The sequence below is a fragment of the Arenibacter nanhaiticus genome (genome assembly GCF_900141935.1).
GTDB lineage: Bacteria > Bacteroidota > Bacteroidia > Flavobacteriales > Flavobacteriaceae > Arenibacter > Arenibacter nanhaiticus.
Genome location: NZ_FQYX01000010.1, coordinates 1 through 57,671, shown reverse-complemented (window position 1 = coordinate 57,671; position 57,671 = coordinate 1). Strand labels below are relative to the sequence as shown.

General features: G+C 38.6%; 54 protein-coding genes and 1 other RNA gene (1 of these 55 running past the window's edge). 23 read left to right on the top strand and 32 right to left on the bottom strand.

What is annotated here, in order from left to right; genetic code table 11:
• On the bottom strand, positions 1–117 hold the 5' end (the start) of the coding sequence (locus tag BUA16_RS08145; RefSeq protein ID WP_072764260.1) for a hypothetical protein. The gene continues 228 nt to the left of window position 1, outside the view; 117 of the gene's 345 nt are visible here — the first part of the coding sequence; its start codon is at positions 115–117; its stop codon lies off the left edge, out of view.
• 248 nt (positions 118–365) lie between these two features.
• Between BUA16_RS08145 and BUA16_RS08140 the strand changes: the two genes are divergently transcribed.
• Complete coding sequence (locus BUA16_RS08140) at positions 366–1,310, top strand: TerC family protein (RefSeq protein ID WP_072764259.1); 945 nt, start codon at positions 366–368, stop codon at positions 1,308–1,310.
• Positions 1,311–1,318: 8 nt separating this feature from the next.
• On the opposite strand, the gene BUA16_RS08135 is transcribed toward BUA16_RS08140, so the two are convergent.
• From BUA16_RS08135 to BUA16_RS08070, 14 genes are all read right to left on the bottom strand, one after another.
• A complete protein-coding gene (locus tag BUA16_RS08135) occupies positions 1,319–1,576 on the bottom strand; it encodes an acyl carrier protein (RefSeq protein WP_072764258.1) in 258 nt (85 codons plus the stop codon).
• Between the two features lie 7 nt (positions 1,577–1,583).
• The gene (locus BUA16_RS08130) at positions 1,584–2,858 is read right to left on the bottom strand and encodes a beta-ketoacyl-[acyl-carrier-protein] synthase family protein (protein ID WP_072764257.1); all 1,275 of its coding nucleotides are present in this window, start codon (positions 2,856–2,858) and stop codon (positions 1,584–1,586) included.
• Positions 2,859–2,928: 70 nt separating this feature from the next.
• Positions 2,929–3,369 (bottom strand): 3-hydroxyacyl-ACP dehydratase FabZ family protein, encoded by a 441-nt coding sequence (locus BUA16_RS08125; RefSeq protein ID WP_072764256.1) that lies wholly within the window; start codon positions 3,367–3,369, stop codon positions 2,929–2,931.
• A 67-nt stretch (positions 3,370–3,436) separates the two neighbouring features.
• Positions 3,437–4,492 (bottom strand): type III polyketide synthase, encoded by a 1,056-nt coding sequence (locus BUA16_RS08120; RefSeq protein ID WP_072764255.1) that lies wholly within the window; start codon positions 4,490–4,492, stop codon positions 3,437–3,439.
• Complete coding sequence (locus tag BUA16_RS08115; protein ID WP_072764254.1) at positions 4,489–5,208, bottom strand: methyltransferase domain-containing protein; 720 nt, start codon at positions 5,206–5,208, stop codon at positions 4,489–4,491. The genes BUA16_RS08120 and BUA16_RS08115 overlap by 4 nt, the downstream gene beginning before the upstream one ends.
• A complete protein-coding gene (locus tag BUA16_RS08110) occupies positions 5,208–6,344 on the bottom strand; it encodes an NAD(P)/FAD-dependent oxidoreductase (protein ID WP_072764253.1) in 1,137 nt (378 codons plus the stop codon). Before BUA16_RS08110 ends, BUA16_RS08115 begins: the two co-directional genes overlap by 1 nt.
• Positions 6,345–6,402: 58 nt before the next feature.
• Positions 6,403–7,098 (bottom strand): YiaD family glycine zipper/OmpA-like lipoprotein, encoded by a 696-nt coding sequence (locus tag BUA16_RS08105; protein WP_072764252.1) that lies wholly within the window; start codon positions 7,096–7,098, stop codon positions 6,403–6,405.
• Positions 7,099–7,108: 10 nt separating this feature from the next.
• Positions 7,109–7,594: a lipocalin-like domain-containing protein gene (locus BUA16_RS08100; protein WP_072764251.1), complete on the bottom strand. Its 486-nt coding sequence runs from the start codon at positions 7,592–7,594 to the stop codon at positions 7,109–7,111.
• A gap of 308 nt (positions 7,595–7,902) precedes the next feature.
• Entirely contained in the window at positions 7,903–8,280 is a 378-nt protein-coding gene (locus BUA16_RS08095; protein WP_072764250.1) for a hypothetical protein, read from the bottom strand.
• Between the two features lie 4 nt (positions 8,281–8,284).
• Positions 8,285–8,704, bottom strand: coding sequence for a GreA/GreB family elongation factor (locus BUA16_RS08090; RefSeq protein ID WP_072764249.1), 420 nt, complete (start codon positions 8,702–8,704; stop codon positions 8,285–8,287).
• A 23-nt stretch (positions 8,705–8,727) separates the two neighbouring features.
• On the bottom strand, positions 8,728–10,011 hold the full coding sequence (locus BUA16_RS08085; RefSeq protein ID WP_072764248.1) for a Glu/Leu/Phe/Val family dehydrogenase: 1,284 nt from the start codon (positions 10,009–10,011) through the stop codon (positions 8,728–8,730).
• A gap of 362 nt (positions 10,012–10,373) precedes the next feature.
• Positions 10,374–11,708 (bottom strand): sigma-54-dependent transcriptional regulator, encoded by a 1,335-nt coding sequence (locus BUA16_RS08080; RefSeq protein WP_072764247.1) that lies wholly within the window; start codon positions 11,706–11,708, stop codon positions 10,374–10,376.
• Between the two features lie 4 nt (positions 11,709–11,712).
• Positions 11,713–12,804 carry a sensor histidine kinase gene (locus tag BUA16_RS08075; protein WP_072764246.1) on the bottom strand — a complete coding sequence of 364 codons (1,092 nt, stop codon included), beginning with the start codon at positions 12,802–12,804 and terminating at the stop codon, positions 11,713–11,715.
• Between the two features lie 35 nt (positions 12,805–12,839).
• On the bottom strand, positions 12,840–14,816 hold the full coding sequence (locus BUA16_RS08070) for an alpha-ketoacid dehydrogenase subunit alpha/beta (protein WP_072764245.1): 1,977 nt from the start codon (positions 14,814–14,816) through the stop codon (positions 12,840–12,842).
• 123 nt (positions 14,817–14,939) lie between these two features.
• On the opposite strand from BUA16_RS08070, the gene BUA16_RS08065 reads away from it, so the two are divergent.
• From BUA16_RS08065 to BUA16_RS08040, 6 genes are all read left to right on the top strand, one after another.
• Entirely contained in the window at positions 14,940–15,890 is a 951-nt protein-coding gene (locus BUA16_RS08065; RefSeq protein WP_072764244.1) for an isopenicillin N synthase family dioxygenase, read from the top strand.
• Positions 15,891–15,963: 73 nt separating this feature from the next.
• On the top strand, positions 15,964–16,569 hold the full coding sequence (locus BUA16_RS08060; protein ID WP_072764243.1) for a DinB family protein: 606 nt from the start codon (positions 15,964–15,966) through the stop codon (positions 16,567–16,569).
• Positions 16,570–16,610: 41 nt separating this feature from the next.
• Entirely contained in the window at positions 16,611–16,952 is a 342-nt protein-coding gene (locus tag BUA16_RS08055) for a translation initiation factor (RefSeq protein WP_072764242.1), read from the top strand.
• A 73-nt stretch (positions 16,953–17,025) separates the two neighbouring features.
• The gene (locus BUA16_RS08050) at positions 17,026–17,958 is read left to right on the top strand and encodes a DUF1835 domain-containing protein (protein WP_072764241.1); all 933 of its coding nucleotides are present in this window, start codon (positions 17,026–17,028) and stop codon (positions 17,956–17,958) included.
• Between the two features lies 1 nt (position 17,959).
• Positions 17,960–18,835: a nucleoside phosphorylase gene (locus BUA16_RS08045; protein ID WP_072764240.1), complete on the top strand. Its 876-nt coding sequence runs from the start codon at positions 17,960–17,962 to the stop codon at positions 18,833–18,835.
• Between the two features lie 104 nt (positions 18,836–18,939).
• Positions 18,940–19,794 carry a substrate-binding domain-containing protein gene (locus BUA16_RS08040; RefSeq protein WP_072764239.1) on the top strand — a complete coding sequence of 285 codons (855 nt, stop codon included), beginning with the start codon at positions 18,940–18,942 and terminating at the stop codon, positions 19,792–19,794.
• On the opposite strand, the gene BUA16_RS08035 is transcribed toward BUA16_RS08040, so the two are convergent.
• The 9 genes from BUA16_RS08035 to BUA16_RS07995 all read right to left on the bottom strand — a co-directional run bounded on the left by BUA16_RS08035 (position 19,781) and on the right by BUA16_RS07995 (position 27,807).
• On the bottom strand, positions 19,781–20,446 hold the full coding sequence (locus BUA16_RS08035) for a uracil-DNA glycosylase (protein WP_072764238.1): 666 nt from the start codon (positions 20,444–20,446) through the stop codon (positions 19,781–19,783). The two genes, BUA16_RS08040 and BUA16_RS08035, sit on opposite strands and share 14 nt — an antisense overlap.
• A 285-nt stretch (positions 20,447–20,731) precedes the next feature.
• Positions 20,732–21,481, bottom strand: a complete 750-nt coding sequence (locus BUA16_RS08030) for a LytR/AlgR family response regulator transcription factor (protein WP_072764237.1) — start codon at positions 21,479–21,481, stop codon at positions 20,732–20,734.
• 31 nt (positions 21,482–21,512) lie between these two features.
• Positions 21,513–22,421: a 1,4-dihydroxy-2-naphthoate octaprenyltransferase gene (gene menA, locus BUA16_RS08025; protein ID WP_072764236.1), complete on the bottom strand. Its 909-nt coding sequence runs from the start codon at positions 22,419–22,421 to the stop codon at positions 21,513–21,515.
• 1 nt (position 22,422) lies between these two features.
• Positions 22,423–23,028: a sporulation protein gene (locus tag BUA16_RS08020; RefSeq protein WP_072764235.1), complete on the bottom strand. Its 606-nt coding sequence runs from the start codon at positions 23,026–23,028 to the stop codon at positions 22,423–22,425.
• Between the two features lie 131 nt (positions 23,029–23,159).
• Positions 23,160–23,993, bottom strand: coding sequence for a CvfB family protein (locus BUA16_RS08015; protein ID WP_072764234.1), 834 nt, complete (start codon positions 23,991–23,993; stop codon positions 23,160–23,162).
• A gap of 86 nt (positions 23,994–24,079) precedes the next feature.
• A complete protein-coding gene (locus BUA16_RS08010) occupies positions 24,080–24,424 on the bottom strand; it encodes a DUF2853 family protein (protein ID WP_072764233.1) in 345 nt (114 codons plus the stop codon).
• 39 nt (positions 24,425–24,463) lie between these two features.
• Positions 24,464–26,218 (bottom strand): 2-succinyl-5-enolpyruvyl-6-hydroxy-3-cyclohexene-1-carboxylate synthase, encoded by a 1,755-nt coding sequence (gene menD / locus BUA16_RS08005; RefSeq protein WP_072764232.1) that lies wholly within the window; start codon positions 26,216–26,218, stop codon positions 24,464–24,466.
• Positions 26,219–26,264: 46 nt separating this feature from the next.
• Positions 26,265–27,383 carry a chorismate-binding protein gene (locus tag BUA16_RS08000; RefSeq protein WP_072764231.1) on the bottom strand — a complete coding sequence of 373 codons (1,119 nt, stop codon included), beginning with the start codon at positions 27,381–27,383 and terminating at the stop codon, positions 26,265–26,267.
• A 1-nt stretch (position 27,384) separates the two neighbouring features.
• Positions 27,385–27,807 carry a PaaI family thioesterase gene (locus tag BUA16_RS07995; RefSeq protein WP_072764230.1) on the bottom strand — a complete coding sequence of 141 codons (423 nt, stop codon included), beginning with the start codon at positions 27,805–27,807 and terminating at the stop codon, positions 27,385–27,387.
• A gap of 73 nt (positions 27,808–27,880) precedes the next feature.
• Here BUA16_RS07995 and BUA16_RS07990 point away from each other — a divergent pair, with 73 nt between their 5' ends.
• The 3 genes from BUA16_RS07990 (at position 27,881) to BUA16_RS07980 (ending at position 30,312) form a co-directional block, all read left to right on the top strand.
• Positions 27,881–28,528, top strand: a complete 648-nt coding sequence (locus BUA16_RS07990; RefSeq protein ID WP_072764229.1) for an alpha/beta hydrolase — start codon at positions 27,881–27,883, stop codon at positions 28,526–28,528.
• Between the two features lie 421 nt (positions 28,529–28,949).
• A complete protein-coding gene (locus tag BUA16_RS07985; RefSeq protein ID WP_072764228.1) occupies positions 28,950–29,678 on the top strand; it encodes a Crp/Fnr family transcriptional regulator in 729 nt (242 codons plus the stop codon).
• A gap of 106 nt (positions 29,679–29,784) precedes the next feature.
• Positions 29,785–30,312, top strand: a complete 528-nt coding sequence (locus BUA16_RS07980) for a hypothetical protein (RefSeq protein WP_143150475.1) — start codon at positions 29,785–29,787, stop codon at positions 30,310–30,312.
• Positions 30,313–30,470: 158 nt separating this feature from the next.
• On the opposite strand, the gene BUA16_RS07975 is transcribed toward BUA16_RS07980, so the two are convergent.
• Both BUA16_RS07975 and dnaK read right to left on the bottom strand, forming a co-directional pair.
• Complete coding sequence (locus BUA16_RS07975) at positions 30,471–31,415, bottom strand: hypothetical protein (protein ID WP_072764226.1); 945 nt, start codon at positions 31,413–31,415, stop codon at positions 30,471–30,473.
• A 550-nt stretch (positions 31,416–31,965) separates the two neighbouring features.
• Positions 31,966–33,870 carry a molecular chaperone DnaK gene (dnaK, locus tag BUA16_RS07965; RefSeq protein ID WP_072764224.1) on the bottom strand — a complete coding sequence of 635 codons (1,905 nt, stop codon included), beginning with the start codon at positions 33,868–33,870 and terminating at the stop codon, positions 31,966–31,968.
• 580 nt (positions 33,871–34,450) lie between these two features.
• Here dnaK and BUA16_RS07955 point away from each other — a divergent pair.
• The 5 genes from BUA16_RS07955 (at position 34,451) to BUA16_RS07935 (ending at position 39,933) form a co-directional block, all read left to right on the top strand.
• Positions 34,451–35,875, top strand: a complete 1,425-nt coding sequence (locus BUA16_RS07955; RefSeq protein ID WP_072764222.1) for an L-serine ammonia-lyase — start codon at positions 34,451–34,453, stop codon at positions 35,873–35,875.
• Between the two features lie 123 nt (positions 35,876–35,998).
• The gene (locus tag BUA16_RS07950; protein WP_084668457.1) at positions 35,999–36,550 is read left to right on the top strand and encodes a DUF1572 family protein; all 552 of its coding nucleotides are present in this window, start codon (positions 35,999–36,001) and stop codon (positions 36,548–36,550) included.
• A gap of 290 nt (positions 36,551–36,840) precedes the next feature.
• Positions 36,841–38,172, top strand: coding sequence for a DUF3748 domain-containing protein (locus BUA16_RS07945; protein WP_072764312.1), 1,332 nt, complete (start codon positions 36,841–36,843; stop codon positions 38,170–38,172).
• 153 nt (positions 38,173–38,325) lie between these two features.
• Positions 38,326–39,144, top strand: a complete 819-nt coding sequence (panB, locus tag BUA16_RS07940) for a 3-methyl-2-oxobutanoate hydroxymethyltransferase (protein WP_072764220.1) — start codon at positions 38,326–38,328, stop codon at positions 39,142–39,144.
• Between the two features lie 87 nt (positions 39,145–39,231).
• Positions 39,232–39,933 (top strand): RluA family pseudouridine synthase, encoded by a 702-nt coding sequence (locus BUA16_RS07935; protein ID WP_072764219.1) that lies wholly within the window; start codon positions 39,232–39,234, stop codon positions 39,931–39,933.
• A gap of 225 nt (positions 39,934–40,158) precedes the next feature.
• Here the strand turns inward: BUA16_RS07935 and BUA16_RS07930 are convergent, their stop codons facing one another.
• Positions 40,159–41,703 (bottom strand): hypothetical protein, encoded by a 1,545-nt coding sequence (locus BUA16_RS07930; RefSeq protein ID WP_072764218.1) that lies wholly within the window; start codon positions 41,701–41,703, stop codon positions 40,159–40,161.
• Positions 41,704–41,850: 147 nt separating this feature from the next.
• Here BUA16_RS07930 and BUA16_RS07925 point away from each other — a divergent pair, with 147 nt between their 5' ends.
• Together BUA16_RS07925 and leuB are read left to right on the top strand one after the other, a co-directional pair.
• Positions 41,851–43,023 carry a 2-isopropylmalate synthase gene (locus tag BUA16_RS07925; RefSeq protein WP_072764217.1) on the top strand — a complete coding sequence of 391 codons (1,173 nt, stop codon included), beginning with the start codon at positions 41,851–41,853 and terminating at the stop codon, positions 43,021–43,023.
• The gene (gene leuB, locus BUA16_RS07920) at positions 43,024–44,142 is read left to right on the top strand and encodes a 3-isopropylmalate dehydrogenase (protein ID WP_072764216.1); all 1,119 of its coding nucleotides are present in this window, start codon (positions 43,024–43,026) and stop codon (positions 44,140–44,142) included.
• A gap of 493 nt (positions 44,143–44,635) precedes the next feature.
• Here the strand turns inward: leuB and BUA16_RS07915 are convergent, their stop codons facing one another.
• Positions 44,636–45,871, bottom strand: a complete 1,236-nt coding sequence (locus BUA16_RS07915; RefSeq protein WP_072764215.1) for a peroxiredoxin family protein — start codon at positions 45,869–45,871, stop codon at positions 44,636–44,638.
• Positions 45,872–46,007: 136 nt separating this feature from the next.
• On the opposite strand from BUA16_RS07915, the gene pheT reads away from it, so the two are divergent.
• A complete protein-coding gene (gene pheT, locus BUA16_RS07910) occupies positions 46,008–48,434 on the top strand; it encodes a phenylalanine--tRNA ligase subunit beta (RefSeq protein WP_072764214.1) in 2,427 nt (808 codons plus the stop codon).
• A 538-nt stretch (positions 48,435–48,972) separates the two neighbouring features.
• On the top strand, positions 48,973–49,692 hold the full coding sequence (locus BUA16_RS07905; RefSeq protein ID WP_072764311.1) for a hypothetical protein: 720 nt from the start codon (positions 48,973–48,975) through the stop codon (positions 49,690–49,692).
• Between the two features lie 468 nt (positions 49,693–50,160).
• Here the strand turns inward: BUA16_RS07905 and BUA16_RS07895 are convergent, their stop codons facing one another.
• Positions 50,161–51,789, bottom strand: a complete 1,629-nt coding sequence (locus tag BUA16_RS07895; protein WP_072764212.1) for an ABC-F family ATP-binding cassette domain-containing protein — start codon at positions 51,787–51,789, stop codon at positions 50,161–50,163.
• A gap of 193 nt (positions 51,790–51,982) precedes the next feature.
• Between BUA16_RS07895 and BUA16_RS07890 the strand changes: the two genes are divergently transcribed.
• Positions 51,983–53,371 (top strand): transaldolase, encoded by a 1,389-nt coding sequence (locus BUA16_RS07890; protein ID WP_072764211.1) that lies wholly within the window; start codon positions 51,983–51,985, stop codon positions 53,369–53,371.
• A gap of 297 nt (positions 53,372–53,668) precedes the next feature.
• Here BUA16_RS07890 and fsa read toward each other — a convergent pair whose 3' ends face one another.
• From fsa to ffs, 3 genes are all read right to left on the bottom strand, one after another.
• Positions 53,669–54,322, bottom strand: coding sequence for a fructose-6-phosphate aldolase (fsa, locus tag BUA16_RS07885; RefSeq protein WP_072764210.1), 654 nt, complete (start codon positions 54,320–54,322; stop codon positions 53,669–53,671).
• A 73-nt stretch (positions 54,323–54,395) separates the two neighbouring features.
• A complete protein-coding gene (locus BUA16_RS07880) occupies positions 54,396–55,205 on the bottom strand; it encodes an SDR family oxidoreductase (protein WP_072764310.1) in 810 nt (269 codons plus the stop codon).
• A 122-nt stretch (positions 55,206–55,327) separates the two neighbouring features.
• Positions 55,328–55,426, bottom strand: an RNA gene (gene ffs, locus BUA16_RS07875) — signal recognition particle sRNA small type.
• 231 nt (positions 55,427–55,657) lie between these two features.
• Here ffs and BUA16_RS07870 point away from each other — a divergent pair.
• The 3 genes from BUA16_RS07870 (at position 55,658) to BUA16_RS18960 (ending at position 57,520) form a co-directional block, all read left to right on the top strand.
• The gene (locus BUA16_RS07870; RefSeq protein ID WP_072764209.1) at positions 55,658–56,698 is read left to right on the top strand and encodes a glutaminyl-peptide cyclotransferase; all 1,041 of its coding nucleotides are present in this window, start codon (positions 55,658–55,660) and stop codon (positions 56,696–56,698) included.
• Positions 56,698–57,096, top strand: a complete 399-nt coding sequence (locus BUA16_RS07865; RefSeq protein ID WP_072764208.1) for an acyl-CoA thioesterase — start codon at positions 56,698–56,700, stop codon at positions 57,094–57,096. Before BUA16_RS07870 ends, BUA16_RS07865 begins: the two co-directional genes overlap by 1 nt.
• Before the next feature lie 166 nt (positions 57,097–57,262).
• On the top strand, positions 57,263–57,520 hold the full coding sequence (locus tag BUA16_RS18960; RefSeq protein ID WP_072764207.1) for a hypothetical protein: 258 nt from the start codon (positions 57,263–57,265) through the stop codon (positions 57,518–57,520).
• Positions 57,521–57,671 lie beyond the last annotated feature (151 nt).

The following is a 57,671-nucleotide window of genomic DNA, read 5'->3' as shown; positions in this document are numbered from 1 at the left end:
CCTATTGACAATTTCGTGTTTAGCAACTACCACTGTATCATTATTTGTTTGAGCAGTTGTTTTTAAGGAAACTGCCAAGCAAAAAAGAACACAAGGAAGAAAAATATAACGGCACATAAATCGCACTTTAAAAAGGGTCTTCTTTAATTTACGAAAATTAAAGGATGTTTAAGCTCATAACAAAAAAGCATTTTATGGCCTTTAACGATTTATTGAACCTTAAGTCGATGATGTACAATAATCACTCAACTAACCTCCTAAAAATGAGTTTAAAAACCGACAATAATTATTTCAAATATTTCATATTTCACCCTCTATTCTTATAAAAAGGATGCTTACATTTGTGCCTTTAATAGGATGTATTTATGTTAATTTGGGGTGCTTTTATAGGTCTAATTATAGTATTTCTTGCCTTAGATTTGGGCGTTTTCCACAAAAACGACCATGTCATAAAAACCAAGGAAGCGGGCATATGGACTGCTATTTGGGTAACGGTAGCTTTAAGTTTTAGCGGCGTTATATATTGGTTATTTTCTTCTGGTTTAATAGACAACCCTACAGGGCTGACACCAAACAATGCGGTATTAAAATATATTACCGGTTACCTTATAGAATTATCGCTAAGTATTGACAATGTATTTGTTATTGCGGTAATATTTTCTTCTTTTAAAATCCCACCCTTATACCAACATAGGGTCCTTTTTTGGGGTATTTTAGGAGCCATCTTTTTTAGGGCCTTGATGATTGTTTTTGGAGTCGCCTTAATCACCAAATTCGACTGGGCTATTTATGTTTTTGGGGTTTTCTTGTTATTCACAGCCTTTAAAATGCTAAAATCTGACGATAAAGGTTTTGACCCAAAAACATCCTTTATTTTTAAACAACTAAAAAAGGTATACCCTATAACATCGGTCATAAAAGGACATGATTTCTTTATAAAACGAATGGGGGTCAATGCTGCCACGCCGCTTTTTGTAGCATTGGTTATTATTGAACTAACCGATATATTATTTGCCTTAGACAGCATTCCGGCTATCCTGGCCATTACAGCCGATCCGTTTATTGTATTTAGCTCTAATATTTTAGCTATATTGGGTTTGCGTTCTATGTATTTTTTAATCTCCCGTATGCTAGAGAAATTCAGATATATCAACTATAGCTTAGTCGTAATATTAGCCTTTGTAGGTTTAAAAATGCTATTTACCCACCATATCGAAATTGCAGAATGGGTATCTTTGACAGTGATCTCAGTTGCCTTGGCGGGCGGGGTATTAGCTTCCTTGCTTATCCCCGAAAAGGAAGCTGCTTAAAAGGTGCTTTATGCTTTGTTTAAAAGTTTTTGATCGATGATATAAAGAGCATCCCGGACCGTTTTCATTTGGTCCATATCGTCATTTTCAATTTTTATATGAAAGGCATCCTCGACATCGAGGACGATATCGACCAAGTTAGCCGAATTGATATTTAACTCCGAGGTGAAATTACTTTCCGCTTCAATAGCTTCTTCGGAAACATCTTCCGGGAGATAAACCTTCACTATATTCTTTAAGGTTCTAAAGCGTTCTTCTTTTCTCATACGATGGTCATTTAGGATATTCTTTAAAGATAACACATGCGTTTACATCTCCAAAGCCAAAACTTGCTTTTGCTGCTATTTTAGGCTGATATTGAATGGTTTGTTGGGGAATTTTGCTAGCATCCACATAGGCTAAAATTTCGGGGTGAATGTCCGGGCAATTCTGGTTTCCAAAAACCAATCCTTCTTTAAGCTGTAATACTGTGGCTACCGATTCTATACTGCCCGATGCTGCCAAGCAATGCCCCACTATTCCTTTGGTCGAATTGATATAGGGAAAATCAATTCCTCTCCTTTGCAAAGCTTCACTCCAGTTCCGAATTTCATCGACATCCTTTTTGGTTGCTGTCAAATGCCCGTTGATAACATCTATGTCTCTCCCTTGCACCTCAGCATCTTTTATAGCTGCTTTTATACACCGTTGTACGGCCGTACTGTTGGGTGCTGTCATACTACCGTTCCCGCGCTGTCCTCCGCTATTTACGGCCCCACCCAAGACCTCGGCGTATATGGTGGCCCCACGCTTCAAGGCCGAGTCCAGCGATTCTAGTACCAATGCCCCCGCTCCGCTCCCGGGAACGAAACCTGCAGCACTGTCGCTCATAGGCCTACTTGCAAGAATAGGATTATCATTATATTTACTGGGTAAAATTCTCATAGCATCAAATCCACCCCATACATAGGGACCGCTATCACTGGTACTCCCTACCAACATACGACTGGCCATTCCCGACCTGATTCTTTCATAGCCCATTATAAGGCCCTCCGTGCCCGTACCACAAGCAGAAGAATTGGTCGTTACTTGATTGCCACAACCTAAAATTCCGCCCAAATATGCACTAATACCACTCGCCATGGTCTGTATCACCGTAGTACTTCCCAGTCTTCTTGTTTTATTGGCATCAATGAGGTGTATCGCTTCCCTAAACGTATCGACCCCTAAGGTTCCGGCTCCAAACACAATACCACTGTCCCAATCGGGTTCTTCCTTGGCCGCCTTCTCCAATCCCGCATCCGCCCAGGCATCCATACCCGCAATAACCCCATAAACGATACCACTAGCTCTTAAGCCTTTTCTTTGCAAAGGCGAAAAAAAAGCTTCTAAAATAGAGGGTGTAACTTCTGGTTTTCCCGCAATTTGGCAAGAAAACCCTAAAGCCGCCAATTCTTGGTGAAATGCTATTCCGCTCTCGCCCTTTTTTAGGGTGTTAAGGAAGTCGGAGACCCCTACCCCCTTTGGAGCACAGACGCCAAGCCCTGTAATTACGACACGCTTTTTCATAGGTGTTTTTTGTATTGTTTTTTAACGTTCATATGTACGACCGGTTTTTGCTCATTCTTATTCCATGCTTTTATATTTTTAACATCCCTTCTAAAACTCCTTGGCATACCAATTGACCTTTGCCATTGTGCATTTTAACCAGGCATTTTAATTTATGAAATCTAAAATACACAAGACTTGAGCTTACGGTAACTGTTTCCTCCGGAAACACCGGTAACGAAAAATCCATTTGTGAACGGCTTAAAGCAATTTGGGGATTATTAAATTCGGCCTGTTCTTGCTTTAGGAGGTAAATGCCCAAACAGACCAATCCAATCTGCGCACAGCACTCGGTTAAAATAACGCCAGGAGTTACCGGATATTCTTTAAAATGTCCTCTGTAAAAACCTTCCTCCGCCTTAAAGGTATAGGAACCTGTTGCTCCATCATCATTAACCGTTGCCAAGTCATTTACAAACAAGAAAGGCTCCTTGTATGGTAGTAGGTCTAAAATTTCTTTATATGTATTCATGCATCATACTAATTATTCCTTTAAAGCGTGCTTTCCTAATGGTGGAAATTATCTTCCTATGACATTCCTACCACTCCAACAACACCCGCTGTGCCGAAAACCCCGGTCCAAAACTCAACACCAGCCCTTGCTCGCCCACCGAAATATCCTTTTCCAAATAACGCTCCAAAACATAAAGAACGGTTGCGCTGCTCATATTTCCAAAGAGACGAAGGGTTTCTCTGGTCTCATCAATATTTTTACCTAGTTTCCCAAATAATTCTTCTACGGTTTGTACAATTTTTTTTCCTCCTGGGTGAAAAATCAAATGATTGACCTTGTCAATTTCACTGCCATATTTTTTTAAAAAAGGATGTATAATTGCTGGAAAATGTTCGGATATGGTTTCGGGTACCGCCGGATCCAAGATCATTTTCAACCCTGTATTAGCCAGATCAAAACCCATTAATTGCGTCGTATTCTCGAAGTGATACATTTCGCCCCCAACTATTCTAGGGCCACTAGCCTCTACCTCAGAGGATAATAAAACACAGGCCGCCCCATCGCCAAATATAGCAGCACTGACCATATTTGCCATGGAATAATCATTTAACTGAAAGGTAGCGGTTGGACTTTCGACTGCCACAATAGCGGCTCTTTTACCCGGGTTGGATTTTAGAAAATTATAGGCATAGATAAGCCCCGAAACACCTGCTGCACACCCCATTTCAGTAACAGGCAAACGAACCACTTCCTGGCGCATCCCTAAATCATCAATTAGATAAGCATCAAGAGATGGGATCATTATCCCCGTACAACTGACCGTAATAATAAAATCTAAACTTTTTGCCGACCAATCGCTTTTATAAAGTGCTTTTTCTAAGACTTTTTTCCCTAGTTTACGGACTTCACGACTATAAATATCATTTTTCTCTTGAAAAGATGTCGCCTTAAATACCTCTTCCGGCGCCATTATACTATAGCGTTTGTCTACCGCAGCACCTTCAAATATTTTTAGAACCTTCCGTTGAAATCGTCCGTCCTGATCCCTTAGCCACCATTTTACCAGCGGTAGAATATCTTTAGTATCCTTACTATAGGTGGGCAATTCCTTTGTTACCGTGACAATTTTTACCTTATTCATACATTTTTAGCTGTTTTTGTCCGTAAGACCCATAGATAACGAAACGCCCACTTCCACTTTATGGTATGCTGGACATCTGGAATATTTTGCGAAAAAGCCACTAAATCCTTTAACACAAAGCCTCTTTTTATGGAAACCAAACCATCGGACTTTCCAACCTTGGTTTTAACAAACATCACACTAAAGCCCCAAAATAACCCATAGGCCAACCTACTTCTTTGCAGATCATTGATAATCACTCCTAAACGGGCTATTTTAACGAATTGATCTAGAAACAAGGGTATTTCTTGGGAACTAAAATGATGCATGGTAAGGGTCGAGAGTATAATATCACAATCAATTTCATGAGCCTCCAAACTTAAGATATCCCTATTTTGATAGCTAATATTAGAAAAACTTGTCGACATAGCTTTGGCTATTTCAATACCTTTTTCACTAAGATCGATCCCTATTAAATTTAATTTAAAAGGCTCATTTTTAAAATACCGGACCACTTTCCTTAACATAGTACCATCTCCACACCCCATATCTATAATGGTATAACTGTTTTTCGGATTTTCCTGGATGATTTTTTTTATCGCTTTAAGAGTGATCGAATATCCGTTAAGAAGGGAATTAACCCGATTTATATCGAACAATATTTCTTGCAATGAGACAAGATCTACCGATAGATTGTCCATCCTTTCTATTTCCGAGCTTCGGGTATTAAAATTCATCAAAATCGAATTGTTTTACCATGGGTATTACTAATAAGTGATTTTATCAAAGAAGGCGATTTCGATGCTAACTGAACAACGACCTCTAAGGATTTTTCATGTAGTAATAAAGATTGTAAATTCCTTCCCAACCATAATCTTCTGCCAAAGGTTTTTCTCCATTGTTTCGTATAGTCCTTTTCCATCTGATTTCGGCTATAGGCCATTTCCCTAAAAAAACAATCTATTGTTTCTGCAGCGATTTTAGCGCTATGAATCGCCATAGCCATGCCATTTCCACAAAGTGGGTGTATTAAGCCAGCCGTATCTCCGCACATAATTATATGATTCTCTACGGCACTTTTCTTTTCAAAGCCCACTTGCCCAATAGTTTCCGGGGCTGGAAATAACTGTTGAGCCTCTTCTAAAAACTGCCCTAAAAAAGGGTTCTTAGAAACCACATTCTTATTAAAATGAGCTATACTTTTCACTTCTTTAAAACTTTCATAAGAAACCAAATAACAAAAATTAACCGCGCCAGACTCTGTTTTTGACAATCCGCCATACCCTCCCCTAAAATTGTGCAGGGCCACTGTATCATCTGGAAAACCATCTAATTTATAATGAGCCTTCACCGCAAGCCAAGGCGATTTCTCCCCTTTAAAACCACGTTGCAACTGCTTGTCCAGAGCACTTCTTTTTCCATAAGCTCCAATGGCTACTTTAGCATGATAGACTGTTCCTTTTTCGGTCTTTATTATAAAAGTCTCCCTTTGAAAAATTACGGAAACAACACTTTCGAAAACAAACATCACTCCAACTTCCCTAGCTTTAAGATATAATCTGTTATCTAGGGTGTAGCGACTTATCCCCACACCCCCCATAGCAAGGTCTGCCTGTAATGTCCGTCCTTTTAAAGTGCTTAACACCATTTTGTTTATTGAAACGGCATCAAGCAGGGAAATCCCTAAATAGTCTAGGTAAGGAACAGCTTCCATAGACACGTACTCGCCACATACCTTATGATGTGGATAGGCTAGTTTCTCAAACACCAAAACACTATATCCCTTTTTTTGTAAATCAAGGGCCGAGGTCAATCCAGCCAATCCACCTCCCACAACGAGTACGTCAAATAAGATCACATAAGAAAGGTACATATTTTAAAACAAAAAACCCGACGAAATTCGTCGGGTTTTTCTATAAAAAAATAAATTTCTATTGTTTTGCCTTGCCTAAAGCTTCTTGTTTTAATTTTTCATTGGCCACGATTACCAATTCTACCCTTCTATTCTTAGCCTTCCCTGCTGCCGTACCATTATCTGCCTTTGGCTGAGTTTCTCCATACCAGTTTGTGGTAAGTCTACCACTCGAAATTCCCTTAGAAACCAAATAATTAGTGACGGATTGGGCGCGTTGTCTAGACAAGTTGTAGTTATACTCCTCGGCTCCTGCACTATCGGTATGTCCTTCTACCAAAATATTGGTATCTGGGTATTCTTTTAAGATACCTATCAATCTGTCCAAAGTGGTCGCTGAAGTGCCTTTTACGGTCGCTTTATTGGTATCGAAATACACTCCGGCATCTTCATTAAAGGTTACATTTATCCCTTCTCCAACACGGGTTACCTCTGCTCCTGGAATTTCCTCCTCGATACGCTCGGCCTGACGATCCATTCTATCTCCGATATAACCACCGGCAACACCCCCTACAACGGCACCGATAATGGCACCAAGGGCTGTATTTTTTTTATTGCCTACATTATTGCCAATCACCCCTCCAATGACGGCACCACCAGCGGCACCGACGGCAGCACCTCTTTGCTTTTTGTTGGTGTTTTTTACAGCAGTACAACTACTGAAAGAAGCCAAAATAATAATGGCCGACAAACTACATACTATTAATTTTTTCATGCTATTGATGTTATTCTTTTGAAAATTTATATACAATGGTTATAGGTTCTCCGTCTACAGATACTTTTGACTTTAAGGTCATTTGTTCTTCCGTTAAGGAAGCGATATCTAACCGATACCCTACCCCTCCAGAAATATCTTTATACTTCTCATCTATAAACTTAAATTGCAACTGATTGGCAAGACCTCCCCGATCTACTACCGACCAACGAATGAAGCGATCACCACCGGTACAATCCGACCCATCCATCAACCAATAACTCCCTGTACTGTTATTGTTTCTAAAAAACCAATGACTCCCAATAAAACAATTGGCATTAGCATCGTTAAAAAGTACAGATTTAAAATTTCCGCTCTTTCCTTCATAAGAAACATTGTTCAGAGTCCAGTTCCCCTCTATAACTTTTCTGTCCATCCGGGCTACTTTGGAAACCGAACAAGACACTAATAAGGAACCCATTACTAAAAGCGCAAAAAAGGGCTTTTTTACATTCATAATTTTTGTATTAATAATTGCTACTTGTTATACGTTGTAAGACTAGCAAAAGTATCCAACCACTTGTTAATATTGCGTTAATTTTCAACAACAAACAAGCTATACCCCTTAGCCTCCTTAAAGAAATGGAAGTTATTAAAAATAAGGACATTAGATTGTAAAAACATCCCAAAAAGTGAAGGAAAGGAGATTTTAGACAGAAACCATCTGAAAAATTTCAAGGGAAAGCAACGCTTTCCCTTGAATTATTAACAGCCATAAAACTCTAATATTAAAACCAACAAACTGGCTGCTAAAATAATTTTTACTTATATGTTTTTTAATATAAGGTTATACACTTCTTCTTTTAGTGGTCTTAGGGACTCGTAAAAGGTCTCATATATATTTCGATATTCCTCGTGCTTGTTCAAATAATAAATATCACATTCCATATCTTCACATTCGTGCACGTTGATTAGCGAGTTTTTATATCTAAAAAAAACACCGAGACGTAATTTATTTTCCAGGGCAATATCTTGCAGCCTTTCTTTTAAATCATTCTGGTCTTTAAATTTAGATACAATGTCTTTTAAAATCAAAACCTCCTCCCCGGTATGGACCAAATGATTAATCCAGTTATTTAATTCCAGGGCATCTTTTTTTGCTATTAGTCTATCATCGGAATCATGTTCATAAAATACATTCATAGTTTTACATTAAGATATCAGAATTAATAGAACTTGGCTGTTGCACAACTTCCGTCACCTTGAGAGTCTGTTCTCCATTTCTAAATTCCCAAATGATATCATCGCCTTTAGCATAGCCAATAACTGCAGCACCCATAGGAGTGAGTATAGAAATTTTATTGTTTTTAAAATCTCCTTCTGAAGGAATCACCAACTGAAATTGTTTAGACCAACCGTTGGCAGCTTCAATAGTTACTGCCGAATTAAATCTAATTACATCTTCGGGCATTTCTTCCTCACTGTACACGATTGCCGACTTTAATTCATCAGTTAATTTCTGAATAGAATTTTTATATGTGTTGTCTGTATAAAACCCTGAAACGTTTACTAAACGTTTTAAAAGAACAAATTCTTTCTTTTCCAATACCAAATGTCCGTACTTCATAATACACTATTGTTTAAAATTATTTATGGAAATATCCCTCTTTGCACATAGGCCTTTTCAATTCTTTCGATAGCAATAACATAGGCCGAGGTTCTCATATCTCCATTTCTTTCTTCTGCCTTTACATAAACCCTATCGAAAATTTCTTTCATTTTCTTGTCCAGTTTGGCCAAAACTTCATCCAATTGCCAAAGTTCCCCGTTACGGTTTTGAAGCCATTCAAAATAACTTCCGATCACCCCTCCAGAATTACACAAGATATCCGGAATTATTCCAACTCCATTATTGAGTAATATTTCCTCAGCTTCCACATCTGTTGGGCCATTGGCTCCTTCCGCTATTAAAAACGCCTTTATTTTATCGGCATTTTCAGCGGTGATCTGGTTTCCTAATGCGGCAGGAATACAGATATCGCAATCCAATCCAAAAAAGTCTTCCGTTGGTAAAGCAACCGAATTAGGAAAATCTACGATACTTCCTTTATTCCCTTGCATATAATCGTTTAACTGAGCGACTGCTATTCCTTCCTGATTGGCAATTGTCCCAAAGGCATCCTGTACGCCTACTAATTTTGCCCCCTCGAGCTCTAAAAAATAAGAAGTCCAAAAACCTACATTCCCAAATCCCTGAACGATGAATCGTTTGTTTTTTAAATCTATTTTTTTCTTTTCTGCCCAGAACTTTATATTCAAGAACACCCCGTACCCTGTAGCGCGGTCTCTTCCTTCAGAACCTCCGGACCCCAATGGTTTTCCCGTGACCACGTGCTGGTTCTTAGAACGCTCAGCAGGCGATTTAGTAGACATATAGGTATCTACGATCCATGCCATGGTTTGTGAGTTCGTATTTACATCCGGTGCCGGAATATCGTGTTCAGGACCAATATTATCTCCTAGCGCATAGGTAAATCTTCTTGTAATCCTTTCTAATTCCGTAGTAGAATATTTACTCGGATCTAATTGAATTCCTCCTTTGGCCCCACCGTATGGCAAACCGGCCAACGACGTTTTCCAAGTCATCCACATAGCAAGTGCCTTGGCCGCATCAATGTCTACCGTAGGGTGATACCGCAAGCCTCCCTTATATGGACCTAATGCGTTGTTGTGTTGTACACGGTAGCCCGTGAACACTTCTACATCGCCATTATCCATTTTTACAGGAAAATGAATGATCAGTTCATTATTGGTTATACTTAATATTTTTCTAATATTAGGATTAAGATCTACTATGTCTGCAGCATGATTAAATTGACTCATCACGTTTTCCAACATGCCCTGCTTCAATTCTTTTTTTGATTTTGTTATCATATTCTTGCTTTTAATAAACTCTGAGATTTGTTTTCATTTTAAAAGGATGGCTAGTAGGCAAAACCTTTGAGTCTCCTGGTTCAAATTCGTTACAGGACCAAATATTATTTTTGTTCGTGGTTAGAACGCAATTCGCGAAATGCTCACAACTGATACATAAACTAGTACTATTCCTCATAATAGTTTTTTTTAGTACAAACATAAAGGCAACTACAGTGCCAATTAGGTTTTACCAATTCTACTAAAACCATAATATGTTTACTATCAGATAGTTATAAGGAAAGAAGACGCTTTCAAGCCACCACTTATATGGGGAGTATTTCCCCATATGAGGGATAATTCCCCATAATGAACAATGAGAGCTACTGTATTTTTTGTCGAAGTGTTTTGCGGTCTATTTGCAGAATTTCCGCCGCTTGGGATTTATTGTTATTGGTAGCTTCGAGCACTTTAAGAATATATTTTTTTTCGATCTCTCTTAATGGAAGTAGCCTTTCTTCAGGAAATTCTATCTTAAACTTAAGGTTGTCGGGCAAATCGGCTACCCCAATTTGCTTGTCGCACATAATAACGGCTCTTTGGATAACATTTTCGAGTTCCCTTATATTTCCAGGCCAATGGTGTCTTTTTAATAGCTCCATGGCCTCGGGAGTAATCCCTAACATTCGGTCTTTATATTCTACCCCGTATTTGAGCAAGAATTTATCGACCAACAAAGGTATGTCGGATTTTCTATCCCTAAGAGGCGGAACATCAATTTCCACTACTGTCAACCTATAAAAAAGATCTTCTCTAAAAAGCTCCTTTTTAACTTGGGCACTTAAGTCGCTATTCGTAGCTGCAATAACCCTTACCTCTATTTTCTCGGCTTTTTGGGAGCCCACCTTAGTCACTTCTTTTTCTTGCAGCACCCGTAAAAGTTTAGATTGTACCGATAGTGAGGCGTTGCCTATTTCATCTAAAAAAAGAGTTCCCTTATTAGCGGCTTGAAAAAATCCGTTCCTATCTTCATTCGCCCCGGTAAAAGCACCTTTGGCGTACCCAAATAGTTCGGCCTCTAATAGGTTTTCGGGAATAGCTCCGCAGTTGACCGCGATAAAAGGCGCTCTGGAGTATTTCCCCATATAATGTACGGAACGTGCAACTAGCTCCTTCCCTGTACCACTTTCACCCATTATAAGTACCGTGGCTTTGTTGTCCTTGACTCGATCAATGATATCGGTAACCCTTTTTATTGCCGAAGATTGTCCGATGAGTTCTCCGTAAGCGAGCTTCTTTTCTTTTGGAGAATTTGAGGGGATCTTGACATTTTCTTTCGCCTTGGTAGCCCCTGCAAAGGAATTTAGTACAGCATTCTTCAGTTCGTCCTTTGTAAAAGGTTTCACCAAATAATCCAACACTCCGGCCTTAATCACATGAAGCGCATCATTTATTGATGGATAACCAGTAACCACAAGTTTTGGCAATAACGGATAATGCTCGGATACATATTTTACCAACTGAAAGCCATCTACCTCTGGCATTTTTAGATCGGTTATCAATAAATCTATACGGGTGTCCTTTAAAATAACTAAGGCTTCTTTCACCGATACGGCCTTATAAGCATGATAATTAAGGGATTGTAGATGCCTGTGAATTAATTCTAAAATATTCACATCATCGTCTACAATTAAGATATTCTCTTTATTAAAACCCATGCACCTATTGTTTGGGGAAATTAAGGGCAAATATAGTGCCTTTAGGCTTGTTAGCAGTATACTTTATGGTGCCTTTATGACTTTTCACTATTCCATGAACCACGCTTAAACCTAATCCCGAGCCCTCTCCAACAGGTTTTGTGCTATAAAAGGGTTCAAAAATCTTATCCTTGGTTTTTGGATTTATCCCAGGCCCCTGATCTTTGATGTATATAACAACACTATCCTCTTTATCTGTTACCTGTATTTCAATTTTACTTCTTACAGGAGAAAAGTAAATCGCATTGAGAACAAGATTAAAAATCACTTGGGTCAACTGTATGGAGTCTGCTCGTAAATAAATATCATCGGCATTAAACCGCAACTCTGGAACCACCTTGTTTTTCTTAAAAATGGGATCCATTAAGTTAATAGCATGACTAATAATGGGATTGATATTTACCAAGCTCATTTGCTGCGGCATTTCACAGGCAAAAAACATTAACTTTTTAACCACTTCCCGCGAGAATATGGTACTGTTTATAATTTTATCGAGATCTTTACTGGCTTGTGAATCGTCTTCCAACTTGCTTTTTAATAGCTCGGAAAAACCTAGGATATTAGCTAACGGCGTATTTAATTCATGGGCGATCCCTGCGGTAATTTCACCGAGAATCCCAAGCCTGTCGGCTCTTTCCATTTTTTTTCTTATAATATCCTCATTGTCTTTAATCTGTTTTCTTTCTAACAGGTTTCCCACTTCCATGCACACATTCTTGAGAAGCTTGCTTTCTTCCTCCAAAAATGCCGAGGCCTGGTATTTGCGAGCGGGATAGGAAACTTTTATTCGCCCTATTTTCTTATTAAAAACACGAATGCTCGATTTCAGAGAAATAACCTCCTCTGTAATTGGGGCGGTAGACAGGTTGTATTGATCTGTCACCATAATCACTTGGGCGTCATTGGTAAAACGCCAAGCCTTTTTAAGGCATTGCAATATTCCTTTCAGAGCATCTTCAATTTGATTGTAATCACAATTGACGATAATAGAGGTTACCTCGTACAAACAAGTAAGCTCTTTAATTCTTTCATTCAGTTTTTCCTCTGCCGTAATCATATTCTTCAATTAAACGTTAAAAATATTGAATTGCCTTAATAGGCCAATAATTTTAAAAGCTCTTTTATAAAGCGTTCTTTGGGTAAATAATTTTCCTCCAACGATTTTGCAAAAGGAATAGGCGTTTGTAAACTTGCTACCCTTTTTACAGGGGCATCCAAATACTCAAAACAATTCTCCATGACCAAGGCAGAAATATCGCTGGCCATACCCCCAAAAATGCTGTCTTCTTGCAAGATAATAAGTTTCCCTGTCTTTTTCACCGAAGAATAAATGGCTTTAGTATCTAATGGCTGTAAGCTTCTCAGATCCAACACATCGGCACTGATCCCAGGATTCTGCTCCAAGGCTTCCAAAACCCAATGTACCCCAAGACCATAGGAAACTATGGTGATAGCCTCTCCTTCTTTTAACAAAGCTGCTTTTCCAAAAGGAAGGGAATAATAATCTACAGGAACTTCTTGATAACTACTGCGGTACAAGCCTTTGTGTTCAAAGAACAATACTGGATTAGGATCGTTAATAGCGGAGATCAACATACCTTTAGCGTCAAACGGAAAGGCAGGATAGACCACTTTTAGGCCCGGAGTTTTGGTAAACCACGCCTCATTGGTCTGGGAATGGAACGGTCCGGCCCCCATCCCTCCTCCACAAGGCATGCGGATAACCACATCGGCATTCTCTCCCCAGCGATAGTGTACTTTGGCCAAGTAATTAACAATAGGGTTAAATCCGGTACTTACAAAGTCGGCAAATTGCATTTCTACCACGGCCTTCATTCCATTTATAGAAAGCCCCATCGCCAAAGAAACTACGGCCGACTCACAAATGGGGGTGTTGCGTACCCGATCTTTTCCAAAAGCATCAACAAATCCCTCTGTAATTTTAAACACTCCTCCGTAATCTGCAATGTCTTGCCCCATGATGACGAGCTGCCGGTGTTTTTCCATGGATTGCCGTAACCCTTGGGATATTGCATCGACAAACCTAATTTTATTTCTTACCCCAGTAGGCTTGTACTCTTGGTAATCGCATTCCTTAAAAACATCCTTTAGCTCGGTATCCTCATTAAAAACAACATCATCTTCGGCCAAGGCCTCTTTAAGATTTTCCTCTATTTCGTCGGTGACTTGAGTTCTGAAGGTCTCCTTTAAATGGGGCGTTAAGATTTTTTCTCCTATTAAATATTGTTCATAATTCAGCAGTGGATCTTTCTTTCCCCATTTCTCCAAAAGCTGCTGTGGTACATATTTGGTACCACTTGCCTCCTCATGCCCCCGCATCCTAAAAGTTTTAAATTCTATAAGGACAGGACGGGGAGTTTTCCGCATTTCCCGACAAATTTGCGTCACCTTATCAAACACCTCTATAATATTATTACCATCAACTATATGCGATTCTATCCCGTAACCAACACCCTTATCGGCCAAGTTTTCACATCTGTACTGCTCATGGGCTGGGGTAGAAAGGCCATACCTATTGTTTTCGATACAGAATAGCACTGGCAGATCCCAAACGGCGGCCAAATTAAGTGCTTCGTGAAAATCGCCTTCACTGGTACCACCTTCTCCGGTAAAAACCGCGGTCACAGATTGCTTTTTTTGTAGCAAATTTGCCAAGGCTATTCCGTCGGCTACCCCTAATTGGGGGCCCAAATGAGATATCATCCCTACAATCTTGTGTTCCTTGGCGCCAAAATGAAAACTGCGATCCCTGCCCTTGGTATAGCCACTTTTTTTGCCCTGCCATTGTGCAAAGAGTCGCCTTAAAGGCATGTTCCTTGAGGTAAAAACTCCCAAGTTACGATGCATGGGCAAGATATAATCGTCATCGGACAAAGCAGCTGTAACACCAACAGAAATAGCCTCTTGGCCAATACCACTGAACCATTTGGATATTTTCCCCTGACGCAGCAGAATTAACATTTTTTCCTCTATTAGGCGTGGCTTTAATAACTGCTGATACAGTTTCAACTGCGTCGCCTTATCTAAAATATGTCCCTTGTAGTGCATGTTATGGTAATTGGTTAAGGAAGTATAAATGTAACGAAAAGACAAAAACAATGTCTAGCAGAATTTAATAAGAAGGTTGCTTTAATATTTCTTAACTTTGATATATCCTAAAAAACAGCAATAATGAGTGCTATACCAAGTGTAAATCTAGCAGATTTTATATCAGGAGATGAATCTAGAAAACAAAAATTCATCAAAGAAATAGGAAATGCATTTGAAAACATAGGCTTTGTTGCCTTAAGCGGCCATTTTTTATCCGAAAAACTAATCGAAGACCTATATCGAGAAATCAAGGATTTTTTCAATCTCCCCCAAGAGGTAAAGGACCAGTACGAAATTGAAGGTCTTGGCGGTCAAAGAGGATATACTTCCTTTGGAAAGGAACATGCCAAAGGCAAAAAAGAAGGCGATTTAAAAGAGTTTTGGCATTTCGGTCAATACGTAACGGACAATCCTAAATTGGAAGCCGAATACCCCAAAAACCTACACGTCAAAGAGCTCAAGAATTTTGACCAAGTTGGCAAGGAAACTTATAAGATGTTAGAAAAGACCGCACAATATGTACTGAGAGCCTTGGCAATCCATTTAAATTTGGAAGAATCTTATTTCGATGAGTTTATAAAAAACGGAAATTCTATATTGAGACCCATTCACTATCCGCCCATTACTCAAGAGCCTAAAAATGCTGTGAGAGCAGCAGCTCATGGCGATATTAATTTAATCACCCTATTGATGGGAGCACACGGAAAAGGTCTACAGGTAAAAAACCACAAAGGCGATTGGGTAGATGCTATTGCACGTCCCGACGAATTAATGATCAATGTAGGGGACATGCTCTCACGATTGACCAACAACAAACTAAAATCTACTATTCACCAAGTGGTCAATCCCCCTCGCGAACTATGGGGTACTTCGAGGTACTCTGTTCCATTTTTTATGCATCCTATCAGTGAGATGCCTTTAAATTGTCTGGAAAATTGTATCGATCAAAACAATCCCAAACAATATGAAGATATTACTGCCGGGGAGTTTTTACATGAAAGATTAATAGAATTAGGACTTATTAAGGCATAAAACGCACTTTTTGGCTGCATACATTAATGGCGTTAAGGAATTACAACAAATTAACCCTTTAAAACTACGAATTATGAAGACTTTAGCAGTTATAGTATTAGCCATGGCGTCCTTATGTTTTACCAATATTACAAACCCCCTTACCGATGCCGAAAGAGAAGCCGCCATTAAAGAAATGACTTCGACAAGGGATCATTTATTAAACACCTTGGCGTATTTAAGCGAAGAACAGCTCACTTATAAAGCATCGAAAGATTCGTGGTCTATTGCCGATTGTACCGAACATATTATTGTTTCGGAAAATATAATATTCGATATGCTATTGGCAACCTTGGAAATACAGCCCGATGCTGCAAAAAGATCTGAAGTGAACCATTCCGACGAACAGATTCTTGTGATGATCGCGGACCGATCGAACAAGGTAAAAACTAGCAAGGCATTTGAACCTACAGGAAAATATGGCTCTCACGAGGCCGCATTGGAAAATTTCAAAACCAAGCGTGGCGAACATATAGAATTCATTAAAAACACACAAGACGATTTAAGGAACCGCTATCAGCAGGTGCCATTTGGCACCCTAGATGCTTATCAGATCCTGTTGTTTATCGCCGCACACACAGAACGGCACGTACAACAAATTGAAGAAATCATTGCCGATCCGGGATTTCCGACAGAATAATTTTATCTAATTAATTAAAATCAAATTATATTACTTTTTACATGGACCTACAAGATCAATTAAAAAATCTATTTCCAGACCACGAAGTTTCTACCAATTCAACCGAAGGCCAAAAAAACGCCAAGGATGATACGGATATTTGGATGCAGGAAGATCCCATTATTTGCAAATACGAAAAGAGAAAAGGAAAGCCTATCACTATTTTGGAAGGGTATACCGGGGCAGAAGAAGACTTTAAAAAACTGGCCAAAGAATTAAAGACAAAACTCAGCGTTGGAGGAAGCTTTAAAGATGACAGTATTATAATCCAAGGTGATTACCGCGATAAAATAATGACCATATTAAAAGCTAAAGGCTTTAAGGTAAAGCGTGTAGGAGGTTAGAGTTTTGTTAATTATTTTTAGTCCATAAAATAATTAACTACTTTTAATAGTCACAACCTAAACTACCAAGACAATGAATTCCCAGTTACACATCACAAATGGTGACCTGTTCACCAAAAAACTTAAGGGCCTAAAATTGCCAGGGGAAATTATTACTTGGCGAGAAATGTTGTGCGAAGGAAAGACAGAGACCAATGTCGGTAGTGAATCCTTTTGGAAAACAAGATTTGATTTCCTGAATAAGACCTACAAGGTCTCCAAGTCTTGGTTTATTGATAAAACTTTAAAGGAGTACCGTATGCTTTGTAGCCACAAAAAGGAAGACCATATTGTTTTGTGGTTTGATTACGATCTTTTCTGCCAAATTAACATGCTTGCTGTTATCAGTTGGTTAAAGATGCATAGGCCCTATGCAGAAATATCTATGGTTTGTCATGGGGATGATGAAAACTCTAGCCCTTTATTGAACCTAACCGACTTAAACAAGGAAGAGTTACGGAATTTATACGAAAACCGTACGTTTTTAACTCAAGATGATGTTGAATATGCCGATTACGTATGGCAGCTTTATTGTAGTGACAATCCTATCCGACTAGAAAATTTAATGGATTTTGATGATTTCCAATTTAAATATCTTTCCGGAGCCATTAAGTCTCATTTGATGCGTTTCCCGACCATAAAAAATGGTCTGAACGAAGTGGAAAACAACATCTTGAGATTGGCCGTCAAGGAAAGCCCAAAAACAAAGATCGCCTTATTAAAAACAGTGCTAAAAAACCAAGGCAACTATGGTTTTGGTGACACCCAGTATACAAGGATCATTACAAAACTTACACCTTTGTTCACTGATTTTAATCCTGTTAAACTTTCTAAAAAAGGAGTTGCTATTTTAGAGGGCAAGACTAGTTATTATTCTTGTATCCAAGAAAACACCGCCTATTTGGGCGGCGCCTTAAAATATAGTTTCCTATACAATTCAGAAACCAACCGTATATTAAAATTATAATATGAAGATTGGTTCATCCGAGCTCATCCTAAATGCCGATCATAGCATCTACCACCTTAATTTACTACCAGAAGACCTATCGGACACCATTATAACCGTTGGTGATCCGGATAGAGTCTCCTTGGTTTCCCAATATTTTGATACTATTGAACTTAAAAAAGGAAAAAGGGAATTCCATACCCATACCGGCACCTTAAAAGGCAAGCGCATTAGCGTTATTTCAACGGGTATAGGCACTGATAACATTGACATTGTACTGAACGAACTAGACGCTTTGGTCAATATCGATTTCAAAAGCAGAACGGTAAAAAAAAACCTCACTTCCCTGAATATTGTCCGGATTGGAACTTCGGGGGCGATACAGCCCCACATCCCTATAGATTCATTTTTGTTGAGCGAGCTTTCCATTGGGCTGGATAGTCTATTGCATTTTTATGATAGTAGCAGCATTCAGCACCACGAAATACAACAAGCATTTATACAGCATACCAATTGGTTCAAGGACAAGTCGACTCCCTATGTGGTCAGTTGTGATGAAGATTTGGCAAAAATTATGACATCGGACAAAATCCGATTTGGCTTTACCGCTACCAATGTCGGGTTCTATGGTCCGCAGGGACGCACACTACGATTAAAAACACAGGACGACAAATTGAATTCCAAACTTGCAAGTTTCAAATTTAAAGACAAACAAATATCCAATCTAGAAATGGAAACTTCTGGAATTTATGGGCTGTCGAAATTACTAGGCCACCGCGCCATTTCTTTAAACTGCATATTAGCCAATAGGAGTACAGGAGAATTTTCTGCCAAACCGGAAGAATCTATCCATGAACTGATTACATATACCTTAGACAAATTAACCAAAGGACTATAGGACAAGACCAAAGCTAATGTCAAGAGCAACTTTTGGAGCTCTGTAAAACGGCAGCTACCTTACCCTTAAATTCCTTGTTTTACATTAACATAACAAAATTAATATTGAAAAAAGTAACTATTATCGGTGTTCCGGAACATTTTAATTTCCCTTGGCATTTAGCCATCGAAGAAGGTGCCTTTGAGGCCCGTGGCATTCAACTAGAATGGACAGACATTCCTGAAGGAACGGGTAAAATGGCACAAATGCTGAAAGACCAAGAAACAGATTTAGCCATTATCCTTACCGAGGGAATCACCAAAAGCATCACAGAAGGCAATCCGTCCAAGATTGTACAAGAGTACATTGCCAGTCCACTTTTATGGGGAATCCATGTTGGCGCCAAAGGCGACATACACCAAATGGACGACCTCAAAGGTAAAAAAGCGGCCATAAGCAGGTATGGCAGCGGCAGCCATTTAATGGCTTATGTGAACGCCAAAAATCAGGGCTGGGACACAGAAGACCTAAACTTTGAAGTGATCAATAACCTCGATGGCGCCGTTGAAGCTTTAAGCGATGGCACTGCCGATTATTTCATGTGGGAAAGGTTTACAACCAAACCAATAGTAGATAAGGGCATTTTTAGACGAATTACGGATTGTCCTACCCCATGGCCTTGCTTCGTGATTGCGGCAACGGACAAATTCATAGCCGAGAATTCAGCCCTCTTAAACCACATTCTAGAAGTAATTAACAGCTACACGCTTGAATTTAAACAAATACCGAGTATAGATCGCACCATAGCCAATAATTACGGCCAGCAATTAGAGGATCTTCAGCAATGGCTCTCCCTCACGCGATGGAGCCAAATGAACCTTGCTCCCAATACCTTAAAGCAGGTTCAGGAAACGCTCATCGACTTAAATTTAATAAGCCAACGTTTGCCGTACGAGGACTTGGTATTTACCAAGAAATAAGCGGTCTGTTGGCTTGCTTCAAAATTTCATTGGTCATAGAAAAGTGCTTATTACCAAACCAATACCCTCTATTGGCACTTAAGGGTGAAGGGTGTCCGGAAGTTAAGATATGATGTTTTTTAGCATCTATTAATTTTGCCTTCTTTTTAGCAAAACCTCCCCATAGTAAAAACACTATTCCCTCCTTTTCTTGGGAAACTTTTTCGATAACAGCATCGGTAAAAGTTTCCCATCCTTGTTTTTGATGGCTAGCAGCCTCCTTCTCACGTACGGTTAAGGTGGCATTTAACAATAAGACCCCTTGTTTTGCCCAAGCCTCCAGATTACCACTAAGCGGATATGTTTTGCCCAAATCTGATTCCATTTCCTTAAAAATATTCATTAGGGATGGCGGATGCCCTACCCCCTCATTCACCGAAAAACAAAGGCCATTGGCCTGGCCCGGACCATGATAAGGGTCTTGCCCCAAAATAACCACCTTGGTATCTTGAAAATTGCAGAAGTCAAAGGCCGCAAAAATAGCTTCCTTCTTAGGATAGCAAACATGCTTGGCATACTCTTGCTTTACAAAATCATTTAAATCGGAGAAATAAGGTTTTTTAAGTTCAGATTGTAACGGCTTTTGCCAACTTGGATGAAGATCAAAAATCATTTATGAAGATAATTAAGGTGTTAGGGTACTTGGTCGCACCTCCGCCAAAATTAATCAAAAACTAAACAATGTGAAAAAGAAACAAAACCACTTCTTGTAAGAAGCGTTAATTCAAAGCTCCACGGCCCTAAGCGGCATTTAACCTCGCCCTGACAATATATTTCAAAATAAACAGTGATTGACCCCTATTGCAAAAGATTAAGCCGCTCTCGAACCAAGGCAAACAACAAAGGCACCCTACTAGGTGCCTTCTTATTTAATACCGCAGCTCTTAAAGCTATTGCTTTACGAATTCATCGCAGAGATTATAAATTCCTTGAATTCCTTGGAAATTGGAATCAAGGTATCGTTTATCAAGATATCCCTGGAGTTGATCGCGTCGATATGATCTACATTGACGATGTACGATTTGTGTGCCCTGTAAAATTTATGCTGAGGCAACTTTTCCAAATAATCTTTTAAAGGGGAGCGAACCAAAAACTTTTTATCGACCGTATTTACTTCCAAATACACATTGTCGGCTTTGATAAACTTAATATCCCCAAACTGGATTCGATAATATAAATGCTGTTTTTTTACAAAGATCGAATCCTTCAGCACCTTATTAGACATTAACTTATCATCTTCCTCTTCGTCCTTTTCCCCATTCTTTTTTATTTCTGTAAAATTGGATAGGGCGATTTCTATCGAGGTATAAAGATCCTGTTGTTCAAAAGGCTTTACCAAATAACCATTCGGCTTTACTGTTTTTGCATTTTCAACAGTAGCTCTATCCGAATTCGAAGTAACGAATATAAAGGGAATACTATAGTTTTCCCTGATGTGTTTTCCTAAATCTATACCTGTTTTATCAGAAGCTAAAATAATGTCTATCAGTACTAAATCGACCTCTTTATTTTTTAATACTTCTACAGCTTGTTCATATACGATAACATTGTCAACTATTTCGTATCCAATTTCTTCCAACATCGATTGCATGTCATCGGCAATTATGACATTATCCTCTACAATAAGTATTCTGATTGGTTGTTCCACGGCATAAGTTTTAGTTGGTTAGTACTCAAACTTACAAAAAATTATAATAACTAAAATAAAACAATAGGGCCAATAAAAAAGTACTCAGCGCTAATTTTTTAAGTTCCGGATCTAACAAAACGGTGTTTTTGGTTTTCAACACCTTCCTTAAATGTATGAATATAGTAATAAAAGCCAATAAATGTAGGGCATTTAACCAGCTTTGAAAATTTAGGATCGTAAATACCAGCATGGCCAAAAAACTCAAAACGATCAAAAACGTATGATATATTTTTCCTTTTTCAACACCAATTTTAACAATAATCGTGTTTTTATTCGCTAGTTTATCGGACTTATAGTCGCGTAAATTATTCAAATTCAGCACCCCTGTACTCAACAGGCCTATGGTAATAGCCGGAAAAATACCCATATACTCCATGGATTTAGTATATAGGAACATGGCTCCCAATACCCCGAGCAATCCAAAAAAAAGAAAAACAAAAACATCCCCTAAGCCTCTATATCCGTAAGCCGACTCTCCCACCGTATACCTAATGGCCGCCCAAATACTAAGGGCCCCTAAGCCGCCAAAGATGGCAATGTATTTTAAATTTTCGGCACCAAAAGCGTAAAACAACAAACTTATCACTAACAATATACAGATCACCACAGCGGTGATAATACCGTTTTTCAACTCCTTCCGGGACAGGAGACCACTTTGGTAGGCTCGTTTTGGACCTACCCGATTTTCATTGTCTGTGCCTTTTACTCCATCCCCGTAATCATTGGCAAAATTTGAGGTAACCTGAAATCCGATTGTAGTACATACGGCAAGGATAAAAATGCCGATATTAAATTCACCGTACATTCTCCCTAAAACAGTACCTACAATGATACCCGATAGAGAAAGGGGAAGTGTTCTTAATCGCGCTGCGTTAAGCCAAGCTTTTATTTTCAACAAACTAGTAGGGTTCTTCTATTTCTATTCGTTTTCCATCTCTGTATGAGGCCACAAAGGCGTCTTTAAACCCCATATTGATCAACTGATATCTAAAGGAGCGTGCCTCTTCCAAGGTTTCAAAATTCCCCAAGGAATAAGAATAAAAAGGATTGGCCTTTGCAAATAGGGTATTTCCCAAAGACTCCGAGGATAAGGTTATATTGTTATCAACGAAGGTTTTTACCTGAACGGAATATATTTTTTCTTTATTCAAGAACCTTTTAGCCAAATAAAATTCGTGCAACAGACTAAGTTCCTCGTTTTGCTTTTTAATATTTTCAATTCGTCTTTTTATAATATCCAAACTATCGATTAAACCAATAACCTCTAGACTGTTACGATACTGTTGATTGGACGATTTAACAAAACCGGCATTATACGATAAAGCCACCATACCGCCAATCAGGAAAAGTCCAGTCACTATCCCTAAAACGTTACGTTGTATCTTGCTTCGTTTTAACTCCTTATTCTTGTGCTTTATTTGATCTAAAAGGCGATCATTTATAATTTGCGCCTTATCAATATCCTTGTGCAATTCTAACAAATCGCTTTCTTCAATGAATGGCATAAATACTTAAGTTTTAATATAAAAATACGTTTCTTTCGCTATTTAAAAGCAATGGTTCATGTTTCGATAAAAGAAGGCTCCTTCATCGAACTCCTTCACAGCAAATGCTCCTGCCTAGGACAACAACTGTTTTATTCAATCAGGTGAATACTGTCTGATTTAATTTCAATTTTACGTTCCTTGTAAAGGGCTCCAATTCCTTTTTTAAAGGTTTTTTTACTCATTTGAAGCTGCCTTTTGATATCTTCAGGATCCGATTTATCGTGAAGGTTCAGTTTGCCTCCATGGGCTAACAGTTTTTCATAGATAAGGTTGGCCGCCGGTTCCAAGCTTTGGTATCCTATTGGTTGTAGGGCTACATCTAACTTATTATCGGGTCTTATATGCTTAATATATCCTTTTAACTTATCGCCTACCGCTACCTTTTTAAATACTTCGTTAGCATAGACAAGTCCCTTATGTTGGTTATTGACAATAACTTCCCATCCTAAATCGGTAAACCTGGTCACCACTAAATCAACCTCGTCCAATACCTTTACGGTTAAGAGATCGTTTGATAAAAATTTATCCAACTTATTAGAAGCCACCAAACGGTTGGTCTTTTCATCCAAATAACAATGCACTACATACCATTGTCCTTCCTGCATTTTATTTCGTTGCTCGCGAAACGGCACTAATAAATGCTTCTCTAGTCCCCAATCCATAAAAGCACCAAAATCATTAACCTCTGCTACTTCCAGTAATTGAAACTGATCTACCATCACAAACGGTTCCAATGTAGTGGCTACTATACGTTCTTCATGATCTAAATAACAGAATACATTTATGAAATCTCCTATTTCAAATTCCTCTGGCACATATTTATTGGGAAGCAGAACATCATTCCCTTCTTCATCTCCTAAAAAGAGACCCACGCTGGTATCTCTTAATATTTCTAAATTGCTATATTTTCCTAATGCTATCATGCTACAAAAATACATTTAAAAAGAATCATGCGTACAAAAAAAGCCGCTCTTTTTAAAGAACGGCCCATATCTCTATATACAACTTATTATTTGCTATATATAGCTTCTTTTTTAAAGTGTTTCGTCAACATATAATAGACAACCGCTCGGTGCTTACTTTTCACCGAAGACCCGTATTTGTCGACAACATTCTTTATTTCTTCCATCAAAGCTGGACTATCACTTAATCCTAATTTTTTAATAAGGAAGTTATTCTTTACGGTTTCCAACTCCTTGTCATCTGAACCAGAAACTTTGGAGGCATCCAAGTTATAAATAGAGGGCCCCAAACCAATGGTTACCTTGGTCAACAAGTCCAAATCTGGAGCTTCACCAAATTTTTCTTTAATATCTGCTGCGTACTTTTCGATTAATTCGTCTCTTTTGCTCATAATTTAGAAGGTTCTATTTATTGAATGGTTTATTTTGTTCTAAGATATGAAATCAAAATAATTAAGCAAAATTTTATCATTTATAAGTCTAGGGGTAGAAACCTCAAGAATTTTTGGCCTCTCCGAGGGCCGGTAAAATTTTTCAAGAGCATCTTTTAGAGCATCCTCATCTGAAACCCGCCCATACTCAAAGCCATACATTGTAGCTAAAGGCTCAATATTTAACTGGTGCGTCGTCTCAAAAAATGTTTCGAAATTTTCGGTCTCTGCCCTCCCTGGTAATATTCTAAATATCCCGCCTCCATTATTATTGATCACTATAATCCTAAAATCAGGACGGATATAACGATTCCACATAGCGTTGCTATCATACAAAAAACTTAAATCGCCTGTGATAAGCAATGTTGGGCTGTTATCGTAAAGAGCTGCTCCAATAGCCGTAGAAGTACTGCCATCTATTCCACTTGTCCCACGATTACAAAACACCCGTATAGAAGTATCCAAATCAAAAAGCTGCGCATAGCGAACCGTAGAACTATTCGCCAACTGCAATTGATACTCTTGTGGAATGGTTTTTATTATATCGTTAAAAACCAACATGTCGGAAAAAGGTATTTCCGATATAAAGGCCTGTCTTTTTAACTCGTATCCCCGTCTTTTTTTGGCCCATTTCTGATGATAAGTACTTTCTAAAGGACTGGATAATGAAAACAGTTCCTTAAAAAAATTATTGGGATCCGTTTTAAAATGCTTTTTCAGACAAAAGAAGGTGTTATAGGCTTTTTTAGCATCTACATGCCAATGATGACTGGGAGAATAGCTTCTTAAGAAAGCCTTTACCTTTTTAGAAACAATAAGCCCCCCTAGGGTCAGGACGATATCGGGTTGCAACTCCTTAAACAGTTCTTCTTTCTGGTCCGATTTTTCGATAGGCGCAATGATACTATCGATACTTGCAAAAAAATTGTCGTGATGAAGATTTGAAGTGCTTTCCGTAAAAACGATTACCGATGGATCTTCGCCCAGAACCTTTAAATACGATTCCATGATCGTATTGGGATAGTTTACGCCTACCAATACAATTTTACGAGCCGCAGTAGACCATATTTTTGCCACTTCTTTTAAGTCGTCCGTCCAAGGATCATTTTCGATCGCTTCCACGGCCACTTTTGGGGCTACCGTAGCATGTTCCAAAACATCATACAAGGGCTCTTCAAATGGAACATTAATGTGAACTGGGCAATTTTGAGACAACACCTCTTTAAAGGCCTGATTTAATTCCCCATCGTTATAGTGCTGCACTCTAGCTTGGGCGTCACTAGGGCTAAGCCCTAAAAGCTGTTCGGGAGCATACTTTTTTATCTTATCCGTAGCATGATAGACATCTTGCTTTAAATTGGCCGTATATCCGATATGATTTTTAAAAACATTTTCTTGCCTAATAGTCTGCCCATCCCCTATATCTACCTTATACCCAGGTCTGTCTGCAGTGAGGACCACCAAGGGGATATCACTGTAAAAAGCTTCAGAAATAGCGGGATAATAATTTAAAAGCGCACTGCCCGAGGAACACAAAAGAACGACCGGCTTTCTTGTTTGTTGAGCAATCCCAAGAGCAAAAAAGGCAGCACAACGTTCGTCTACAATGCTAAAACACTTAAAATAAGGGTCTTCTGAAAACCCTATGGTCAGAGGGGCATTTCGGGAGCCCGGAGAAATTATAACGTTTTTTATACCCCTTGCCTTGCAGTGGTACACAACAGATTGTGCGGTAGGAATGCTCGAATATTTCATGGTGACAAAAATACAACGCCACCAATTCTAAAACCAACGGAAAGCCCTAATAGTTTTTATTAAAAAGCACATTCAGCATTGTTCCACTTTTATGCTTGGTTTCCTTCCATTCGTCCTCTGGCACCGAGCCATTGGTAATACCACCTCCTACGTATATCATCACTTTCTTATCTTGCCATTGCAAACACCTTAGGTTAACATACAAGGCCGTCTTGTTCTTTACGGTTCTATACACCCTGTTTTCCTGATTACGCCTAGGTTGGGGCCTTCTCTGATCTTCCCTGAAGTTCAGCTCCCCCAAAAAGCCCGTATAATACTCCCTATTGTAGTTTTCATTATTTAGGATAAAGGTCTTGGCCTTTAATTTTGGTAATCCACATACTGCCGGTGTAGGATGCAAGGCACTAATAATTTCCTTTAACCCACAGCTTCCTATTAGGCCAGATACCGAAGTCTTTAAATGCCATAAATTACCTGCCCGTACAGCCGTAGTATCCGAGACGGTCATGGAAGTTACTTTATCGGCAAGTGCAGCTTCTATAAATTCGGTTACCATTCCTTGTTCTTCTAGCTCCTTTTTGTCCCATTGTGGCCCTTGCTCACCTACAGCCAACTTGGTCCCTGCCAAGGACATGGTCTTAAAACGCTTGTTCTCGGTTTGCAATAACATTTCTGGGGTAGCTCCCAGCCACAGCCCTACGGAAGGATGGTACCAGATATAACAGAATGCACTGGGATATTTTCGCAACAGGGCATGGAAAGTTTCCAGCGGGGTTTTAACCGTATCTACCTCTAATTTTCTAGACAAAACAACCTTGTCCAAAGTACCTTCGGCTATTTCATCCAGGCCTTTCTCTATCATCTGAAGGTGGAAATCTTTATCCAAATCGTCAAATTCCGAGAAAATTGTAGTTTCGTTTAACAACTTGTTTTCCTGTGGATACGCTACTGAAAGAAACTCGTCTTTTTTTAATAAAACAGGACTTTGTTCGCCATCGAAAGGAGCAAATACAAAGCCGCTTTCCCGAAAATCCTCTACAAAATACAATTCCTTGTCTTTTTGAAAAATAGCCTTCACCGTTACCTCCTTCGGATGACGATAGGCCACCAACGGATATCCCTTTTCTAATTGATCCTTTATCCGGTCCAGAAAGTTTAAAAACATATTATTTCTTTTGAAGTGCTATGGTAGTTAATTTGCAAACAGAGATTAGGTTATTTTGTGTATCCGTAATTTTTATGTCCCATATTTGAGTAGTACGCCCTTTGTGTACAATGGTAGCCTTTGCATAAACATCTCCCTCACGAATACTCTTTACATGATTGGCCGACACCTCTATTCCCCTCACACTTAACTCCTTTGTATTCATAAAGATATGTGCCGCCATACTACCTACACTTTCGGCAAGGGCCACAGACGCCCCGCCGTGCAATACTCCTTCTGGCTGATGAACCTTAGAAGAAACCGGCATTTTTGCAACTAAAAAATTCTCGCCAACATCGGTATAAACTATCCCCAATGTCTCCATTAAAGTCCCCTTACTAGTATCGTTACAAATTTTAAGAATCTTTTCCTTATATTCCTTCATTGCTAGTTTTTTTTTGTAAAATTAAGCAATACCAAGCCAACAAAAGTGTTCCTTTATATCAGATTTAAGATTTATGAAGCCAATAGAAAAACAAATCTCCTACACCACTACCAATACCTACCTCAGCCTAAATACTTTAGACAAAAACACTAAAAATGTGTGGATAGTTTTTCATGGAATAGGTTTTCTCAGTAAATATTTTTTGAACTATTTTTCCCAGCTCCCCAGGGATATAAATTATATCATTGCCCCCCAAGCGCCCTCTAAATATTATCTAAACAACGAATATAAGCGTGTTGGTGCAAGTTGGCTTACCAAAGAGAATAGAGCGTTGGAAACAAAAAACATCCTTTCATACCTAGATAACTTATACCAATCAGAAAATATACCATCACATTGCAAGCTTATTATTTTGGGCTTTTCCCAGGGCGTATCCATTGCCAGCCGATGGGTAGCACATAGTAAAATCCCCTGCCATCAACTCTGTCTATATGCCGGAGGGATTCCGGCAGAACTAAAACCCGAGGATTTTCATTTTTTAAAAGAACATTCTACTCAAATAAAAATCATTTACGGTGACCAAGACCCCTTACTGTCTGGCCAACGGTTACAGCAAGAAAAAACAAAAATAGACACTTTGTTCCAGGGTAAAGCACAATTTATAAGCTTTGAAGGCGGCCATGTCATAAACAAAGACCTTATTAATAACCTGGCAGAATAACCTATAACCACCACTAGCGCAGAAACCCTATTATATTATTACATACCAATTATTTACTTCCTTGTTTTAACAACGTCCGAAATTCCAAACCAAAACGTTTGAAATTTTTGATTAACAAAAATCAGGCCCTGTTTTATAAATATCCTAGCAGCGAAACTGATTGATTTTTAGGATTAAAAACCATTAATCCAAGCATTTTTTCGTACTTTTAAAAGACTACTTTCCGAGCTATAATTCGGATAATGGACTCCGTAATTAATTTGGTCCTTATAAATTTTTATCCCTTACAGCACGTACAGAGACCCAGTAAATAAGCTTGTCAATGAAATAATAAAAAATCCCCCAAAAAAATATCGAGCTGTCACTTGGTATTTAAATTTGGAATCCGACTGGAATTCCAATTAACTTTAAACTAAGTTGTATGAATATTGGATTGGAGAAATATCGGTATTATTTTGAGACATTACGAGAAAATCCCTTATTTAAAGATATCAGCAACGAATCTCTTGCTGCACTACTAAAGATATCTACTAGCCTGTATTGGGAAAAAAAAACCTGTATATTAGATACCGATAATACTTTTCATAAATTTTATATCATCATTTTCGGCAAGGTTAAAGTTTATAATTTCGACCCACAAAACAACCGGGAACTTACCCTGAATATTTTAACCGACAGCGATATCTTCAATGTATGTACCCTAATTAACGGCGACAGCAGCATACTCTTTTACGAGGCCTTGGAATTTACCGAAGTATTATGGATCCCAATAGATCAAATGCGGCAATGGATGGCAGACAATCCTGCCATATACAAACCGTTCTTAAGCTATGTTGTTAAGAAAACAGAAAAGCTAGAAGTGGCTGTTTCAGATTTATGCCTAAAAAACACATCGACCCGTTTGGCCAACCTTTTGGTGCAACATTTAAATATAGCAACCAATAAAATTGAAGTTATAAACGGACTCTCCCATGATGAATTGGCCGCATTGATAGGCACTACCAGAGCCGTGTTAAACAGACATCTACAAGAATTTAAGGAAGACGGCATTCTAAAAATTAAAAGAAAAAATATAGAAATCATAGACCTTCCACTACTGATACAAAAGATGCATACCACCTCTACAGCGACAGCTTATTTCAAAAATTAGCAGCGTTAATTTATTCTTAAAGAATCTGTAACTGCTACCTACGTAGCACTTTAAACAGCCATTTGCCAGTAATTTTATATAGTATTAATATTAAAACCCAATTATTATGAAAAATACATTAATGTTACTCGGTATACTAGGTTTTAGTCTCATGGGATTTTCCCAGGTAACCGACAACGATAAAGAAGCAAAAGAAGTAAAACTGGAAGAGGTAACCGTTACCCCTATCGTGAATTTTTCGTATCAAAATTTGGTGCGTGAAGACACAACCCCAGATTATGTTCAAAACCTACAGGACGAGGTAGCCAGATACGACGTTACTCAAGATCCTAATTTTAACGGAGACTATGAGGCTTATGAGGTTATTTTTTCACAAACCAATGGCCGCATCATTGCTACTTATGACCAAGATGGAAAAGTAATTTCTACCTTTGAAAAATTCAAAAATGTTACGCCACCAGAATCGGTTCGAAACAGCATTTACGAATTATATCCTAATTGGACCATCCATAAGGATATTTATAGGGTTACCTATTTTCAAGGAGAAGATGTAAAAAAGATTTATCAATTACAGGTTAGAAAAGACAACCAAAAAAAGAATATAAAAGTAGACACTAAAGGCAATATTCTTTAAACACTACAACTTTCAATAGCTTTCTAAACAAACCCATATACTGTACATGTAGCCATGTACAGTATATTAATTTCCGCAATACTCACACAACTGCGCAGAGCATATCAACTTGTTACACCCAAAGTATTTAAAAAGAAAATCCGTTCTGTCTAGAGCGCTTACTTTTTACTCTTGACGCCTTCGTTTTCAAAATACTTAATTTTCCGACTGATATAGGTATTGTCGGGCGTAATGACTTGTCTTATCCAATTTCCTTTCTCTCCACTGTCAAACTGGTAAATATAATTCTTTACAGATTCTGCTTTCCCTTTTTTAGTCTTCACCGAAACCAAGACATTGTTAGCATCATAGGTATAAAACTTGCTTTCCAAGGGAACAAAACCGTTTTGTTCCTCGCGATATACTTCTTTTTTCTCGTACAACAACGCTCCATTATTGGAGTAAATTTGCTCAAAAGCCAAATGCGGTTCTCCTTCTAGGTATTCCTTGGTATGTACCTTTTTCTGTTCTTTCTTATTGGATGCTTTAATGGTAGCGGTCGTTACGGTTTTAAGAATAACATCATTTAAATAAAATGTCTTGGTAAACGCCCCATTTTTCTCTTCGTAGGTAACGGTCGTTTCATCTATACCGCTATCGTTCATACGTTTAATGGTTTTTAGTTTCCCAGCTTCATTATAAACATATTCGTATTGATCTAAAAACTCCTTGTCATAGGAAAATATCCGTTCTGTTACTTTTTTGACATCAGTGGTATCTGTTTTATAAAAATTGGCAATAGAGGTATTTTTAACAAATTGGCCATCCCTGTAATTTTCCAATCTCTTTTCCAAAACACTGTTGCCCTGAAGTTTATAAATAGTAATATCGTAATCGGACTCATTGTAACGGGTCACGGATTTAATCAAATACCCTTGTTTATTAAACACATATTCTTCTTTCCCATAACTCGTAATCACCATACAGGATTGTACGGGTCCTTTCAGATCAAAATCCTTCACCGTAAACACTTCCAATTCTTGCGCCATAGCCACTGGTGCAAAAAAGAGAGTCCCTACACTTAATAACGCGCAAAATATAGCTGTAACGATTTTTTTTTCCATACCTCAAAATTAGGCTTAATTAAGCCATAATAAAAACAATTTCCACAACAAAATAAGGTATTAACATTAAAGGAGCGCCCCAATATTTTGTTTAAAAACCACCATTTAAGATCGCCATGGGCTTCTAGGTGAATCCAATCCAAATTTGGATAAAATTATGGGATTTCAAGAACTGTTGCGGTTATCTAGCCCTTTACTTCCTGAAAAGGAAGAATTCCCTAAGGGCTCCATATTTTCCTGTGCCAATATTCCTATAAAGGTACATTCTGCCATGTTTCCTTTTAAAACCGGCACATTTTTATGCGTTAGGGACCGCGGCGGCATCCCCGCAGCACAGCAAGGGATAGAGCCAAGGGCCCGCCCGAGGAAGGAGGGAACGCCCAAAATATTTTAATATAGGTCTACGGGAAAACGGAAAGAATTCTCGCTTTTTTCACCCACCATAACAGCTTGTAGGCATCTAAAATAGGGCGCTGTAAATAAGCTAAAAAAACAAAAACCCCTTCAAAATTTCTTTTGAAGGGGTTCGTTATATAAATAAGATCAGTGATTACTTCACTTCTTCAAAATCTACATCTTCTACATTGTCGGCATCTTTCTTAGTGTCACCGCCAGCTGCATCAGCACCTGCAGGAGCACCTTGCTGTGCTTCTGCTTGAGCTTTGTACATTTCTTCTGAAGCTACTTTCCACGCTTCGTTAATTTTATCCAAAGCAGGAGTAATGACAGCTATATCTTTAGACTCATAAGCAGCCTTAAGTTCAGTCAATGCTTCTTCGATAGGCTTTTTCTTTTCGTCAGATAATTTTTCGCCAAATTCAGCCAATTGCTTTTCTGTTTGGAAAATCATTCCATCTGCTTCATTCAATTTATCGGCAGTTTCCTTAGCTTTTTTATCTGCTTCAGCGTTCGCTTCAGCCTCGGCCTTCATTTTTTTGATTTCTTCTTCGGTCAAACCAGAAGAAGCTTCAATTCTAATGTCCTGGCTTTTGTTGGTAGCTTTATCCGTAGCAGATACTTTAATAATACCATTGGCATCAATATCAAAAGTCACCTCAATTTGTGGTGTTCCTCTTTGTGCTGGTGGAATACCGTCTAAATGGAAACGTCCAATAGTTTTGTTATCCTTGGCCATTGGGCGCTCTCCTTGCAATACATGGATTTCTACCGATGGCTGATTGTCTGCTGCCGTAGAGAATATCTGAGATTTTTTAGTAGGGATAGTCGTGTTAGCTTCGATTAATTTCGTCATAACACTTCCCATAGTTTCAATACCTAGAGACAAAGGAGTAACATCTAATAACAATACATCCTTTACATCTCCGGTAAGTACACCACCTTGAATAGCAGCACCAACGGCAACTACCTCATCTGGGTTTACTCCTTTAGATGGTTTTTTTCCGAAGAATTTTTCTACTGCTTCTTGTACTGCAGGAATTCTTGTAGAACCACCAACTAAAATAATCTCATCAATATCGCTCTTAGACAATCCAGCTGCTTTTAAGGCAGAAGCACAAGGAGCGATAGTTCTTTCTACTAAATCAGCAATTAATTGCTCAAATTTAGATTTTGTCAATGTACGCACCAAATGCTTAGGTCCTGTAGCAGTTGCTGTAACATATGGCAAGTTTACTTCTGTCTGTCCTGTAGAAGACAATTCTATTTTTGCTTTTTCAGCAGCCTCTCTCAAACGCTGCAAAGCCATTGCGTCTTTACGCAAGTCAATTCCTTCCTCAGCGTTAAACTCATCGGCCAACCAATCAATGATTTTTTGGTCAACATCATCACCACCTAAATGGGTATCTCCTTCAGTAGACAATACTTCAAAAACACCATCTCCTAATTCCAAGATAGAAACATCATGTGTACCACCACCAAAATCAAAAACAACGATTTTTTGATCGGTATCTTTCTTGTCCATACCGTAAGCCAAAGAAGCAGCGGTTGGTTCGTTAATAATACGCTCTACTGTTAAACCGGCTATTTCACCAGCCTCCTTGGTAGCTTGTCTTTGCGCATCGTTAAAATAAGCAGGAACAGTAATTACCGCTCTACTAACAGTTTGCCCCAAGTAATCCTCAGCAGTCTTCTTCATTTTTTGAAGAATCATTGCAGACAATTCTTGTGGCGAATATAAACGACCATCGATATCTACTCTAGGCGTATCGTTATCTCCTTTTACCACTTTATAAGGTACTCTATCGGCTTCACTAGAAGACTCAGTGAATTTGTTCCCCATAAAACGTTTGATGGAATAAATGGTTTTCTCCGGGTTCGTTACCGCCTGTCTTTTTGCAGGATCTCCTACCTTAATCTCTCCGCCATCTACAAATGCAATTACAGATGGAGTAGTTCTTTTTCCTTCTGCATTTGGAATTACAACAGCTTCGTTACCTTCCATTACAGAAACACAAGAGTTTGTTGTTCCTAAATCTATTCCAATAATTTTACTCATTTTTATATATTTACTATGTTGAAAATTCTTTTAATACTCGTGCTATATAAGTCAAGGATTGTGCCATGACATCAAATATGACAAGGTGTCATAAACATTGTCTTGTTTTGGACAAAATCCCAAGGTTATTAGGGGTATTATGGCATTACCCCATGGCATTAAAAGTGCCACGGGGTCGTGCTTTTCATTGCTAGTCTATGTATTTGCCCTAAAAAGCAAACACATAGAGCTATACATTGCAATCACTAATGCAAAAAAAACTCGCTCCCTAAAGCCTTATTTTTATTGGTGCATTATTGGCACAATTGCACCACAGCTGCTACTGGCAATCTACGCCCACACCCTTATGGGGCCATATTTGTTTTTAACAAGCTCAGCAATCCCCCTTTTTAAAACAGCACCTCCCCTTCCTTAGATTAGCTGCATACTTTCTTAAATACATTCAAAAAAAACACACCTTAAATCTCAAGTACACATAATAAAGCGATCCATTTAAACCCCTTGGTTTTTTGAGGAAAACACATTCTACTTTTACAATTTATAGTCATACCTTTACTTAAAATTTTAAGGAATATAGTCCATGGAATGCATTAGTGTTTTCGATATGCTCAAAATAGGAGTTGGCCCTTCGAGCTCCCACACTTTAGGACCTTGGCGAGCTGCCGAACGATTTATTAAAAAACTGAAAAAGAAAAAAGTATTTGATTCAGTAACCCACATAAAAATATCTACCTATGGGTCTTTATCCCTGACAGGGAAAGGACACGCTACCGATTTAGCCATTATGCTAGGGCTAACAGGTGCCGATCCGGTAACCATCCCTATAGAAAACATCGGTAGTATCATACAGGGCATTCGGGATAATAAAAGCCTAAAATTAAACAATGCCTTAACCATACCCTTCGACCCTAAAACGGATATTGTCTTCGAAAAGGAATTCTTGCCATTCCATGCCAACGGAATGATCTTTGAAGCTACTTTAGATAGCGGCAAACAATTAAAGCAAACCTATTATTCTATCGGTGGGGGCTTTGTTGTCCGGGAAGCCCGTACCAAGGCCATCAAAAAGATCAAGGAGTTTAAATCCTTCCCTTATCCCGTACAAAATGGCGCCCAACTTTTGGCCAGCTGCAAAGAACACCAAAAATCAATTTCGGAATTGGTATTGGAAAACGAACGCTCGTTAAGAACCGATGCCGAAATAGACGAGGGACTGCGACATATTTGGGATACCATGTTAGAATGCATGTATATTGGCTGCCATACGGAAGGACATTTGCCAGGCGGATTACATGTTCGCAGACGCGCCTACGATTCTCACCAAAAGCTAATAGGCGACCTCCCTTATGACTCTCCCCAAGAATGGCTCCTAACCATCAGAAAAACAGAGGTTAAATTTAGAGCTATCCTAAAATGGGTAAGTTGCTTTGCCCTTAGTGTAAATGAAGTAAACGCCTCCTTGGGAAGAGTAGTAACAGCGCCTACCAACGGAAGTGCAGGGGTAATTCCTGCCGTACTGATGTATTATATGGTCATCGAAAACCACCAGGCCGACTTTGAGCACGTTAAAAAATTCCTTTTGGTCGCCGGAGAAATCGGCAGTATCTTCAAAAAAGGTGCTACCATTTCAGCCGCCATGGGAGGCTGCCAAGCAGAAATCGGTGTGTCATCTGCCATGGCTGCCGCTGCCCTAACAGAGCTCATGGGAGGTACGCCCGAACAAGTAACCATGGCCGCGGAAATTGCCATGGAACACCACTTGGGACTTACCTGTGACCCTATTGGCGGATTGGTACAGATCCCCTGCATTGAACGCAACTCTATGGGGGCTATTAAAGCCATAAACGCGGCAGAATTAGCCCTAGACTCGAACCCTAACAATGCCAAAGTTCCCTTAGACAAGGTTGTAAACACCATGTGGGAAACTGCCAAGGACATGAATACAAAATACAAAGAAACTTCTGAAGGCGGATTGGCCGTTGGAGTTAATTTAAGTGATTGTTAAGGAATAGAAATTGTTAAAAAATGACCTGAATTGTCAAATGAATTAAAAAACCGAGCTACGACGATTGTGACAAGCTGTACCATCCTCACTTACAAGAAGTAGCCCTATAAAAAAAGTATCTCGATGAACAGTTACTTGAATAGTGTAAAAAAGCAATTTGAATATTACAAATCGCTTGGAGAAAAAACCATGGATCAGCTTCCCGATGAAATGCTTTTCTGGATTCCCACAACAGAAAGCAACAGCATTGCCATGATCGTAAAACACCTTCATGGCAATATGCGCTCTAGATGGACGGACTTCTTAACGGCCGATGGTGAAAAAGATTGGCGAAACAGAGCTGCCGAATTTAACAATGACACCACTGCCAAGCCTGCTGCAATGGCACAATGGAACCAAGGTTGGGAATGTCTTTTTAACGCCTTGGACGCTTTAAAAGAAAACGATTTAGAGAGAGTCGTTTATATCCGAAATATGGGGCATACCGTCATAGAGGCCATCAACCGTCAATTATGCCACTACTCCTATCATATTGGACAAATTGTATTTTTAGGCAAAATGATACAAAATCAGAAATGGCAGCCCCTTTCTATACCCAAAGAAGCTTCCGAACAGTACAATAGCGACAAGCTTTCGAAAGGTAAAAGAACTCAGCATTTTACCGACGATCTATAAGAATATTTCCGTAACTATATAAGACCTGTTTTAATTAAGGACAAGCCCTTAAAACTAAGTACTAACATATAGGCCAACTGACACGGAGGTAAGGGCCGTGGAAAATCTTAAACATCCACGTCCCATAGGAAAATCTCGTTTTCTTATAGTTAGACAGGGCATACTGTACTTAAAAATTTAAATCCAAGAAATCGTTCTTTCCTCTTAATTCTTTGAAGAAAACTTTTCCTTTTGAATTAGCATCCCCTAAATTAGAATTATTTTTACTCCCTACCCCTAACCCTCTTTTTATGAAAACATTGTGGAACAGTAGCATAGATAAAGATTTTAGAGAAGAACATCAAATCTCCAACGATTTTTACTATCACCACGATTTAGACAATAATGACAATTTTTCACCCAATGACCAATGGCTGGTTTATGACACCCGAACCACGGAAGGTGGTATAGGCGCTAACGCCACTATTGAAAAAATCAATATAGAAACAGGCGAAAAGGTCGTATTATACCACCTCAGCCAAAACACAGTATACGGTCTTGGTGTAGGTGCGGCCAGTTATGCCCATAAGCACAACCAAGTAATATTTATTCATGGCCTTTTCAATTGCAATAAAAACACCCCTTATGAACAATGGCGGAGGACAGGGGTAATCGTCAAGGACAACCACCCTGGCACCCCGATTTTTATGGATGCCCGAGACACGAACCATCCTTTTACTGCTGGAGCATTGAGAGGAGGCACCCATCGTCATGAATGGAGCGCCGACGATCGATGGATAGGCTTTACCTATAATGATGCGGTGATGAAAAAACTAGAAGACCAAACAGGAATTCACCAAAATCTGAGAACTATCGGCGTTTCTAAGAGGCATCGCCCCATATCGCCCGACAACACCAAGCCTGGCGAACAAGTTTCGGCCGAATGGTTTAGTGTTTTGGTAGCACAAGTTACGGTAAACCCAAGACCAGGGAGCGATGACATTAGCAATGCAGCCGGCGATAGTTGGATAGGAAAGTCCGGATACAAAAAACCGGACGGCACCCGGCAAATGGCTAGAGGGTTTATAGGAACTGTAAAAAACAACGAAGGCAAAGACATAGACGAGGTCTTTGTGGTTAATATTCCGGAAAACATTCATATTCCAGGAGATAACGGCCCCTTGGAAGGAACAGAAACAACAATGCCATCGCCGCCACAGGGTGCCTATCAACAAAGACTTACCTATACGGCAGCAACTGACTTCCCAGGCTGTCAAGGTATTGTACGATCGGCATTCGATGGCAGTATGCTAAGCTTTACGGCCTTCGATAAGAACAACATTAAGCAGGTGTTTACCATTTCACCCTTGGGAGGATCTCCCGTACAACGAACCTTCCACGCTTCCCATGTACAAGGTAGCGTGCGTTGGCATCCTAGCAAATACCGCTTTTGCTATGTATGGCAAAACGCTCTAGTAAGTGTTCATATAGAAAAAAACGAAACCCTTATGTTGACCCGGCCAGGGGAATATCCGCCGACCAACCTAGTATGGTCACATGATGGAAAAAAAATCGCCTATAATAAAATTGTAGCCCATAAAACAAGTACTGCTGTAAAACAGATTTTTATCATTCATATATGACAACAACCCTATTTAGGGGTAAAAATCTCATTTATTGAATTTTAAGGATCTCTAGCTCTAAAAAACTGTTTATTTAAAGCCAAAATTTTCGGTCTCCGGCAGTTTTACAACAAATCTCCTTACTTTTATCCCGTCAAAAAAAAAACAAAACAAATGTCTGTTGCTAAAAAAGAATACAAAAGAGTTACTGTAAAATCTCTCGTGGATATGAAAAAACACGGGGAGAAAATATCCATGTTAACTGCCTATGATTATTCCATGGCCAAAATAGTGGACGCGGCACAGGTAGATGTTATTTTAGTTGGTGATTCTGCCAGTAATGTAATGGCGGGTCATGAAACTACGCTCCCCATCACTTTAGATCAAATGATCTACCACGCTTCGTCTGTGATCAGAGCCGTAAAACGTGCCTTAGTTGTGGTAGACCTTCCTTTTGGAAGTTACCAAAGCGACCCTAAAGAAGCCTTGAGATCGGCGATCAGAATCATGAAAGAAAGCGGTGGCCACGCCGTTAAATTAGAGGGTGGAAGCGAAATTAAAGAATCGATCAAAAGAATATTGAACGCCGGAATCCCGGTAATGGGGCATTTAGGCCTTACCCCGCAATCTATTTACAAATTCGGAACCTATACCGTTAGGGCTAGGGAAGAAGAAGAAGCGGAAAAATTAATAGAAGATGCTAAATTCTTGGAGAAAGCTGGATGTTTCAGTATTGTCCTGGAAAAAATTCCAGCCGATTTGGCCAAAAAAGTAGCCGAAAGCGTTTCTATTCCTATTATCGGGATCGGAGCAGGAAACGGTGTCGATGGCCAGGTATTGGTAGTACACGATTTACTGGGAATTACGCAAGAGTTTAACCCTAGATTTTTACGCCGATATTTAAACCTTTACGAAGAAATGGGGAATGCCATTTCTCAATATGTCGAGGATGTAAAATCGAAAGACTTTCCCAACGACGAAGAACAATATTAAAAAACACCCGAGGCAGCATGCCCTAGGCGCTGCCTTGGAAAAGTTTTTATTTTCTTAACTAGTATCATCTTAAAATACAAGCCTCAGGTGTCTTTAAAAATTATATCAAACGCTAAGAATCTTCAAGTCATTTATGAAGACAACCACCTTATAGCCATTAATAAAAGAGCTGGTGATATTGTACAGGGCGATAAAACAGGAGACGCTCCTTTAAGTGAGGTGGTCAAAGAATATCTCAAAACCAAACACAACAAACCTGGAAATGTTTATTTAGGGGTAGCTCATAGATTGGACAGGCCCACAACCGGAATTGTTGTTTTTGCCAAAACCTCAAAAGCCCTACCGAGACTCAACAAGCTTTTCGCAGAGAAAGATGCCAAAAAAACATATTGGGCCGTGGTACAACAGTGCCCAGAAACAGCACAAGAAACACTGGTTCATTGGCTTAAAAGAAATACCAAACAAAACAAATCGTACGCCCATATAAAGGAAGTAGCAGAAAGTAAGAAGGCCATATTAGAATATAAGGTCATTAAAAAACTAGATCGTTATTTTTTATTGGAAGTAGATTTAAAAACCGGAAGACACCATCAAATTAGGGCGCAACTCACCGCTATTGGCTGTCCGATAAAGGGCGATTTAAAGTATGGTTTCGACCGAAGCAATAAAGACGGTAGTATTCATTTGCACGCCAGACAACTTTCTTTTATCCATCCGGTAAAAAAGGAGTTGCTGAATCTAATAGCCCCCCTTCCCAACGATAGTATCTGGAAAGCATGTTCGCCATAAGGCTAAACGCATCCTATATTTTTAACGCCCTTTTCCTCCTTTGGTTTTAGAGAAAAGTAAGCATGTATGCTCTTAATTATGGCCAAAATAAAGAAAGCCTTGGATGATATTGTAAGTACACATTCGCGCCCAAGGCTTTCGTAATAATAAAAAAACCGCTAAGCAGCCATCTTTTATAACACTTTTTAAAAAACCAACCCTTAACTGTCACTTGTATCAGTCACTCTATCGGGTAAGCGCCAAAGCCTTCTCTTTAATGATTTCCGAAACTGGCCTGTTTTGCAAATGGCTTTCTAGCCAAGAAATAATATCCAAATATAAAAAAGCACGTTTTTCGTAAGGGTGGTTTTCATATTTTTTTAATTGATCGTAAAGTTTCTGAAATTCATTGGGCAATTCATGAGGAAAAATATCCCCTAAACGCCTTAAAAATTTAATCATTTCTTTTTGAACGGCATGTAAGTCGTTCATTTTCAATAAAAATTTATAAGTGCTTTTTAATTGCACCTCTAAATGATAATCCATCCCCGCCTCATAATGGGCGATTAAACTTAACACTCGAGCAAAGCACATTAAATCTTCTCGCATTTTAAGATTTTTGTTATTGATGATGCGCTTTAGGTATTGAATACATGTTTTATTATCCCCTATTCCAAAATACAGACAGGCAATTTTATAATAGAGCACCATGATATGGTGTTCGTCTATCCTTTCTTTGTGCTTATTAATTCCGTATTCTACAATCTTCACCAAATACAATCCCTTTTCAAAATTACCCTCTAAAAAATGAAGGTTTAGTTTGTTGGAGGTCAGGTAAAGAAATCCTAGAGAGGAAATATTATCGTTTTTTGGAAAATCCTCGCTTTCGACCATTTTCTCCAACTTCTCCAAGGTCTCTTTAAACTGCGAGCTGTACTTTACAAAAAACAAGGATTCTAACAAGTAGTTGTTGGCCTTAAGGAAGAAAACAGGATTTAAATTGATCATCTCTTTATTGTCATAAAAAAGATCTACCCATTTACTGGAATATTTGTAGCAGGACAAAAAGTCTTGGGTTAAAAAACTGTACCACAGATGCGCCTTGTACAGCCAAAGTTTTTCCCGAAAGCCTAAATCCTCTATTTTGTATTTAGGCAATTGTTTCTTAAAATATTTCTGAATCCTCTTAATATCCTCGTCGCTTCTTGCATACCCTATCTTCAGCATCTGCCCGTACAATTGCAGGGACAGATTGGATAACTTACTGGTCATCACGTTTTGGGCCGACAGTTTTTTGGCTTGTAAGGCAAGCTCGTCTGCCCTATCGGGAATACTACGGGTTATATATTGGGTCTCAATAACCTTTTCGAATTCTACTATCTCATAGGCTACGTTTTTTTCTTCATTTTCAATAGCGATCAATTTGGCCTTATCCAATATTTTGAGACTCTGCTTATAGAGCCCTTTTTGGTACAGGATGGTCGCAAAATCTAATTGCTCCCGAATCTGCACCCTAATATTTTGATTTACCGGGTTAAGCCTAAGACTTACCAATATTTGTTTGTATAAATGTGCCTTAAGATTGGATAGTTGAGCCTTCTTGACGATCCCGTTTTCTAGGATTACCTTTTCGTCATAAACTTTAATCTTATCCAATAAATTAAATAAAGCAAGAAATTTAGCATCGGTATTCACCCCCAAACGTCCAACGTATAATTTAAATTGTCGTTTTTCTGACTTAGAAAGCGATTTAACCAATACAAATAATGCATCTTTATGTGCATTTGTCATCGTAATAAAAAAGGTTTATATTGTTGATATTCAGTTATTTACATAGTAGTGAAAGTTATTTAACGTTGTAAATAACCTTTTCTGAACCAGGCTAACAAACCTAGTAGCACTATATTCGTATTGCGTCCATAAAATTACGTAATTATAATGAGTAAAGATAAGGTACAAATATTTGATACAACACTTAGGGATGGGGAACAAGTGCCTGGCTGTAAATTAGACACTGCCCAAAAATTGGTAATAGCCGAAAGGTTAGACCTATTAGGGGTAGATATTATTGAAGCAGGGTTTCCTATTTCTAGTCCTGGAGACTTTAATTCTGTACAAGAAATTTCAAAAATCGTTAAAAACGCGACCGTTTGTGGGCTGACCCGTGCGGTTAAGAAAGATATTGAAGTTGCCGCAGAAGCCTTAAAATACGCTGTAAAACCTAGGATACACACTGGAATTGGAACCTCAGAATCGCATATTAAATTTAAATTCAACTCCAATAAAGATGCTATTATCGAACGAGCTGTAGAGGCTGTTAGGTATGCCAAGACTTTTGTGGAAGATGTAGAGTTTTATGCCGAAGATGCTGGTAGAACAGACAATGAGTTTTTAGCTAGGGTTTGCGAAGCTGTTATAAAAGCGGGAGCAACGGTACTGAACATTCCTGATACTACAGGATATTGTTTACCCGATGAATACGGCGCTAAAATGAAGTATTTAAAAGAAAATGTAACTGGTATCCACAAGGCTATCCTTTCTTGTCATTGTCACAATGACCTAGGGTTGGCAACGGCAAATTCTATTGCGGGGGTTATCAATGGTGCACGACAAATTGAATGTACCATTAATGGTATTGGCGAAAGAGCTGGGAACACCGCCTTGGAAGAGGTTGTTATGATCTTAAGACAACATCCTTACTTAAACCTAGACACCAATGTAAACAGCAAGTTGTTGTACGATACAAGCCAAATGGTTTCTCAAAAAATGGGAATGTTAGTACAGCCCAATAAGGCGATCGTTGGAGCAAATGCTTTTGCGCATAGCTCTGGGATTCACCAAGATGGCGTTATAAAAAACAGGGAAACTTACGAGATAATGGATCCTGCCGATGTAGGTGTGAACGAATCTTCTATAGTTCTTACTGCCCGTAGCGGTAGAGCTGCCTTGGCCTATAGAGCCAAAAATGTTGGTTATGAATTGACAAAAATCCAATTGGATACCGTTTATGATGAGTTTTTAAAATTTGCAGATCTAAAAAAAGAGATCCAAGATGACGATATTCATGAAATTATTGTTGCCTCGGGTATAACAATTGAAACTACAGCTTAAATGAATCTAAAAATTGCTCTTTTGGGTGGTGACGGCATAGGTCCGGAAGTCCTCAGCCAGTCTATAAAATGTTTGCATGCAGTTGAAGAGACCTTCAACCATCATTTTACCTATACCGAAGGATTAATAGGAGCTGCCGCTATGGATAAATTTGGCACGCCCCTACCCAAGGAAACCATTGCGCTTTGCACGGAAGCCGATGCTATATTATTTGGAGCAATTGGAACCCTCAAATACGATGAAAACCCTAGTGCAAAAATAAGGCCCGAACAAGGTTTGCTGCAGTTAAGGACAGAATTAAAACTCTTTACCAATATTAGACCGGTAAAAGTTTTCCCTACCCTGATCGACAAATCTCCGCTAAAAAAGAATATTATTTTTGGTACGGACTTCGTTATTTACAGGGAATTGACGGGTGGTATTTATTTTGGCGAGAAAAAATTAAATCCAGAAGGAACAGTAGCCTCGGACTTGTGCGAGTATTCAGAAAAAGAAATTAGCAGAATTGCGCATTTAGCCTTTAAAGCGGCAAAAAACAGAAGAAAAAAACTAACCTTGGTCGATAAGGCCAACGTTATGGAATCTTCTAGATTATGGCGTAAAGTGGTTACAAAAATAGGAGAAAGTTATCCCGAAGTGGAACTCGACTTTTTATTTGTAGACAATGCTGCGATGCAGATGATGTTAGACCCTAGCCATTTTGATGTGATTCTTACGGAAAACATGTTTGGAGACATCTTATCTGATCAAGGAAGTGCAATTTGTGGCTCTAAAGGCTTACTGCCATCGGCATCTATAGGGAACGAACACGCTATGTTTGAACCTTTTCACGGATCTTATCCACAAGCTGAAGGGAAAAACATTGCCAATCCGGTTGCCTCTATTCTTTCTACAGCCATGATGCTAAATCATTTAGGTCTCGATGAAGAAGCCCGTGCGATAGTTGCCGCAGTAAAGAAAGCCTTGCGCAAAAACATTGTTACTGTAGATCTGAACCCAGATAGCAAATACGGTACCGAAGAAGTCGGAGATTTTATCGCTAAAAACATTATTGATAGCGACGATGACTTTAATTATAATTATGAAAATATCGGATTAGGAAAATCTACCATTATATAGATACCTTCCGTCCCGATATTTCCATCATCATAAAAACGGATTTTTAAGGTTTTATTCCTCTAATAACGGAGTGATAAGCCCTTGGAAATCCGTTTTAAATTTCCCATAAATCTCTGCAGTAGCCGCCCCATTGAAGCCGGTATATTTTTTCCTTACCTGTCACGACTTATCGACAATCTACGTCCTAGGGCACGACAAAATATGCATTCACATGGTTAATTTATCTTGCGCTCATTTTTTTTGGACATTCCGTATTGCAACAAAAAACCTGAGTATTTTGCCCCTACCCCTTTCAGTATATTGATAGCTTTAAAAGCCTACTCCCTCCTCTTAGGGCACCGAAGAAGTCGAAGATTTTATCCCTGAAAACTTTATAGACGGGGACGATGACTTTAATGATAATTATGAAAATATCGGATAAGGAAAACCTACTATTAAACAGATACCTTTCGTCCCGATATTTCCATCATCATAAAAACGGATTTTTAGGGTTTTATTCCTCTAACAACTTAGCGATAACCCCTTGGAAATCTGTTTTAAATTTCTCATAAATCTCTCCGGTAGCCGGGCCATTGAAGCCGGTATATATTTTCCTTACTTGTCCAGACTTGTCGATAATAAGCGTCGTAGGGTACGATAAAATATGATTTAACATCGGTAATTTATCTTGCGCTAAATTTTTATTGGAACTTCCGTATTGCGCCAATAATACGGGATATTTTATACCTACTCGTTCCTTTAACCTATTGATAGCCTTAAAAGCCATTTCCTTGCTCTTAGAGTATTCAAAAGCCAGCGCTACCACTTCCAAAGCATCTTCTTGGTGCTCTTCCATAAAGTCTACCAAAAACATGGTTTCATCCAAACAATTAGGACACCAAGTACCCATAATCTGAACAACAACCACCTTGTCTTTAAAGTTTTCATCTTCCAAGGAAACAATCTGATCGTCGGTATTAGGAAAGGCAAAATTAAATTTCTCGTATCCTTCCTTTAAAAAGGTAAGGGAATCTTCACTTGGAAGCTCAAAGTTTTCATTCCGTTGCGCCGTAAAAGGCTCTTTAAAATGATTCCCCGAATAGAACACTCCGTTAAGAGTACTATCGGTTATTTTGGCAGCAAATAAGTAGGCATGGGCCCCATCAAAGGCAGATAGCCTCACAGAATCACCGTATTGTATTCCTTGTAAAAATCTATAATCACCGGTAGTGGTTCTAAAGGTACCCGTCACTTGGTCACCGCGCTGTTTAAAAATTCCTTTGGCCATGGTACTATCAATGGTTCCTGGACCGAAGACAACCTCCCAATCTCCCGAAATATTTTGTCCCGGACTCGGTTTTCCTGTTTTATCAAAGCGTTCTTTGATTCCGAAAGTTGCCTCAAATGCCACATTTCGACCTAAAGACTCGTTAATAAAATTGCCTATTATACTGTTTTCCGTAAAGTTCCCAGAAAAATAGCTTTCAAAAACTGGCATCTTAATTACTATAGAGTCTCCTGAAATTTCTATCTCATTTATTTCAATAGTTTCCTCATCATTATAAACAAACATAGAATATGCACCTAAGGGCGATTTTTCGAGCTTAAAATTAAAAGGAAGTTTCTGCTCCTTTGTAACTTCTAACTCTCCAAGCCACATGCCTTGGGACAATACTTTATTATTTTTCTCATTACAAGAGTTCAATAAAATCAAAAAGGAAAGAAAAAAAAATGTAAATAAATATTTCATGGATATGTTTACTAATTAATAGCCCCAAAGATAAAGCTGAATTTTTTATATGGAATAAAAAATAGAACAATTCGCCCTATTACCTATTGAATGTCTAATAGCATTGTTTTATCTTTGAGCCCTCTAATAATTATCGATGAAAATATCTTACAACTGGCTAAAACAGTTTTTAAAAATTGATTGGGATGCAAACAAGACCGCCGAACTCTTAACCGACCTTGGTTTAGAAGTAGAAGGCATCACTCCCTATGAATCCGTAAAAGGTGGACTGAAGGGAATTGTTGTAGGGAATGTTTTAACCTGCGCACAACACCCTAATGCCGATAAATTAAAATTAACCACTGTAGATATAGGTCTTCCAGCCCCTCTACAAATCGTCTGTGGCGCCCCTAATATCGCTGCAGGACAAAATGTACCAGTGGCTACTATAGGCACTACCCTATATACGGCCGAAGGTGACGCTTGGACCATTAAGAAGGGAAAGATCCGGGGAGAGGAAAGTTTTGGCATGATCTGTTCCGAAGTCGAATTAGGGCTTGGAGAAAGTCATGATGGCATCATGGTCTTAGATGAAAAGCTAAAGGCAGGAACACCTTGTGCCGAAATTTTTGAGGTCGAAAATGACGAGGTTTTTGAAATTGGCCTTACTCCTAATAGAGCCGATGCCATGAGTCATTTTGGTGTTGCCAGAGATTTAAAGGCAGGTTTTAAACAAAAAGACATCCTTAAGGAACTTATTACACCGCCAGTTTCCCATTTCAATATCACCAATAGATCCTTGAAAGTAGATGTTGAAGTAAAAAACAATACGCTAGCGCCAAGGTATTCTGGAATCACCATTAGCAATATGGTAGTTCAGCCATCTCCAACTTGGCTAAAAAACAGATTGCTTTCTATAGGTATTACACCGAAAAACAACGTAGTAGACGCTACTAATTACGTGTTACACGAATTAGGCCAACCTCTACATGCCTTTGATGCCGCAAAAATCAAGGATAACAAAATAATAGTTCAAACCCTTCCAAAAGGCACCAAGTTCACTACTCTCGATGGTATTGAGAGAACTTTAAGCGAAGAAGATTTAATGATATGCGATAGCGAAAAACCGCTTTGCATTGCAGGGGTATTTGGAGGAGAAAACTCTGGAGTTACCGAATTTACCCAAAGCATATTTTTAGAAAGTGCCTACTTTAATCCGGTCTCTGTTCGTAAAACTGCAAAAAGACACGGACTTAATACCGATGCTTCTTTCCGTTTCGAGAGAGGTATAGATATTGACAACGTAGAGTACAGCCTTAAACGGGCAGCCTTATTGATCCACGAAATCACCGGTGGAGATATCACTTCGGATATCGTAGACATCTATCCTAAGAAAAAAGACGATTACCATGTATTCTTAACCTTCGATAAGATCAACAAGTTAATTGGACAGGAAATCCCTAAGGATACGATAAAATCTATTTTAGCGTCCTTGGATATTAAGGTTAAAAACATCACCGAATCGGGTCTAGGACTCTCCATTCCTTTTTACAGGGTAGACGTACAAAGAGAAGTCGATGTTATTGAGGAAATCCTAAGGGTTTTTGGCTACAACAATGTAGAATTCAAGGAGAAATTAAACGCTTCCGTAGCCACCACTTCTAAATTCGAAGATTATAAGATTCAAAACATCATTGGCAACCTTTTGGCAGCTCAAGGATTCAATGAAATATTATGTAACAGTCTTACATCACCTGCCTATACCGAACTTTCCGAAGATTTTAAATCGGAACAAAATGTCGTGATGCTAAATCCCCTTAGCACAGATTTATCGGTCATGAGGCAATCTATGCTGTTTTCTGGCCTAGAAGCGATAGCATACAACAGCAATCGAAAAAAACCAAACTTGAAATTTTTCGAATTTGGAAAAACCTACCATCAATATGATAGCAAAAGAATAGAGAACAAACACCTAAGCCTTCTTATCACAGGAAACAGATTAGAAGACAGCTGGACGAATTCCCCTAAGAAATCGGACTTCTTCTATTTAAAAGCTATTACCGAAAACGCCTTAAGTCGTTTAGGACTCAACCACTTAAACTCACAACCGCTTACCCTAGATATTTACTCGGAAGGAATTACCCTAAAATACGCGAAAAAGGAAATTGTAAGCTTAGGGGTTATCAAGAAATCGATTTTAAAGGCATTCGATATCAAACAAGAAGTATTGTACGCCGATTTTAATTGGGACAATATTTTGGATGCCATCCTTAATACCGAAATTGTATTTAAGGAAATTCCAAAATATCCTGAGGTAAAACGAGATTTTGCTTTATTGATAGACGAAAACGTAAGCTTTAAACAGATCTACGATATCGCCTTAGAAACGGAAAAGAAATTATTGACCAATATCAATCTATTTGATGTATACACTGGAAGTAATTTGCCGCAAGGAAAAAAATCTTATGCCGTAAGCTATACATTATTAGACGAAAAGGGCACCCTGACAGACAAGAAAATAGACAAGATTATGAACAAGTTACAACAGCGTTACGCTACAGACCTTGGTGCCGAATTAAGGTAAGTTGTGCATCACAATCGTTTGTAACCACACAAATTACAAATAAAAACCGTTATTTCTTTACGAACAGCAGTAATGCCAGTCCCGAGAAAATAACGGTTTTTTTATTCGCTATCTATCACTGTAACCCCCTAACAACCCAACCCGGCGTTCAAATAAGTGTTTTCGTCCTTCCTTGGCCATACACCCCTTACTCCCAAGGATATATTTACTACTTCCTATAGAATTGCTCTTCCAGCATACTAAAATAGCCTTCTCCCCCCCCCTTTTTCGATCACAACAACAGAACGGAATAAGCCTTTTAACAAGCCGTTTTTATAGCGTTAATTAACTATACTAGAGTTTGCCTATTGAATTAAATCGCCACCGACAGTACTCATTGTATTCATTATTCAACAACGGCTTTCATCACTTAAAGCATTCCCCTGCTAAGATTATAACAGGGAGCAGCAATAGCGAACTTTTATAATTTTAATAGCCTCGCTATTGAAAAGAAACCCGAAATTCCTTAACTTTATAAGGAGGACTAATTGAAATGGTGATGCTACTAGAGAAAACCAACATTCAGAAAAAGCTCTTCCAAGAGAAGGAGAAAGAAAACCAGGCGCAACAACTCATTGCCGAGGTTTATAAGCTTTTATCCGAAGACGAGGATATTCGAAAAAGAATTAGCGCCACACTAAGCTCCAAAAACAATAGCAGCTCCAATTCCTTCAAGTTCGATTTATTGGACACCAAAGAAATATACCATATAAGCCATATTAAAAAAATAGCGATAAATTATAGGCTTCGGTTTTTAGACGTTCGGTATTTTAAAGGCCCACTGCCTTCTGAGGTTATTTCCAAAATAAAAGGGCTGGAAAAACTTCACAATACCGAACTAAAGGGATTTAAAATCTTGGCTCCTTCCAAACTCTTTATCCTAGAAGACAGAGACGATCCTGTTTTATTTGCACCCATTGGGAACGATTACTACTACTTAATACACAAATGGGGAACAGACCTTCACCCCCTTAGGAAACTAATGATGTGGCCCTTTAAAAACTTCCCCAACCTATTAGTTACCATCATCTCTTGTAGCTATTTGTTAACCGTGGTTATTCCATCGGGCTTGTTTACCAAAAACCTTACCACCCCTGAGTTCTGGATTCTCTTCTTTTTTATGTTTAAAACTACGGCCTTTATCTGCCTGTATTACGGGGTAGCGAAAGGAAAAAATTTCAATTCTTCCATTTGGAACAGTAAATACATAAAACCCTAACTGATTTCTACATAACTTATCGGCGCCAACTGCGATAAAACCGAACCGAGGATAAATATGGTGCTTTATCACCATCACTCCGATCGAAAAACTATGACGTTATCACTGGCATCCCAAAATAGGTTCGACATCAAGCACAGCTTCTTTTAAAGCCCAATAGACATGCCCTTATTTAAATTTTCACCTACACCGATCAATTAAAAACACCCAGTTGGCATCAAAATACCCACTAGTTGCCATTTAGTTTCATTTTTACTAATCTGCGTTAGGGACCGCGGCGGCATCCCCGCAGCAGAGCAAGGGATATAGCCAAGTGCCCGCCCGACGAAGGAGGGAACGCCCAAATCACTTTCATTCAAACATAGACTTACTTCCAAAAAGTAAACGTAAAGGAAATAAAAAAAGCTGCCTTTTAAGACAGCTTTAAATTTATGGTAAAAATTCTTGGACAAGAATCCCAGGAACACCTTAGGCATTCACGACGTACATTTTCTCGCGTTGCTCTTTAATAGATTTATCTGACATATACTCATCAAAAGTCAGATACCTATCGATACATCCTTTAGGCGTCAATTCGATCACCCTATTACCAACAGTTTCTGCAAACTCATGATCATGGGTAGAGAAAAGCACTGTTCCTTTAAAGTTTTTCAAGGAATTGTTAAAAGTAGTAATACTTTCCAAGTCCAAGTGGTTCGTAGGCTCGTCCAACATTAAAACGTTGGCACGCATCAACATCATTCTACTAAGCATACAACGCACTTTTTCTCCTCCGGATAATACCGTACATTTTTTTAAGGCTTCTTCTCCGCTAAAGAGCATTTTTCCTAAAAAGCCCCTAATACTTACCTCTTCTCTTTCTTCCTCAGTTTTGGCATATTGTCTTAACCAGTCTACCAAATTTAGATCACTGTTAAAGAAGGGTGAATTGTCTGCCGGCAAATAAGATTGCGTGGTAGTAATACCCCACTGATAAGTTCCGTTATCGGCTTTTCTATTATTGTTCAAGATCTCGTAAAAGGCAGTAACGGCCCTGGAATCCTTCGAAATAACCACCACCTTATCACCTTTGGCCAAATTGATATTTACATCCTGAAACAACACTTCTCCTTCTTCGGTAGAAGCGGCAAGTTTTTCGATATTCAATATCTGGTCACCAGCTTCTCTCTCTCTTTCAAAAATAATGGCCGGATAACGTCTGCTCGAAGGCTTAATATCTTCGATCTTTAATTTGGACAACATTTTTTTACGGGAAGTAGCCTGCTTACTCTTAGCGACGTTTGCACTGAAACGCATAATAAACTCCTGTAACTCCTTGGCCTTTTCCTCAGATTTTTTGTTCTGCTGCGCTCTTTGTCTAGCTGCCAATTGACTACTCTCGTACCAGAAAGTATAATTCCCAGAATAAAGGTTCATCTTTCCAAAATCGATATCTCCAATATGCGTACATACTGAATCTAAAAAGTGCCTGTCGTGAGACACCACTATTACTGTATTCTCATAATTGGCAAGGAAATGCTCTAACCAGCTAATGGTTTCATAATCCAGGTCGTTGGTAGGCTCATCCATAATAAGCACATCCGGGTTTCCAAAAAGTGCCTGGGCCAATAATACCCTCACCTTTAATTTAGAATCCATATCGGCCATTAAGCTATAATGAAACTCCTCGGTAATTCCTAAGTTCGATAGCATTGCTGCAGCATTACTATCTGCGTTCCAACCGTTCATTTCTTCGAACTGCACCTGCAACTCTCCTATTCTTTCGGCATTTTCATCACTATAATCAGCATAAAGAGCATCAATCTCACTTTTAATGTCGAACAAAGGCTTATTTCCCATGACAACACTTTCCAAAACAGTGTACTCATCATAGGCGTTGTGATTTTGCTCTAAGATAGACATACGCTTTCCAGGCTCTAAATGAACATGTCCGGAAGTTGGATCTATCTGTCCGGAAAGAATTCTTAAGAAAGTAGATTTACCTGCGCCGTTGGCACCAATAACCCCATAACAATTTCCTTGTGTAAAGGCTACGTTTACTTCATCGAAAAGAATTCTTTTCCCGAATTGTACAGATAAATTTGATACAGATAGCATAAATGAAATTTTAAATTTTGTGCAAAAATAACAAAATAAACCCGCTAAGCCAACTATATTAGTACCCATTACCATCTAATACAATGAAGTACCATGGCTATTTTATCTCGAACCCTGTAGTTTTAACTCACAATTAACAAGCTGTGTCTTTTGAGTTTAGTAGATTTGTTTACAATAAAGTTGCTATTCTAATATGAATAAACCTTTACTCTATACTTTTTTATTCGCACTTATTAGCTGCGGTACTAAAGAAAAAAAATCCTCTAGTGCATATTTTGCTGGTGAAATTGTTAACCCCACGAGCGATTATGTCGTACTTTATAAAGACGAGGTCGTTATAGACTCCGCCAAACTAAACCAAGACAACCGATTCTCCATAACATTAGACTCTGTAGCCGAAGGACTATACCATTTTAACCACAGTCCGGAATTGCAATATGTATATCTTGAACAAGGTGACAGTCTCATGATCCGATTAAATACCAAGGATTTTGATGAGTCCCTAATTTTTTCCGGCACAGGAGATGAAATCAATAACTTTTTGCTGGAACTATTCCTTAGCACAGAAGACGAACCCAATAAAATACTCCCACTTTACAGCCTTGAGCCAAGCGAATTTTGTAAAAAAATAGACTCTTTACGAAGCATAAAATTTAAATTGCTAAACGAACTAAGCAAAGAGGCACAGTTATCTAAAAACGCTTTGGAAATAGCAACGGCCAGCATAGACTACCATTACTATACCTACAAGGAACGCTATCCTTTTTGGAACAGGATCAGGAATGCTAAGAAAGAAATCACCACGGTTCCGGAACATTTTTACACCTATAGAAAAGATTTGGAATATGACAACAACAAACTAACCTATCTAAGACCCTATTACAATTTTATGAAGAACCATTTTGACAACTTGTCCTATATGAGTTGCAAGGATGGCTGCCTTGAAAACCACCATAGCATTGTAAAGAACAAACTTCATTTCAACCAGCACAAGCTGCAATTGATAAACGATTTGGTAACAGAAAAAGGGCTGCGTGACAACCTTTTTAGGAATGTTGCCATGGATTACTTAATCAACGCTCATGAGGGAGATGAAAACAATAAAATTTTCATCAATGATTTCCGAAAATTGGCGCAAAACAATAAACATCACAAAGAAATAGAATTGTTGTACCAAGGAGTCATCAACCTACAACCTTCCAGTAAACTGCCCAATATCTCTGTTATTAATGCCGAGGGCATTTCGGTTACTCTCCAAGAAATAGCGGACAAGGAAAAGAATGCGGTGTTTTATTTCTGGACAGACGCCCAAAGAATGCACTTTGAAGGCATAAAAAAACGCGTGTCCCAATTGGCAGTAAGCAAACCAGAATATACCTTTATCGGAATCAATTGCAACACCGATCCAGCTCGATGGCAATACGTACTTAACACCAGCAACTTGGATACCAGCAAACAGTACAGATCCGATGATTTTGAGAATTTAAAAAACGCTTTGGTCCTAAAGAGCTTAAACAAAGGCATTATTACCAAGGACGGTGTTATTATAGACGCCTTCGCCGACATTTATAGCAGTTTCTAACAGAACAATATTAAAAGCGCTGTGTTCAAATGCAATGCAGCAAGACCGATTCCCTAGACTAACAGCTCCTATTAAAATTATTTGGGCGTTCCCTCGTTCCTCGGGCGGGCACTTCGCTATATCCCTTGCTTTGCTGCGGGGATGCCGCTACGGTCCCTAACGCGGAATAAGATAGCCATGTCAAATTCATTAAAAGAAATAGCTTTTACTTGATCCTTGATCCCCAAAACCATTATAAACAAAAAAAGTCCCTGAGAAATAAACCCCTGGGACTTTTTTTATAGTTGTTAAGGAAAATTAGTTTCCTTTGTTGTAGTCTTCTAAAAACTTAGCCAAACCACTGTCTGTTAAAGGGTGTTTTAACAATCCTTCAATAGCAGATAAAGGTCCAGTAATAACATCTGATCCAAGTTTAGCACAGTCAATAACGTGCATTGTGTGTCTTACAGATGCCGCTAAGATTTGAGTTTCGAACTGGTAGTTGTCATAAACTAGTCTAATATCAGATATCAGGTTCAATCCGTCTGTAGAAATATCATCTAATCTTCCGATAAAAGGAGATACATACGTTGCTCCAGCCTTAGCAGCCAATAACGCTTGTCCTACCGAAAAAACCAACGTACAATTGGTTCTTATTCCTTTATTAGAAAAATACTTTATCGCTTTTACACCATCTTTGATCATAGGAACTTTCACTACGATCTGCTCATGCAACTCAGCCAACTCTTCCCCTTCTTTAACCATAGAAGCGAAATCAGTAGAAATCACCTCAGCAGAAACATCACCGTCAACGATATTACAGATATCCACATAATGCTTTAAGATATTGTTTCTTCCTGTAATTCCTTCCTTAGCCATCAAAGACGGATTAGTGGTTACACCATCTAAAACCCCTAATTCTTGGGCTTCCTTTATTTGAGCCAAGTTTGCTGTGTCAATAAAAAATTTCATCTTATTTGCTATTTTTAATTAATGTATGAAAGGAAACACTAAAAATAATGCCCTTTCTTTAAGATTCGTAAAATTACAATTTATAATGATTCATCAATAGTTTCTCGTACATTTTGTCTGGTAAAACTTTTTTGAGAAACAATGAGAATTTTTGCATAAACTCTCCCACCTTATAATGGACCTTAGGATTAGCCGTATTTATGATCCTAAGCACCATATGTGCCACCAACATAGGATCCTGACCATGATCTACATGCTCATTCATCATCTTTAGAGTGTTCCCGTAAGGCAATTGATACGGTGAGCTTTCTACAACCGGTACGTGATAACGCCCAGAAGCAATATTGGTCGCAAAATCGCCAGGTGCTAAATTAGTGAAAGAAATTCCAAACCCTTTAGTCTCCATACGCAGCGCTTCGGTCACCAGCTCCAACGCACCTTTACTAGCCGAATAAATCCCTCTATACGGCAATCCCATATAACCCGCTATAGAAGTAATATTTATAACCAGTCCCGATTTTTGCTTTCGCATATGCGGCAATACAGCTTTGGACACATGCAAGGGTCCATTAAAATTAGTATCAAAGGCCTTTAAAATTTCTTCATGAGGAGTTTCTTCTATTGGTCCGGTAATCCCTACGCCAGCATTATTAACCAACACATCTATCCTTCCTTCCTTTGCTATGAGCTGGGAAACTGCCCCTTGAATGGTTTTCACATCCCTAACATCGAGCTCCAAAAGCTCAAACTCCTTAAAATCCGGATACCTTGACAGGTTTCTTGTAGTGCCATAGACTTTAAAACCCTTAGATTTTAAAAAAACTCCTATAGATTTCCCTATTCCAGACGAACCTCCTGTAATCAGTACAACTTTACCTTCCATCACCATTTGTATAAGCTGGCAAAATAACAAATAAATGTACAATTTTAAGAGAAAAGAATGGATTAAAATTCTGTTGGGACAACAACTGAACTTCGAAGTGTTTGTTCAGTTTCGGGTACAAAAAAAGGCAAGCTACCTACATCGCACCGCTACAACCATATACCCTTGCTGCGTTCCCGCCCTGGGGGATTCTACAGGAGCTGGTCGTGTAGGACTTGCCGAGTGCAAAGATACACTCTTTTCTTTTTTTTCCAATCATTTTTTGGTCTAATTTTTATTAAATAACTTGCCTATACAATTTTAAAATACCTTTTCAACGATATTGGATTGATTATAAATCAACTACGAATAAATTGGATTCGATATAAATTTGAAAAAAAAATAAAAAAATTACTTTTATTTAATTTTGAGCAGTAAATTTCTGTTATTACACACCTAAACACTACTATATAATGAACATTTTAAAGTACCACCTAACATGCTTAGTCCCTATTTTTTTCATGGCTTGTGGTGGAAATCCAGATCCCGCTTCACTTTTCGAAATACAAATAGAGGGCAACAAAACCGAGTTTCAACAAAATGAAACCGTAGGAATTAAACTCAATCCGCTAAAAAACCAAACTGTAGATAAAGTTGTCTATAAACTAAACGACAAGGAAATAAATGTTAATGACGGTAAAATTCACCTTAATGAAGCAGTTCTTGGCTCTAAAACACTCTCTGCTACGGTTACTTATGAAGGCAATACCGTAGCGGTAGAAAAAAAATTAAAAATTTTAGCAGAAAAGGCACCGGTAATCTATACCTATGACATCATCAACGAATATCCGCACGATATAAATGCCTATACCCAAGGATTAGAATTTTATAAGGACACCCTATACGAGAGCACCGGAAGAAATGGATATTCTTCACTGCGCAAAGTGGACTATAAAACGGGAGAAATCCTTCAAAAAATAGACTTAGAGAACACCTATTTTGGAGAAGGCATTACCATTTTAGATGAAAAAATCTATCAACTTACATGGCGTAATGGTATCGGATTTATTTATGACCTCAATAGTTTTCAAAAAACAGGCAGCTTTAAATACAATCAAAGCAAGGAAGGCTGGGGACTTTGCAATGATGGACAGAAAATTTTCAAAAGCGATGGTACGGAAAAAATTTGGATCCTAAACAAAGAAACCTTGGCAGAGGAAAGTTTTCTGGAAACTGTCACCAATAAATCCATTTTCAACAAGGCTAATGAGCTAGAATATGTAGATGGTAAAATATATGCCAATGTATACCAAAAGGAAAGCATGATGATTATTGATGCCAAAAGCGGGGCTATTGAAGGTGTTGTTAATTTTGGCGGCCTAAAAGACAAGGTAAAGCAGCATGAAAACCTAGACGTCCTAAACGGTGTGGCCTATCACCCTGAAAGGAAGACCTTTTTTATCACCGGAAAAAATTGGAGCAAGTTATTTGAAGTTAAAATACACAAGAAATAATGAAATCCTTTCAAAAAACCATCACCGTAGTCGCAGACGATTTAGACGATTTAAACCACGTAAACAATGTAAGGTATGTACAATGGATGCAAGATATCGCCAAAGAGCATTGGCAAACCAAAGCACCACAAGAATTGCTGAGCACTACTGCCTGGGTGGTATTAACCCATCATATCACTTATAAAAGCGCCGCGAAACTAAATGATGAAATCCTGATTAAAACATATATAGACAAAAGCAAAGGAGCGATCAGCATTAGAATTGTAGAAATGTACAACAAGCACAACGATCAGCTCCTTGTTAAATCTAAAACAGAATGGTGTCTCTTAAACGCAGAGACCTTTAAACCTATGCGAATCTCAAAAGAGATCGAAGATGTGTTTATTGACAACAATTAATAGACTCTCTCTACTTTCTTTTTATCAACCAACAAGGCCTTTTATCCCTACTTCACTAAAAAAGATACTTATTGGTTGACTACGCACAGAAACCCTAGTTTTTCTATGGCTAAAACCTAGGGTATTATAGCAAACACTTCTTAAATTGTAGCAAAACACCAATACTATGGAGTTTAGCTATACTATTATAGATTCTGATGCCACTTCGAACCTACAACTTCAGCACTTTTTAAAGGAATACGAGAACTTTAACCCGCATTATTCACCAAGAGTTTTTTCTTCAAGGAATTTGAGGATAAATTTTGCATTCCCTGGATTAAGGAAATTTTCCGGGATAGTTTTCCAGCTGTTAGATGAACCTTCTGTAAATTTTAGTGCAGATATGACTATTTTTAGTCCTGATATTGCTGAAATTTCCCGATAAGGCATAGGTATCCCAAGACTGATAAACAGTGAGATGAGTAACTTTTAGCCAGAGAGCAATTCCTGGAATAGATGCTGGTACACAAAGGCTTTGGAGAGCCGGTAATAAATTCTTCTTTTGGTTATTTTAATGGTAGCACCTATTTTCAGCA

Excerpts from the sequence above, each read along its gene's own strand:
- BUA16_RS08140 (WP_072764259.1), top strand. The coding sequence starts at position 366 with ATGTTAATTTGGGGTGCTTTTATAGGTCTAATTATAGTATTTCTTGCC.
- BUA16_RS08135 (WP_072764258.1), bottom strand. The coding sequence starts at position 1,576 with ATGAGAAAAGAAGAACGCTTTAGAACCTTAAAGAATATAGTGAAGGTT.
- BUA16_RS08130 (WP_072764257.1), bottom strand. The coding sequence starts at position 2,858 with ATGAAAAAGCGTGTCGTAATTACAGGGCTTGGCGTCTGTGCTCCAAAG.
- BUA16_RS08125 (WP_072764256.1), bottom strand. The coding sequence starts at position 3,369 with ATGAATACATATAAAGAAATTTTAGACCTACTACCATACAAGGAGCCT.
- BUA16_RS08120 (WP_072764255.1), bottom strand. The coding sequence starts at position 4,492 with ATGAATAAGGTAAAAATTGTCACGGTAACAAAGGAATTGCCCACCTAT.
- BUA16_RS08115 (WP_072764254.1), bottom strand. The coding sequence starts at position 5,208 with ATGAATTTTAATACCCGAAGCTCGGAAATAGAAAGGATGGACAATCTA.
- BUA16_RS08110 (WP_072764253.1), bottom strand. The coding sequence starts at position 6,344 with ATGTACCTTTCTTATGTGATCTTATTTGACGTACTCGTTGTGGGAGGT.
- BUA16_RS08105 (WP_072764252.1), bottom strand. The coding sequence starts at position 7,098 with ATGAAAAAATTAATAGTATGTAGTTTGTCGGCCATTATTATTTTGGCT.
- BUA16_RS08100 (WP_072764251.1), bottom strand. The coding sequence starts at position 7,594 with ATGAATGTAAAAAAGCCCTTTTTTGCGCTTTTAGTAATGGGTTCCTTA.
- BUA16_RS08095 (WP_072764250.1), bottom strand. The coding sequence starts at position 8,280 with ATGAATGTATTTTATGAACATGATTCCGATGATAGACTAATAGCAAAA.
- BUA16_RS08090 (WP_072764249.1), bottom strand. The coding sequence starts at position 8,704 with ATGAAGTACGGACATTTGGTATTGGAAAAGAAAGAATTTGTTCTTTTA.
- BUA16_RS08085 (WP_072764248.1), bottom strand. The coding sequence starts at position 10,011 with ATGATAACAAAATCAAAAAAAGAATTGAAGCAGGGCATGTTGGAAAAC.
- BUA16_RS08080 (WP_072764247.1), bottom strand. The coding sequence starts at position 11,708 with ATGGGTTTTAATAAAGAGAATATCTTAATTGTAGACGATGATGTGAAT.
- BUA16_RS08075 (WP_072764246.1), bottom strand. The coding sequence starts at position 12,804 with ATGATTACGGCAGAGGAAAAACTGAATGAAAGAATTAAAGAGCTTACT.
- BUA16_RS08070 (WP_072764245.1), bottom strand. The coding sequence starts at position 14,816 with ATGCACTACAAGGGACATATTTTAGATAAGGCGACGCAGTTGAAACTG.
- BUA16_RS08065 (WP_072764244.1), top strand. The coding sequence starts at position 14,940 with ATGAGTGCTATACCAAGTGTAAATCTAGCAGATTTTATATCAGGAGAT.
- BUA16_RS08060 (WP_072764243.1), top strand. The coding sequence starts at position 15,964 with ATGAAGACTTTAGCAGTTATAGTATTAGCCATGGCGTCCTTATGTTTT.
- BUA16_RS08055 (WP_072764242.1), top strand. The coding sequence starts at position 16,611 with ATGGACCTACAAGATCAATTAAAAAATCTATTTCCAGACCACGAAGTT.
- BUA16_RS08050 (WP_072764241.1), top strand. The coding sequence starts at position 17,026 with ATGAATTCCCAGTTACACATCACAAATGGTGACCTGTTCACCAAAAAA.
- BUA16_RS08045 (WP_072764240.1), top strand. The coding sequence starts at position 17,960 with ATGAAGATTGGTTCATCCGAGCTCATCCTAAATGCCGATCATAGCATC.
- BUA16_RS08035 (WP_072764238.1), bottom strand. The coding sequence starts at position 20,446 with ATGATTTTTGATCTTCATCCAAGTTGGCAAAAGCCGTTACAATCTGAA.
- BUA16_RS08020 (WP_072764235.1), bottom strand. The coding sequence starts at position 23,028 with ATGCCATTCATTGAAGAAAGCGATTTGTTAGAATTGCACAAGGATATT.
- BUA16_RS08015 (WP_072764234.1), bottom strand. The coding sequence starts at position 23,993 with ATGATAGCATTAGGAAAATATAGCAATTTAGAAATATTAAGAGATACC.
- BUA16_RS08010 (WP_072764233.1), bottom strand. The coding sequence starts at position 24,424 with ATGAGCAAAAGAGACGAATTAATCGAAAAGTACGCAGCAGATATTAAA.
- menD (WP_072764232.1), bottom strand. The coding sequence starts at position 26,218 with ATGAAATATTCGAGCATTCCTACCGCACAATCTGTTGTGTACCACTGC.
- BUA16_RS08000 (WP_072764231.1), bottom strand. The coding sequence starts at position 27,383 with ATGTTTTTAAACTTTCTGGACCGGATAAAGGATCAATTAGAAAAGGGA.
- BUA16_RS07995 (WP_072764230.1), bottom strand. The coding sequence starts at position 27,807 with ATGAAGGAATATAAGGAAAAGATTCTTAAAATTTGTAACGATACTAGT.
- BUA16_RS07990 (WP_072764229.1), top strand. The coding sequence starts at position 27,881 with ATGAAGCCAATAGAAAAACAAATCTCCTACACCACTACCAATACCTAC.
- BUA16_RS07985 (WP_072764228.1), top strand. The coding sequence starts at position 28,950 with ATGAATATTGGATTGGAGAAATATCGGTATTATTTTGAGACATTACGA.
- BUA16_RS07980 (WP_143150475.1), top strand. The coding sequence starts at position 29,785 with ATGAAAAATACATTAATGTTACTCGGTATACTAGGTTTTAGTCTCATG.
- BUA16_RS07975 (WP_072764226.1), bottom strand. The coding sequence starts at position 31,415 with ATGGAAAAAAAAATCGTTACAGCTATATTTTGCGCGTTATTAAGTGTA.
- dnaK (WP_072764224.1), bottom strand. The coding sequence starts at position 33,870 with ATGAGTAAAATTATTGGAATAGATTTAGGAACAACAAACTCTTGTGTT.
- BUA16_RS07955 (WP_072764222.1), top strand. The coding sequence starts at position 34,451 with ATGGAATGCATTAGTGTTTTCGATATGCTCAAAATAGGAGTTGGCCCT.
- BUA16_RS07950 (WP_084668457.1), top strand. The coding sequence starts at position 35,999 with ATGAACAGTTACTTGAATAGTGTAAAAAAGCAATTTGAATATTACAAA.
- BUA16_RS07945 (WP_072764312.1), top strand. The coding sequence starts at position 36,841 with ATGAAAACATTGTGGAACAGTAGCATAGATAAAGATTTTAGAGAAGAA.
- panB (WP_072764220.1), top strand. The coding sequence starts at position 38,326 with ATGTCTGTTGCTAAAAAAGAATACAAAAGAGTTACTGTAAAATCTCTC.
- BUA16_RS07930 (WP_072764218.1), bottom strand. The coding sequence starts at position 41,703 with ATGACAAATGCACATAAAGATGCATTATTTGTATTGGTTAAATCGCTT.
- BUA16_RS07925 (WP_072764217.1), top strand. The coding sequence starts at position 41,851 with ATGAGTAAAGATAAGGTACAAATATTTGATACAACACTTAGGGATGGG.
- leuB (WP_072764216.1), top strand. The coding sequence starts at position 43,024 with ATGAATCTAAAAATTGCTCTTTTGGGTGGTGACGGCATAGGTCCGGAA.
- BUA16_RS07915 (WP_072764215.1), bottom strand. The coding sequence starts at position 45,871 with ATGAAATATTTATTTACATTTTTTTTTCTTTCCTTTTTGATTTTATTG.
- pheT (WP_072764214.1), top strand. The coding sequence starts at position 46,008 with ATGAAAATATCTTACAACTGGCTAAAACAGTTTTTAAAAATTGATTGG.
- BUA16_RS07905 (WP_072764311.1), top strand. The coding sequence starts at position 48,973 with ATGCTACTAGAGAAAACCAACATTCAGAAAAAGCTCTTCCAAGAGAAG.
- BUA16_RS07895 (WP_072764212.1), bottom strand. The coding sequence starts at position 51,789 with ATGCTATCTGTATCAAATTTATCTGTACAATTCGGGAAAAGAATTCTT.
- BUA16_RS07890 (WP_072764211.1), top strand. The coding sequence starts at position 51,983 with ATGAATAAACCTTTACTCTATACTTTTTTATTCGCACTTATTAGCTGC.
- fsa (WP_072764210.1), bottom strand. The coding sequence starts at position 54,322 with ATGAAATTTTTTATTGACACAGCAAACTTGGCTCAAATAAAGGAAGCC.
- BUA16_RS07880 (WP_072764310.1), bottom strand. The coding sequence starts at position 55,205 with ATGGAAGGTAAAGTTGTACTGATTACAGGAGGTTCGTCTGGAATAGGG.
- BUA16_RS07870 (WP_072764209.1), top strand. The coding sequence starts at position 55,658 with ATGAACATTTTAAAGTACCACCTAACATGCTTAGTCCCTATTTTTTTC.
- BUA16_RS07865 (WP_072764208.1), top strand. The coding sequence starts at position 56,698 with ATGAAATCCTTTCAAAAAACCATCACCGTAGTCGCAGACGATTTAGAC.
- BUA16_RS18960 (WP_072764207.1), top strand. The coding sequence starts at position 57,263 with ATGGAGTTTAGCTATACTATTATAGATTCTGATGCCACTTCGAACCTA.